The 54228-nt window shown below is 64.4% G+C and carries 58 protein-coding genes (2 of these 58 running past the window's edge); 22 read left to right on the top strand and 36 right to left on the bottom strand.

Annotated elements, in window-relative coordinates; translation table 11 throughout:
* Together AC1DPX_RS21520 and AC1DPX_RS21515 are read left to right on the top strand one after the other, a co-directional pair.
* A protein-coding gene (locus tag AC1DPX_RS21520) for an NAD(P)-dependent oxidoreductase (RefSeq protein ID WP_477239407.1) crosses the window boundary here: on the top strand, nucleotides 1–477 show its 3' portion. It extends 135 nt beyond the left edge of the window; only the last 477 of its 612 coding nucleotides appear in the window; its start codon lies beyond the left edge, outside the window; it ends in the stop codon at nucleotides 475–477.
* Nucleotides 478–656: 179 nt separating this feature from the next.
* Entirely contained in the window at nucleotides 657–1439 is a 783-nt protein-coding gene (locus tag AC1DPX_RS21515; RefSeq protein ID WP_202357773.1) for a DeoR/GlpR family DNA-binding transcription regulator, read from the top strand.
* 17 nt (nucleotides 1440–1456) lie between these two features.
* Here AC1DPX_RS21515 and AC1DPX_RS21510 read toward each other — a convergent pair whose 3' ends face one another.
* Both AC1DPX_RS21510 and AC1DPX_RS21505 read right to left on the bottom strand, forming a co-directional pair.
* A complete protein-coding gene (locus AC1DPX_RS21510; RefSeq protein WP_477239405.1) occupies nucleotides 1457–2902 on the bottom strand; it encodes an ROK family protein in 1446 nt (481 codons plus the stop codon).
* Nucleotides 2903–2987: 85 nt separating this feature from the next.
* Nucleotides 2988–3896: a tagatose-bisphosphate aldolase gene (locus AC1DPX_RS21505; protein WP_477239403.1), complete on the bottom strand. Its 909-nt coding sequence runs from the start codon at nucleotides 3894–3896 to the stop codon at nucleotides 2988–2990.
* Between the two features lie 272 nt (nucleotides 3897–4168).
* Here AC1DPX_RS21505 and AC1DPX_RS21500 point away from each other — a divergent pair, with 272 nt between their 5' ends.
* From AC1DPX_RS21500 to AC1DPX_RS21485, 4 genes are all read left to right on the top strand, one after another.
* Nucleotides 4169–5068, top strand: coding sequence for a sugar-binding transcriptional regulator (locus AC1DPX_RS21500; RefSeq protein ID WP_477239401.1), 900 nt, complete (start codon nucleotides 4169–4171; stop codon nucleotides 5066–5068).
* Nucleotides 5069–5477: 409 nt separating this feature from the next.
* Nucleotides 5478–6455, top strand: coding sequence for an ABC transporter substrate-binding protein (locus AC1DPX_RS21495; protein WP_202357777.1), 978 nt, complete (start codon nucleotides 5478–5480; stop codon nucleotides 6453–6455).
* 93 nt (nucleotides 6456–6548) lie between these two features.
* Nucleotides 6549–7610 carry an ABC transporter permease subunit gene (locus tag AC1DPX_RS21490; protein ID WP_202357778.1) on the top strand — a complete coding sequence of 354 codons (1062 nt, stop codon included), beginning with the start codon at nucleotides 6549–6551 and terminating at the stop codon, nucleotides 7608–7610.
* Entirely contained in the window at nucleotides 7603–8358 is a 756-nt protein-coding gene (locus tag AC1DPX_RS21485; RefSeq protein ID WP_095772389.1) for an ATP-binding cassette domain-containing protein, read from the top strand. The genes AC1DPX_RS21490 and AC1DPX_RS21485 overlap by 8 nt, the downstream gene beginning before the upstream one ends.
* 13 nt (nucleotides 8359–8371) lie before the next feature.
* Here the strand turns inward: AC1DPX_RS21485 and AC1DPX_RS21480 are convergent, their stop codons facing one another.
* From AC1DPX_RS21480 to AC1DPX_RS21455, 6 genes are all read right to left on the bottom strand, one after another.
* Nucleotides 8372–9022, bottom strand: a complete 651-nt coding sequence (locus tag AC1DPX_RS21480; protein WP_477239399.1) for an L-2-amino-thiazoline-4-carboxylic acid hydrolase — start codon at nucleotides 9020–9022, stop codon at nucleotides 8372–8374.
* Entirely contained in the window at nucleotides 9019–9804 is a 786-nt protein-coding gene (locus AC1DPX_RS21475) for an ATP-binding cassette domain-containing protein (protein ID WP_477239397.1), read from the bottom strand. Before AC1DPX_RS21475 ends, AC1DPX_RS21480 begins: the two co-directional genes overlap by 4 nt.
* On the bottom strand, nucleotides 9801–10598 hold the full coding sequence (locus AC1DPX_RS21470) for an ABC transporter ATP-binding protein (protein ID WP_477239395.1): 798 nt from the start codon (nucleotides 10596–10598) through the stop codon (nucleotides 9801–9803). Before AC1DPX_RS21470 ends, AC1DPX_RS21475 begins: the two co-directional genes overlap by 4 nt.
* Nucleotides 10595–11425, bottom strand: a complete 831-nt coding sequence (locus tag AC1DPX_RS21465) for an ABC transporter permease (RefSeq protein ID WP_477239393.1) — start codon at nucleotides 11423–11425, stop codon at nucleotides 10595–10597. Before AC1DPX_RS21465 ends, AC1DPX_RS21470 begins: the two co-directional genes overlap by 4 nt.
* Complete coding sequence (locus AC1DPX_RS21460) at nucleotides 11422–12408, bottom strand: ABC transporter permease (protein ID WP_477239391.1); 987 nt, start codon at nucleotides 12406–12408, stop codon at nucleotides 11422–11424. Before AC1DPX_RS21460 ends, AC1DPX_RS21465 begins: the two co-directional genes overlap by 4 nt.
* Nucleotides 12409–12650: 242 nt before the next feature.
* On the bottom strand, nucleotides 12651–14261 hold the full coding sequence (locus AC1DPX_RS21455; RefSeq protein ID WP_477239389.1) for an ABC transporter substrate-binding protein: 1611 nt from the start codon (nucleotides 14259–14261) through the stop codon (nucleotides 12651–12653).
* Nucleotides 14262–14629: 368 nt separating this feature from the next.
* Here AC1DPX_RS21455 and AC1DPX_RS21450 point away from each other — a divergent pair, with 368 nt between their 5' ends.
* Nucleotides 14630–15820, top strand: coding sequence for a M24 family metallopeptidase (locus AC1DPX_RS21450; RefSeq protein WP_477239387.1), 1191 nt, complete (start codon nucleotides 14630–14632; stop codon nucleotides 15818–15820).
* A 198-nt stretch (nucleotides 15821–16018) separates the two neighbouring features.
* Here AC1DPX_RS21450 and AC1DPX_RS21445 read toward each other — a convergent pair whose 3' ends face one another.
* Genes AC1DPX_RS21445 through AC1DPX_RS21435 form a run of 3 tightly spaced genes read right to left on the bottom strand, consistent with a single transcriptional unit; the run spans nucleotide 16019 to nucleotide 18514 of the window.
* The gene (locus AC1DPX_RS21445) at nucleotides 16019–16435 is read right to left on the bottom strand and encodes a cupin domain-containing protein (protein WP_202357785.1); all 417 of its coding nucleotides are present in this window, start codon (nucleotides 16433–16435) and stop codon (nucleotides 16019–16021) included.
* Nucleotides 16432–17307: a phosphoenolpyruvate hydrolase family protein gene (locus AC1DPX_RS21440; protein WP_477239385.1), complete on the bottom strand. Its 876-nt coding sequence runs from the start codon at nucleotides 17305–17307 to the stop codon at nucleotides 16432–16434. Before AC1DPX_RS21440 ends, AC1DPX_RS21445 begins: the two co-directional genes overlap by 4 nt.
* Before the next feature lie 10 nt (nucleotides 17308–17317).
* Nucleotides 17318–18514 (bottom strand): Tm-1-like ATP-binding domain-containing protein, encoded by a 1197-nt coding sequence (locus AC1DPX_RS21435; RefSeq protein ID WP_477239383.1) that lies wholly within the window; start codon nucleotides 18512–18514, stop codon nucleotides 17318–17320.
* A gap of 52 nt (nucleotides 18515–18566) precedes the next feature.
* On the opposite strand from AC1DPX_RS21435, the gene AC1DPX_RS21430 reads away from it, so the two are divergent.
* The 7 genes from AC1DPX_RS21430 (at nucleotide 18567) to AC1DPX_RS21400 (ending at nucleotide 25280) form a co-directional block, all read left to right on the top strand.
* A complete protein-coding gene (locus AC1DPX_RS21430; RefSeq protein WP_202357788.1) occupies nucleotides 18567–19262 on the top strand; it encodes a TetR/AcrR family transcriptional regulator in 696 nt (231 codons plus the stop codon).
* A 359-nt stretch (nucleotides 19263–19621) separates the two neighbouring features.
* Nucleotides 19622–20938, top strand: a complete 1317-nt coding sequence (locus tag AC1DPX_RS21425; protein WP_202357789.1) for an ABC transporter substrate-binding protein — start codon at nucleotides 19622–19624, stop codon at nucleotides 20936–20938.
* Between the two features lie 69 nt (nucleotides 20939–21007).
* Nucleotides 21008–21913: a carbohydrate ABC transporter permease gene (locus AC1DPX_RS21420; RefSeq protein ID WP_143975824.1), complete on the top strand. Its 906-nt coding sequence runs from the start codon at nucleotides 21008–21010 to the stop codon at nucleotides 21911–21913.
* 1 nt (nucleotide 21914) lies between these two features.
* On the top strand, nucleotides 21915–22874 hold the full coding sequence (locus tag AC1DPX_RS21415) for a carbohydrate ABC transporter permease (RefSeq protein ID WP_013892904.1): 960 nt from the start codon (nucleotides 21915–21917) through the stop codon (nucleotides 22872–22874).
* Entirely contained in the window at nucleotides 22871–23095 is a 225-nt protein-coding gene (locus tag AC1DPX_RS21410; RefSeq protein WP_140890314.1) for a hypothetical protein, read from the top strand. The genes AC1DPX_RS21415 and AC1DPX_RS21410 overlap by 4 nt, the downstream gene beginning before the upstream one ends.
* Entirely contained in the window at nucleotides 23092–24195 is a 1104-nt protein-coding gene (locus tag AC1DPX_RS21405) for an ABC transporter ATP-binding protein (protein ID WP_477239381.1), read from the top strand. Before AC1DPX_RS21410 ends, AC1DPX_RS21405 begins: the two co-directional genes overlap by 4 nt.
* A complete protein-coding gene (locus AC1DPX_RS21400) occupies nucleotides 24195–25280 on the top strand; it encodes an ABC transporter ATP-binding protein (RefSeq protein WP_477239379.1) in 1086 nt (361 codons plus the stop codon). The genes AC1DPX_RS21405 and AC1DPX_RS21400 overlap by 1 nt, the downstream gene beginning before the upstream one ends.
* A 149-nt stretch (nucleotides 25281–25429) precedes the next feature.
* Here the strand turns inward: AC1DPX_RS21400 and AC1DPX_RS21395 are convergent, their stop codons facing one another.
* From AC1DPX_RS21395 to AC1DPX_RS21385, 3 genes are all read right to left on the bottom strand, one after another.
* Nucleotides 25430–25861, bottom strand: coding sequence for a DUF4437 domain-containing protein (locus AC1DPX_RS21395; protein WP_477239377.1), 432 nt, complete (start codon nucleotides 25859–25861; stop codon nucleotides 25430–25432).
* A 135-nt stretch (nucleotides 25862–25996) separates the two neighbouring features.
* Entirely contained in the window at nucleotides 25997–26965 is a 969-nt protein-coding gene (locus AC1DPX_RS21390; RefSeq protein WP_477239375.1) for an AraC family transcriptional regulator, read from the bottom strand.
* A gap of 47 nt (nucleotides 26966–27012) precedes the next feature.
* Nucleotides 27013–27999, bottom strand: a complete 987-nt coding sequence (locus tag AC1DPX_RS21385) for an AraC family transcriptional regulator (RefSeq protein ID WP_477239373.1) — start codon at nucleotides 27997–27999, stop codon at nucleotides 27013–27015.
* A 182-nt stretch (nucleotides 28000–28181) separates the two neighbouring features.
* On the opposite strand from AC1DPX_RS21385, the gene AC1DPX_RS21380 reads away from it, so the two are divergent.
* Nucleotides 28182–29396 carry an MFS transporter gene (locus AC1DPX_RS21380; RefSeq protein ID WP_477239371.1) on the top strand — a complete coding sequence of 405 codons (1215 nt, stop codon included), beginning with the start codon at nucleotides 28182–28184 and terminating at the stop codon, nucleotides 29394–29396.
* A 15-nt stretch (nucleotides 29397–29411) separates the two neighbouring features.
* Here AC1DPX_RS21380 and AC1DPX_RS21375 read toward each other — a convergent pair whose 3' ends face one another.
* Nucleotides 29412–30008, bottom strand: a complete 597-nt coding sequence (locus tag AC1DPX_RS21375; RefSeq protein WP_477239369.1) for a TetR/AcrR family transcriptional regulator — start codon at nucleotides 30006–30008, stop codon at nucleotides 29412–29414.
* A 98-nt stretch (nucleotides 30009–30106) separates the two neighbouring features.
* Between AC1DPX_RS21375 and AC1DPX_RS21370 the strand changes: the two genes are divergently transcribed.
* Entirely contained in the window at nucleotides 30107–31015 is a 909-nt protein-coding gene (locus AC1DPX_RS21370) for an SDR family oxidoreductase (RefSeq protein WP_477239367.1), read from the top strand.
* A 9-nt stretch (nucleotides 31016–31024) separates the two neighbouring features.
* Here AC1DPX_RS21370 and AC1DPX_RS21365 read toward each other — a convergent pair whose 3' ends face one another.
* On the bottom strand, nucleotides 31025–31372 hold the full coding sequence (locus tag AC1DPX_RS21365; protein WP_477239366.1) for a GFA family protein: 348 nt from the start codon (nucleotides 31370–31372) through the stop codon (nucleotides 31025–31027).
* A 174-nt stretch (nucleotides 31373–31546) separates the two neighbouring features.
* Between AC1DPX_RS21365 and AC1DPX_RS21360 the strand changes: the two genes are divergently transcribed.
* Nucleotides 31547–32845, top strand: coding sequence for an amidase (locus AC1DPX_RS21360; RefSeq protein ID WP_477239364.1), 1299 nt, complete (start codon nucleotides 31547–31549; stop codon nucleotides 32843–32845).
* Between the two features lie 15 nt (nucleotides 32846–32860).
* Here AC1DPX_RS21360 and AC1DPX_RS21355 read toward each other — a convergent pair whose 3' ends face one another.
* From AC1DPX_RS21355 to AC1DPX_RS21335, 5 genes are read right to left on the bottom strand one after another with little or no spacing between them, the layout of a single operon-like run.
* Nucleotides 32861–33250, bottom strand: a complete 390-nt coding sequence (locus AC1DPX_RS21355) for a hypothetical protein (RefSeq protein WP_477239362.1) — start codon at nucleotides 33248–33250, stop codon at nucleotides 32861–32863.
* A 40-nt stretch (nucleotides 33251–33290) separates the two neighbouring features.
* Nucleotides 33291–34283, bottom strand: a complete 993-nt coding sequence (locus AC1DPX_RS21350; protein WP_477239360.1) for a hydroxyacid dehydrogenase — start codon at nucleotides 34281–34283, stop codon at nucleotides 33291–33293.
* Between the two features lie 2 nt (nucleotides 34284–34285).
* Complete coding sequence (locus AC1DPX_RS21345) at nucleotides 34286–35005, bottom strand: FadR/GntR family transcriptional regulator (RefSeq protein ID WP_202357802.1); 720 nt, start codon at nucleotides 35003–35005, stop codon at nucleotides 34286–34288.
* A 2-nt stretch (nucleotides 35006–35007) separates the two neighbouring features.
* Nucleotides 35008–36177 (bottom strand): mandelate racemase/muconate lactonizing enzyme family protein, encoded by a 1170-nt coding sequence (locus AC1DPX_RS21340; RefSeq protein WP_477239359.1) that lies wholly within the window; start codon nucleotides 36175–36177, stop codon nucleotides 35008–35010.
* A 60-nt stretch (nucleotides 36178–36237) separates the two neighbouring features.
* Nucleotides 36238–37125 carry a sugar phosphate isomerase/epimerase family protein gene (locus AC1DPX_RS21335; protein ID WP_150832139.1) on the bottom strand — a complete coding sequence of 296 codons (888 nt, stop codon included), beginning with the start codon at nucleotides 37123–37125 and terminating at the stop codon, nucleotides 36238–36240.
* A gap of 402 nt (nucleotides 37126–37527) precedes the next feature.
* On the opposite strand from AC1DPX_RS21335, the gene AC1DPX_RS21330 reads away from it, so the two are divergent.
* The 3 genes from AC1DPX_RS21330 (at nucleotide 37528) to AC1DPX_RS21320 (ending at nucleotide 40884) form a co-directional block, all read left to right on the top strand.
* Complete coding sequence (locus tag AC1DPX_RS21330) at nucleotides 37528–38583, top strand: sugar phosphate isomerase/epimerase family protein (protein ID WP_202357804.1); 1056 nt, start codon at nucleotides 37528–37530, stop codon at nucleotides 38581–38583.
* Between the two features lie 52 nt (nucleotides 38584–38635).
* Nucleotides 38636–39823: a Gfo/Idh/MocA family protein gene (locus tag AC1DPX_RS21325; RefSeq protein WP_477239358.1), complete on the top strand. Its 1188-nt coding sequence runs from the start codon at nucleotides 38636–38638 to the stop codon at nucleotides 39821–39823.
* 209 nt (nucleotides 39824–40032) lie between these two features.
* Complete coding sequence (locus AC1DPX_RS21320; protein ID WP_096450366.1) at nucleotides 40033–40884, top strand: sugar phosphate isomerase/epimerase family protein; 852 nt, start codon at nucleotides 40033–40035, stop codon at nucleotides 40882–40884.
* 158 nt (nucleotides 40885–41042) lie between these two features.
* Here the strand turns inward: AC1DPX_RS21320 and phnE (AC1DPX_RS21315) are convergent, their stop codons facing one another.
* The 9 genes from phnE (AC1DPX_RS21315) to AC1DPX_RS21275 form a co-directional block, all read right to left on the bottom strand.
* Nucleotides 41043–42410: a phosphonate ABC transporter, permease protein PhnE gene (gene phnE, locus AC1DPX_RS21315; protein ID WP_477239357.1), complete on the bottom strand. Its 1368-nt coding sequence runs from the start codon at nucleotides 42408–42410 to the stop codon at nucleotides 41043–41045.
* 3 nt (nucleotides 42411–42413) lie between these two features.
* The gene (gene phnE, locus AC1DPX_RS21310) at nucleotides 42414–43385 is read right to left on the bottom strand and encodes a phosphonate ABC transporter, permease protein PhnE (RefSeq protein ID WP_477239355.1); all 972 of its coding nucleotides are present in this window, start codon (nucleotides 43383–43385) and stop codon (nucleotides 42414–42416) included.
* 57 nt (nucleotides 43386–43442) lie between these two features.
* Entirely contained in the window at nucleotides 43443–44351 is a 909-nt protein-coding gene (gene phnD / locus AC1DPX_RS21305; protein WP_477239353.1) for a phosphonate ABC transporter substrate-binding protein, read from the bottom strand.
* 92 nt (nucleotides 44352–44443) lie between these two features.
* The gene (phnC, locus tag AC1DPX_RS21300) at nucleotides 44444–45301 is read right to left on the bottom strand and encodes a phosphonate ABC transporter ATP-binding protein (protein WP_202357809.1); all 858 of its coding nucleotides are present in this window, start codon (nucleotides 45299–45301) and stop codon (nucleotides 44444–44446) included.
* Nucleotides 45302–45534: 233 nt separating this feature from the next.
* Nucleotides 45535–46245, bottom strand: coding sequence for a DUF1868 domain-containing protein (locus tag AC1DPX_RS21295; RefSeq protein ID WP_477239351.1), 711 nt, complete (start codon nucleotides 46243–46245; stop codon nucleotides 45535–45537).
* Between the two features lie 86 nt (nucleotides 46246–46331).
* Complete coding sequence (locus AC1DPX_RS21290) at nucleotides 46332–46949, bottom strand: DapH/DapD/GlmU-related protein (protein ID WP_477239349.1); 618 nt, start codon at nucleotides 46947–46949, stop codon at nucleotides 46332–46334.
* On the bottom strand, nucleotides 46946–47653 hold the full coding sequence (gene phnL, locus AC1DPX_RS21285; protein ID WP_477239347.1) for a phosphonate C-P lyase system protein PhnL: 708 nt from the start codon (nucleotides 47651–47653) through the stop codon (nucleotides 46946–46948). Before phnL ends, AC1DPX_RS21290 begins: the two co-directional genes overlap by 4 nt.
* A gap of 2 nt (nucleotides 47654–47655) precedes the next feature.
* Nucleotides 47656–48432: a phosphonate C-P lyase system protein PhnK gene (phnK, locus tag AC1DPX_RS21280; protein ID WP_135898898.1), complete on the bottom strand. Its 777-nt coding sequence runs from the start codon at nucleotides 48430–48432 to the stop codon at nucleotides 47656–47658.
* Nucleotides 48429–49328, bottom strand: coding sequence for an alpha-D-ribose 1-methylphosphonate 5-phosphate C-P-lyase PhnJ (locus tag AC1DPX_RS21275; RefSeq protein ID WP_477239345.1), 900 nt, complete (start codon nucleotides 49326–49328; stop codon nucleotides 48429–48431). The genes phnK and AC1DPX_RS21275 overlap by 4 nt, the downstream gene beginning before the upstream one ends.
* A gap of 65 nt (nucleotides 49329–49393) precedes the next feature.
* Here AC1DPX_RS21275 and AC1DPX_RS21270 point away from each other — a divergent pair, with 65 nt between their 5' ends.
* A complete protein-coding gene (locus AC1DPX_RS21270) occupies nucleotides 49394–49594 on the top strand; it encodes a hypothetical protein (protein ID WP_477239343.1) in 201 nt (66 codons plus the stop codon).
* Nucleotides 49595–49596: 2 nt separating this feature from the next.
* Here AC1DPX_RS21270 and fosX read toward each other — a convergent pair whose 3' ends face one another.
* The 4 genes from fosX to phnG are packed head-to-tail and all read right to left on the bottom strand — an operon-like array spanning nucleotide 49597 to nucleotide 52199.
* Complete coding sequence (fosX, locus tag AC1DPX_RS21265; RefSeq protein ID WP_477239341.1) at nucleotides 49597–50016, bottom strand: FosX/FosE/FosI family fosfomycin resistance hydrolase; 420 nt, start codon at nucleotides 50014–50016, stop codon at nucleotides 49597–49599.
* On the bottom strand, nucleotides 50013–51125 hold the full coding sequence (locus AC1DPX_RS21260; RefSeq protein ID WP_477239339.1) for a carbon-phosphorus lyase complex subunit: 1113 nt from the start codon (nucleotides 51123–51125) through the stop codon (nucleotides 50013–50015). Before AC1DPX_RS21260 ends, fosX begins: the two co-directional genes overlap by 4 nt.
* Before the next feature lies 1 nt (nucleotide 51126).
* Nucleotides 51127–51738: a phosphonate C-P lyase system protein PhnH gene (phnH, locus tag AC1DPX_RS21255; RefSeq protein WP_477239337.1), complete on the bottom strand. Its 612-nt coding sequence runs from the start codon at nucleotides 51736–51738 to the stop codon at nucleotides 51127–51129.
* Nucleotides 51738–52199 (bottom strand): phosphonate C-P lyase system protein PhnG, encoded by a 462-nt coding sequence (gene phnG / locus AC1DPX_RS21250; RefSeq protein ID WP_202357817.1) that lies wholly within the window; start codon nucleotides 52197–52199, stop codon nucleotides 51738–51740. The genes phnH and phnG overlap by 1 nt, the downstream gene beginning before the upstream one ends.
* A gap of 121 nt (nucleotides 52200–52320) precedes the next feature.
* Between phnG and phnF the strand changes: the two genes are divergently transcribed.
* Nucleotides 52321–53070: a phosphonate metabolism transcriptional regulator PhnF gene (gene phnF, locus AC1DPX_RS21245; protein WP_477239335.1), complete on the top strand. Its 750-nt coding sequence runs from the start codon at nucleotides 52321–52323 to the stop codon at nucleotides 53068–53070.
* 15 nt (nucleotides 53071–53085) lie between these two features.
* Here the strand turns inward: phnF and AC1DPX_RS21240 are convergent, their stop codons facing one another.
* Both AC1DPX_RS21240 and AC1DPX_RS21235 read right to left on the bottom strand, forming a co-directional pair.
* Nucleotides 53086–54102, bottom strand: a complete 1017-nt coding sequence (locus AC1DPX_RS21240) for a zinc-binding alcohol dehydrogenase family protein (RefSeq protein ID WP_477239333.1) — start codon at nucleotides 54100–54102, stop codon at nucleotides 53086–53088.
* A gap of 64 nt (nucleotides 54103–54166) precedes the next feature.
* Nucleotides 54167–54228, bottom strand: the 3' end of a protein-coding gene (locus AC1DPX_RS21235; protein WP_019861267.1) for an ABC transporter permease. 907 nt of this gene lie beyond the right edge of the window; only the last 62 of its 969 coding nucleotides appear in the window; its start codon lies off the right edge, out of view; it ends in the stop codon at nucleotides 54167–54169.

The raw sequence follows: 54228 nt of genomic DNA, 5'->3' as shown, positions 1-54228 counted from the left end.
GCCAGGAAGGGCGATGTCTTCGACAGGCAAGGCCTCGCCGATCTGATCCGTGGCCATGATGTGGTGATCAGCGCCGTGCATTTCCTGGACAGCGATCCCGACACGTTGATCGACGCCGTGCGTGCTTCCGGCGTGAAGCGCTATCTCATTGTCGGCGGCGCGGGCAGCCTTGAGGTCGCGCCCGGCAAAAGACTGGTCGACACGCCCGAATTCCCGGCGATCTACAAGCCCGAGGCACAGAAGGGCGCCGACTTCCTCGACACGTTGAAGACGGTGGGCGATCTCGACTGGACGTTCCTGTCGCCCTCCGCCATGTTCGTCCCGGGCGAGCGCACCGGCAAATTCCGCCTCGGCAAGGATACGCTTCTCGCCTCGGACAAGGGCAGCAGCATCTCCTTCGAAGACTACGCCATCGTCATGGCCGACGAGATCGAGAAGCCGGCCCACATCAGGCAGCGTTTCACCGTCGGCTATTGATCAGACGGCGGCGGCCGTGCCTCGATCGAGGCCGGCCTACGCCAGCCGCATCAGGGCTTCGCGGACGCCGACGTGCCGATAGGTTTTGTGACCAGACCGTCCTGCCGAAGCGCCTTGCGAGACTCCTTCCCCATCAACGTCGGTATCGCTAATGTTCCAGGCTTCCTGGAGGACAGATCATGGAGCAGAGCCGGCTGTCGAAGAAGGAGCGGCATGAGCTCATCCTGTCGGAAGTGCGCCGCTCGGCCTCGATCCGTGTTTCCAGGCTCGCCCTGCGCCTTGGCGTCGCCGGCGAAACGATCCGGCGCGACCTTATCGAGCTCGGCGATGCGGGGTTGCTCAACCGAACCTATGGCGGCGCGACGATCTCGCTGATGACATCCGAGCCGGTGATTGCCGAGCGCAGCCAGACCATGATCGAGGAGCGGGCGCGGATCGGGCGTGGTGCGGCCGGACTGGTCGAGAAAGGCCAGATCGTGATGATCGATGGCGGCTCGACGACCTATGAGGTGGCGCGCAGCCTCTCGCAGATGAAGCGGGAGCTGACGATCATCACCAATTCCATCGGCGTCGCCTCGGTGGCCGGTGCCAGTCCGACCTTCCGGGTCATCCTGTGCCCCGGCACCTACGACAGCCGAGAAGCCAGCGTGGTCGGTGAGGATACGGTTGAATTCGTCAGGCGCTACAATGCCGACATTGCCATCATCGGCGCCTCGAGCCTCTCGGCGGACGGGCCGAGCGACATGATCTCGGGGGCGGCGGCGGTCAAGCGGGCGATGATTGCTCGCGCGCTGTCGACAGCGCTTGTGGTGACCAACGACAAGTTCGGCCGCAACAGCCTCGAACGCATCTGCGCTCTCAGCGCGCTTTCCGACATCGTCACGGATCGTGAACCGCTACCGGCGCTGCGCGCGGTCATCGCGGCGGCCGGAACGGAACTTCACGTCTGTAGTGGCGACTGACCGGGCCTTCCGGCCGTCTATGCGCCGCTGGCTATGGTCGCCCGCAGCCAGGCCGTGATGGCATCGAAGTCGATCGGCCTCGTCGTGTCGACGTCGAAGAGCGGTCCGCGCCGCAGCGGCTCGGCACACTTGGCGAGTTCGATCAGTTCGGGGATATAGGCCGCCCCGGGATGGCCGGCCGGGCGTTGGTCGAGCCGGGCGCCGTAACGCTCGGCAAGGACCTCGCCGGGCGCGTGGCACCAGATTTCAAAAGTCTGTTCGACGCCGGCCTTTCGCAGATGATCCTCGAGAACCTCGCGCGGCTGGAAGCCGAACCAGGCATCGACGATGAAAGTGGTGCCGGCAGGAGCTTCGCCGACCACCGACCAGATCGCCTGGTAGCTGGCGCGGCCGAGCGTGCGGTTGAACAGGCGGTCGCCGCCGCCGAGCACTTCGAGAAAGGGATTCTTGATCGTATCGAGCGCCAGCAGCGGCCAGCCCATGCGATCGGCGATGCCGCGCGAGACGGTGCTCTTGCCGCTGGCGGGGATGCCGTTGACCAGCACGGCGCGCCTAGCGTGACCTGATGGCGCCGAGGATGCAACCGGAACGGCGTGTGGTTCCGCCGCCAGGGCCTGCAGGCCGGCGCCGATCACCCCGGCGTCGTCGCCGAGCTGCGCTGCTTCGACCTGGCATTGGTACCAGGGCGCCAGAGCCGGGGCTCGGTCGAGTGCTGCATGTGCCGCGCGGCCAAGGCCGCCGCCAAGCAGCACGAGATCGGGAGCGAGCATGGCAACGGCGGTGTCGATGGCGGCCCGCAGCGGTTTCGCCCAGGCGTCCAGTATGCCGCGCGCCTGGATGTCGCCGGCGGCATCGCGGGCAAAGAGCTGGTCGACCGAAATGTCGGCGCCGAGCCCGGCGCGCGCAATGTGACGGCCGAGCGCCGTGCCCGAACTGGTGGTCTCCACGCAGCCGCGCCGGCCGCAGGCGCAGACCTCGCCATTGACGTCGACGGTGATGTGGCCGAGCTGGCCCGCCGTTGCCGAACCACGCGTGATCCGCCGATCCTGGGCGACGGCGCCGCCAATGCCGGTGCCGATGGTGAACATAACGATGTTGCCATGGCCGCGCCCCGCGCCGAGCGCCATCTCGGCGGCCAGCGCCATGTTGCAGTCATTGTCGATGACGACAGGCTTGCCTGTCATGTCTTCCAGGCGCTGCGCCAGCGCAACCGAGGCGAGGTTGACATAGCCGCCCGACAGGACAGCGCCGCGCCGCGCATCGACGCGGCCGGGTACGCCGACGCCGATGGCCTTCACGTCAGGGGTGTCGAGAAGGCGCACCATGTCGGCGATGCGGCCCAGCACCAACTCCGGGTCAGGCGCGCTTTTTTCGGAAACGCGCTTGAGGATTTCACCGGTGCCGGAAATGCGGGCGGCACGCAGATTGGTACCGCCAATGTCGATTCCTATGCTGAGAGGCATGGCATCCTGCATTCGTTTTCACGCAATTCCGGACGCAAAACCGCTTCACACTTTTGCTGGAATGGCTCTAGTCCAAATTCGACTATCAGGCAGCAGCTTTCTGCCGGTAGTGTCCGATCACGGCCTGGATCTCACGCAATCGCGGCACTGCGATGGTCTTAAGCCTTTCGCGCTGGATGTCACGATCGAGCGAGATGCAGTCCTTCCACAGCGAACGGCCGGCGATGACACCCGAGGCGCCGTTCTGCATGGCGATCTCGACCTGGCCAAGGAAGGTGGCGTGGTTGACACCGGCCGAAAGCACCGCCCACGGCACATCGCCGGCCATTGCGGTGATGTTGGCGCAGGCCTCCGGCGTTCCGGGGTAGGGAAGCTTCAGCACCTTGGCGCCGCACTCGAGCGAAATCCTGGTGCCTTCCTCAACCAGCCATGGAGTCTTGGCCGCATAGTCCTCGGGGCTTTCCCCGTCGAGCTGATAGGTCAGGAACTCGACGACCAGCAGCAGGTCTTCCTGGCCGAAATCGGCGATGCATTGGCGCAGGATGGCGATGTTGTGCTCGTTGGCCGCAGGCTTGTCGGCCCGGAGATACACCATGATCTTGCCGCCGGTGCCGCCCAGCGCGCGGACGCGGCGCGCGTCGATGCCGGGGACGAGGCGCGACAAGCGGTAGCCCTCGGGCGAGACGTCGAAGCCGGAAGCGTCGAGGCCGATGAGAAGTGCTGTATCGCGGTTCAAGACGCCCTCGTCGACAATGCGCGGCACCGCGCAGAGTGGGTCGAGCAACACGCAGGATGCCGCACTGGCCAGGTAACGGGTGATATCGGCCTTGGTGTCGCCGAGCATGTCGTTGGTGATCCTGGCCTGTTCCTCAGGGTCCGACGCCAGCAAGGTCCGCATGCCGCCGCGCTGGTCACAGGCGATGGCGACCATGGCCCCGTCCTTGCCGCATATCTGCTGGTAGCCGCGCAGTTCCGCGGTGGTCATCTTGGTCATGGTCTCAATCCAATGTTGGCGCTCTCCAGACGAAGGGCGCGGATCCCGTGGAAATAACGATGTTCAGTTCTGCCCGCCTGCCGGCAGGACGCCGCGACGCGCCATCGCCCTCGAAGAATGCTCCTCGCCGACCTCGCGGCCTGGAACCGCACGTTGCGGGTTGGCCGGATTTGCGCGATAACTCCCGTCGGCGTATACGTGTGTAACACGTTGCTGAAAGGAATTGCAAGCTGTCTGTTCCCCCCATCCAGGATGCGACCGCATCGCGGACGATGCTGCATACGGTGGCCAAGCTGCATTATGTGGAGGAGATGTCGCAGGTCGATATCGCCCGGCGGCTCGGAGTCTCCACCGCGACGATTTCGCGGCTGCTGCAGCGGGCGCGAACCGAGGGTATTGTCCGCATCGAGGTCCTCGACCTGGCAACGCCGGAGGACATCACCCGGCAGCTGATCGACGGCTTGAAATTGCGCGATGCCGCCGTGGTCGAGACGCCGGCGGCGGGCACGTTGGCAGCGCTCGCGGCACCGCTTGGCGGGCTGCTCAGGCAGGCGCAACTGGTGGCGGGCTCCGTCGTCGCCATCGGCTGGGGACGCGCCGTGCGCGAAGTCATCCGGGCCGGCCTGCCGCGCATGCCCGGCGTGCTGACCGTGGCCGCCACCGGCGGCATGCAACAGCAGGCGGCGCATTTTCAGGTCAACGAATTCGTGCGGCTTGCCGCCGAGGAGTTCGGCGGCACACCGCATTTCATCCATGCGCCCTATTTGCCGTCTACCGAGTTGCGCGAGGTCTTCCTGCGCGACGCCGCCATTCGCGATGCCGTCGCGCTGTGGGAGAGGACCGATGTCGCGATCGTCGGCATCGGCCTGCCGCATGCCATCAATGCTCCAGAGGCCAGTGCCGCCACGCCGAGCGAGCAGGCGCTGGTTCATGCCGCCGGCGACGTGCTTCGCCACTACTTCGATGCCGAGGGCACGCTGATCGCCTGGGAAGGCGAGAGCCGGATGATCGCCATGTCGCCGGCGCAGCTACGCGCCGTGCCGCTGGTCATCGGCCTTGCCGCGTCGCCGGAAAAAGCGACGGCGATCATTGCCGCCGTTCGCGCCGGACTCATCAACACGCTGGTGACGGACACCAAGACGGCGCAGGCCATCCTCGCGGCGCTCGCCTAGCCTTAGAACGGGCAGGACGCAGCAACGAAAACCAGTTGTGCCGCCGAAAGGCCCGGGTGATAGTTGACCGGGGCTCGGCGGAGCAATCGGATGTCGTACGGTGTGAAAAGCCCGGCGTTGCCGGCTCGGAAAAACCGAGTTGCAATTTATTTCTGCAAAGTGTTACAAGTTCGAACGCCCGTCGGCAAGGCGAGGCGGTTGGGCACAGTTTGCCGAACCTCGCGGAGGCCGAGGAACGGGGCTGTGGCCAGGTGCGCCGGCGACTGACCGGCCGACATATCGACTGGAGGGCGCTTGGGAGGAGCTGCCCGCGAGGCAAACAGGCGTTTCCGGCCGTCGCATCCGCAGGGATGACGGCCATTCCAATGTCACTTGCAACGGCAGATCTGCCAACAATGAGGAGGATGTCATGAAGAAGATTGTTGCCGCGCTCGCGGCGCTTGCCGTCAGTGCGACGGTGCTGATCGCGCCCGCGCAGGCGCAGGACAAGAAATACACCATTGCGCTCATTCCGGGCCTGACCACCGACGGCTTCTACATCACCATGCGCAAGGGCGCGCAGGCGGCAGCCGACGCGCTTGGCGTTAACCTGGTTTTCCAGGGTGCGCCGGACTTCAACCCGGTCACCCAGGTGCCGGTGCTCGACGCGGTCATTGCCAAGAAGCCGGACGCGATCCTGATCGCGCCGACCGACAAGGTCCAGCTGGTCGAGCCGCTGCGCAAGGCCAATGATGCCGGCATCCCGGTCATCACCGTCGACACCTTCATCGGCAGCGGCGTCTACCAGACCGGCGCCGGCGATGCCGACTTCCCACTGTCGTATATCGCGTCGGACAATGTGCTCGGCGGCGAAATTGCCGCGCGCGCGCTGGCCACCGCCATTGGCGACAAGGGCAAGGTCTACGTCTCGAACGTCAAGCCCGGCATCTCGACCACCGACCAGCGCGAGGAAGGCTTCAAGAAGGAGATGGCCAAGCATACGGGCATCACCGTGCTGGAAACCCAGTTCAATGACGACGACGCCAACAAGGCGGCTTCGCAGCTGCAGGCGGTGTTCGCCCGCAATCCCGACCTGGTCGGCGTGTTCGGCGCCAATCTGTTCTCCGCACTGGGTGCCGCCAATGGCGTCAAGCAGGCCGGACAGAGCGGCACCGTCAAGGTCGTTGCCTTCGATGCTCCGACCAGCATCGTCGACAACATCAACACCGGCCTGGTCGACGTGGCGATCGCCCAGCATCCGGCCGAAATCGGCTATTACGGCGTCGTTTCGGCCTATGCCCACCTGACCGGCCATTCGATCCCGGTCACCATCGGCACCGGCTTCACGATCATGGACAAGTCCAACATCGCGGACCCGAACATCTCGAAGTATCTCTACTCCGAGTAAGTCCAGACCAGCTTGGCTCCTCCCGGTCCGCCGGGAGGAGCCTGCATTGGGTCCTCGCCAATCGAGGCCTGTTGAAGGCGCCCCGGAGTATCCATGACCTCGACATCACCAGCCCAGCCTGCCGAGAAGCATGTCGCCCCTCAGGCCGATCACGGCGATCCGGCCAGGAGCCTGGTCGCACGCATCGCCGAAGGGCGCGCCTGGCTGTTCCTGGCCGGCCTGCTGATCTGTTTCGAAATCTGGTCGCGGCTCGCCTTCGGCGCGACCTTCGTGCTCAATCCGTTCAACCTGCAGTCCATCGCCATCTTCGCCGTGGCGCCGCTGCTGCTGGCGACCGGGCAGACCTTCGTCATCATTTCCGGCGGCATTGACCTGTCGCTCGGCTTCATCATGGGCCTGGCCGCCGTCATCGCCGCGCATGCCACCAACATGGCGGGTGCCGCCATTCCCCTGCCGCTGGCCATGCTGGCCGGCATCCTCGCCTCGGTGATCGTTGCCGGTGTGCCGGGCATCATCAACGGCCTGCTGATCTCGCGGCTCAAGGTGCCGCCCTTCATCGGCACGCTCGGCATGTTCGGCGTCGCGCGCGGCGCCGCCTTCCTGCTTGCCGGCGGCACCACCGTGCCGGTGCAGAATTCCTGGTTCGCGCTGCTCGGCAACGGCAAGTTCTACGGCGTGCCCTATCTGGTGCTGATCACCGCTGTCTTCGTCATCGTCATGCACTACCTGCTCAGCCAGACCCGGTTCGGCCAGCACAATTATGCCATCGGCGCCAATGTGCAGGCGGCGCGGCGCGCCGGCATCGACATCAGGGGCCACATATTGCGGCTCTACGTGCTGTCGGCGATGTGCGCCGGCCTCGGCGGCGCGCTCTATGCGGCGCGCTTCACCGCGGGCGCCGCGCAGGCCGGCGAGCCCTTGCTGCTCGACAGCGTCGCGGCGGTGGTCATTGGCGGGGCCAGCCTTTTCGGTGGCTCCGGAACCATCTTCGGCACGGTGGCTGGCGCGCTGGTGATCGCGGTCATCCAGTACGGGCTGGTCTTCGTCAATGTCGAACCGTTCTGGCAGTTCATCGCCGTCGGCGTCGTCATCATCATTTCCGTCCTTATCGACCAGGCGCAGCGCCGGTTCAGTGGAGCCCGTCAGGATGAATAGCACCAACCAGAACGCGCCCCTGCTGGAAGTCCGCAACCTGTCGAAGCACTTCGGTGCCGTGCGTGCGCTCAACGACTTTTCCATGGCCGTGCGGCCGGGCGAAGTCGTGGCGCTGGCGGGCGACAACGGCGCCGGCAAGACGACGCTGATCAAGGCGATATCGGGCGTGTTCCAGCCCACCGGCGGCGAAATCCTGCTCAGGGGTCAGCCGGTGACGTTCGCGACGCCGCAGGAGGCGCGCGAAAAGGGCATCGAGACGATCTACCAGGATCTGGCTTTAGCCGACAATCTGTCGATCGGCGCCAACATTTTCCTTGGCCGCGAACCGATGCGCAAGGCGTTCGGCTTCCTGCCGGTGCTGGACCGCAAGGCCATGGCCGAGGCGGCCAAGGCGACGATGGGGCGGCTCGACTTCCATGTCAGCCGGCTCGAGGCCCCGGTCAGCAATTTCTCCGGCGGCCAGCGCCAGGCGGTTGCCATCGGCCGCGCCGTCTATTGGGATGCGCAGATCCTGATCATGGACGAGCCGACCGCCGCCCTTGGCGTGCCGGAGCAGCGCAAGGTGATTTCGCTGATCCATCAGCTCAAGGCGCAAGGGCGCGGCGTGATCTTCATCTCGCACAATCTGCAGGACATCTTCGCCGTTTCGGACCGCATCGTCGTGCTGCGGCGTGGCGTCCAGGCCGGCGAGCGCAAGATCTCCGAGACCAACCATGATGAGGTCGTCAAGCTGATGGTCGGCGGCTAAGCTGTGCCGATATTCAGGTGATGCCGGCCTGCAAATGGCGGTCCCCTGCGCTTCCGGTGCTCACGTACCCAAAAGTACGCTCCGCTCCGGTTCTCGGGAACCACCATTTTCGACTCGGCCTGACCTGAATCTCGACACAGCTTAGATCGTCAATGCTTAGCTGGCATCGCGATTGGTCAGCGCGATGTGGCAGCAAGCCGGAACCGTGGCCGGGCGTCCAGGTGATGTTGTCGAAGCGCACGCCGGTCGCCTCGAACAGGCCGCGGTCGAAGACGCCGGCGATGCGGCAGAGTGTGGCGAGCTTTTCGTCGCCAACGCCCGCCTCGACCCAGGCGTCCTTCAGCGGGCAGCGCTTGACCTTGAAGGCGATACGGTCATCGCCGCGTTCGACATCGGTCGGATACATCTGGCCGCCATCCGGACTGATCGCCAGGAAGGCTTCGCCGATGGCGCTTGCATCGTTGGCGCCGAAGCTGGCGAAGGCGGCAGCCGCCACTTCCTTGCCGCGCTGCTCGATGGCGCGGATCATGATCGCCTCGGCCTTTTCGGCACCCAGCTCCCCGGTCAGTTCTTCGAGCAACAGCCGGTAGAGATCGGCACGGTTGCGGAAGGCGGAATCGAGTTCGCGCGACAGCTTCTCGGCTCTGGCTTCGGGGTCGGTCATGAGGCGTCCTGCGTGGTTCTTTTGAGCCTTGGTGCTGCCACCACCAACGCCTTGCCGATGGCTGACCGCGGGGCGTCGATAACGGCGCGGGCATCGCCGCTCTCGGCGACCCGTCCGGCATCGAGAAGGATGACGCGATGGGCGAGCGCGCGCACGACGCCGAGATCGTGGGAAATGAAGAGATAGGCGATCCGTTCCTGGCGCTGCAGGTCGAGCAGAAGCTCGAGGATCTGTCCGCGCACCGAGACGTCGAGCGCCGAGACCGCCTCATCGAGCACGATCAGCGATGGCTTTGTCGCGATGGCGCGGGCGATGGCGACGCGCTGCCGCTGGCCGCCGGAAATTTCGTGGATGGCGCGGGGCGCGAGATCGGCCGGCAGCCCGACGCGTTCGAGCAAGGCAGCGATGCGGCGCGGGCGCTCGGTACGCGAGGCTATGCCATGGATGCGCAAGGGATCGTCGAGGACACTTGCCACCGTGGCGCGCGGGTTGAAAGCGGCCAACGGATCCTGGAACACCATTTGCAGGCGCGCCCGGCGTGCGCGTAGCGTTGCACCACTCAAGACCAGGAAATCATCGCCTTCGAATTCAATGGCGCCAGCGTCCGGCTCGATCAGGCGCAGCACCAGCCGCGCGATCGTCGATTTGCCGCTGCCGGAAGGGCCGGCCAGCGCCAGTGTTTCGCCGGGCTCTATGTGAAAAGAGACATCGTCGACGGCGATGATGGTCTTGCCGCCGCGACGGTAGCGTTTGCTGAGGTTGGACACTGTGAGCAGGCTCATGCGGGGAGCCCGGCCCGGATCAGCAGTGGCACGGCGTCGAGGCCGATATGCGCGTCGAGCAGGGTGCGGGTGTAGGGCTGGGTCGGGGCGTCGACAATCCGCGCCGTCGGACCAAGCTCGATCATCTGGCCATAGCGGAACACGGCGATGCGCTCGGCGAGTTCGGCGGCGAGTGCGATGTCGTGGCTGATGAACAACAGCGTCATGCCGTCCTCGACCATCAGCCGCCGGATCAAGGCGACGATCTCAGCCTGCACGATGGTGTCGAGCGCGCTGGTTGCTTCGTCGGCGATCAACAGTTTCGGCCCGGCCGCGATGGCCGCGGCGATGGCCACGCGCTGCTTCTGGCCGCTGGAGAGCTGATGCGGGAAGGCATGCAGGGCAGAGTCCGGGTCGGGCAGGTGGACGCGTTCGAGCAGGGTCCTGGCCTTGGCGTAGGCCTGGGACCAGGTGAGGCCGAGATGGGTGCGCGCGACTTCGGCGATCTGTTTGCCGACGGTCATGACCGGATCGAGGCTGGCGGATGGGTCCTGGAAGACGAAGCCGATGTCGCGGCCGAGGAGGGGAGGTTGGCCAAGGCCGGGCCATTCAATTCTTCCGCCAACCGCTGAAGAAGCCGGCAGCAGCCCCGCAATCGCCAGCGCCAGTGTGCTCTTGCCGGAGCCGCTTTCGCCGATGATGGCCAGGCGCTCGCCAGCCACGATGTCGAGGCTGATGCTCCTCAGCGCCGCAACCTCACCGCCGTCGCGGCGGTACGTCACCATCAGGTCGCTGATCGAAGCCAGCACCGTCACGACAGGCCTCTCCGGACCGCCGTCGTCTCGACGATGCCTTCGCCGGCGAGATAGACGCCAAGCACGGTCAGCACCAGAGCGATGCCCGGTACGATCGACAGGAAGGGCGCGGTGCGCAGCACCGCGCGGCCTTCGGCAATCATTCCGCCCCAGGTGACGCGGTTGGGATCGCCGAGGCCAAGGAAGGATAGCGCGGCCTCTGTGAGGATCGCGGCGGCGACGATCACCGAGGACATCGCCAGCACCGGCGGCAAGGCGTTGGGCAGCACTTCGCGGAAGGCGATCTCGATCGGGTGCGTGCCGATGGCGCGCGCACTGGCGACGTAATCGCGCTCGCGGATGGAGAGGACTTCGGCGCGGGTAATACGGGCCGGTCCGGTCCAGGTGCCGAGCGCGATAGCGATCACGACGATGCCGAGCGATGGGCCGACGACGCTGACGAAGGCCAGCGCCAGCAGGAAGCTTGGCACGGTCTGGAAGGCGTCGGTGATGCGCATCAGCCCCTCGTCGACGAGGCCGCCGGCAAAGCCGGCCAGCGTGCCGACCACCGAGCCGATGGCGAGTGCCGCTGCGGCTGCGGCAAGGCCGACCGCGAGCGAGGTGCGGGCACCGTGGAACAGCTCGGCCAGCACGTCGCGGCCGAGCCGGTCGGTGCCGAGCGGCAGCGACCAGTCCTGGAAGGGCGGCAGCAGCGCCGGGCCGGCAATGGCTTGCGGGTCGCCTGGAAACAGCAGCGGCGCAATGAGCGCCATCGCAATCAGCGCGGCCAGCAGGATGGCGCCGGCGACCGCCTCGGGCGTGCGCAGAAAGCGGCGCAGCGGGCTCATGCGCCGGCCTCATTGGCGCCGACGCGCGGGTCGAGGAAGGCATAGGCGATATCGACGAGCAGGTTGATGACGACGACCAGGACGGCGCTGGTGAGGATGATGCCGAGCAGCAAAGGCGTGTCGCGCGAAGCCACCGCTTCCTGCGCCAGCCGGCCGAGGCCCGGCACGGAAAAGACGCTCTCGATGACGACGCTGCCGCCAAGCATCTGCGCCGATTGCAGGCCGAGCATGGTGACCAGCGGCAAGAGCGCGTTGCGAGCGACGTGCGCCAGCACGATGCGGCGGCGCGACAGCCCCCTGGCGCGGGCGGCGAGGACAAAATCCTGCCGCCAGGCCTCGGCCATGCCGGCGCGCATCATGCGCAGATAGAGCGCGAGGTAGATGAAGCCGAGGGCGGACGCCGGCAGTATGAGATGGACGGCGATGTCGGCGGCGCGGTCGAGGCCGGCCTTGTCCGAAGCCAGCGTCTCGATGCCGCCGATCGGCAGCCAGCGCAGGTCGACGGCGAAGACGACGATCAGCACCAGGCCGAGCCAGAAGCCCGGCACGGCATAGAGCGCCAGCGAGCCGATCGACAGGAAGCGGTCGCGGACGCTGCCGGGCTTGGCGCCGGCATAGATGCCGAGCGCGGAACCGAGCCCGAAGGACAGCGCGGTGGCGCTGACCATCAGGAGCAGCGTGTTGGGCAGGCGCTCGAGGATGACGTCGCGGATCGGCCTGGAGAAGGTCACGGACTGGCCAAGATCAAGATGCAGCAGCGCCCAGAGATAGTTGGCCAGCCGCGTCAGCTCCGACTGGTCGAGACCCCAGCGATGGCGCAGCAATTCGATCATGCCGGCGTCGCCTCCGGTCGAGACGATATAGGCATCGACGGCATCGCCGGGTGCGGCCTCGAGCAAAAGGAAAGTGCCGATGACGACGATCAGCAGCACGAAGACGCTGCCGACGAGGCGGCGGCGGAGGAGGGCGAGGGCGCGGGTCATGGCCACCTTACCCTCCCCCTCGTGGGGAGGGTCGATCCGCGAAGCGGAGCGGGGTGGGGGTCTTCAGGCTTGTGCCAATACCCCCACCCCGACGACTGGCTGCCGCTTCGCAGCATCCATTCGTCGACCCTCCCCACAAGGGGGAGGGTGAGGTCGGCGCGGTCCGGCGGAAGGGGCGCGAAGGAACTCTCATTCTCGAAGCTGAGCACCCGGATTTGCGATGCGCAAGCCTTCGAAGAACACTAACCCGCCAGATAGGTGTCCGCCCAGTTCGATACCGCCCAGCGCGGGTTGTTGGCGATATTGCCAACCGTGTCACGCGCGACGCTGATGAAACTCCATTCGGCGACGTTGATCAGCGGCAGGTCGGCGGCGACCTCTTTCTGGAACTCCTTGTAGAGGTCGGTGCGGGCCGATGTGTCGAGCGTTTCCGAGGCTTTGGCGATCAGCGCGTCGAGCGCGTCGTTCTTGTAGCCGCCCTGGTTGGAGAACGGCACGCCGTCGGGAATGCCGCTCTGAACCAGGATGGTGGTCGAGATCGCCGGGTCGCCACGGAACACCGGCGGGCCGACGGCGAGGTCGAAGGCGTGGTCCGTGTAGACGGCCTTGATGTGCGCGGCGGAGTCGTTGTTGACGAGCTGCGCGTCGATGCCGATGGCCGCGAGCGCCTGGCGCAGATAGTCGCCGAACTGCTTGGTCTCGTTGAAATAGGGCGCCGGCAGAAGTTTGAGCGAAAAGCGCTTGCCGTCTGCACCCTTCTTGTAACCGGCTTCGTCGAGCAGCGCGTTGGCCTTGCCGACGTCGAAGGCATAGGTCGGGACGTCGGCGGTGTAGAATTGCGGATCGTTCTTCGGCACCGGGCCGGTGGCGGTCGCGGCATAGCCGAGGAACACCGTCTTGACGACGAAGTCCTTGTCGATGGCGTGCGCGATCGCCTGGCGCACTTTCAGATCGGCCAGTTCCTCGCGGCGATGGTTGATCTCGACGACGAGCTGATAGGTCAGCCCCTCATAGCCCTTGGTGATCACCTTCAGGCCCGGCACCTTGGAGATACGGTCGAGGTCGGCCAGCGGCACGGCGGAGAAGGCGGCGAGCTGGATTTCCTCGGCTTCGAGCGCGCTGGCGGCCGAGGTGCGGTCGGGCAGCACCTGGTAGATGATCTCGTCGAGATAGGGCTCGTCCTTGCCCCAGTAGTCGGTGTTCTTCGTCAGTCGGTAATATTGGCCGGCCTTGTACTCGCCGAACTTGAACGGGCCGGTGCCGATGGGCGCGGTGTTGGCCGGGTTCTCCTCGATCTTGCCGACCTCGTAGATGTGCTTCGGCACGACGCTCGACAGCGCCGGCAGCGCGTTGCGGATGAGCTGGAACGGCGTCGGCTTGGCGAATTTGAACACGGCGGTGAGATCGTCCGGCGTTTCGACGCTAGCCAGATCCTTGAACACGGTGCGGCCGAGATTCTGCAGCGGCTTCCAGATCTGCAGCGCCGAGAAGGCGACGTCGGCCGAGGTGAACGGCTTGCCATCATGCCATTTGACGCCGTCGCGCAGCTTGAACGTCGCCGACAGCCCGTCGGCGGCACCTTCCCAGCTCAGCGCCAGGCGCGGCGCGAGCCCGTCCTTGCCGTCGAAGGAGGCTTCGGCCAGCGTCTCGACGATCTTGCTGGAGATGAAGAACACGCCGTTGGAGGCGACGATCGCCGGGTTGAGGTTGCGCGGTTCGGAATCGGCGGCGAGCACCAGCCGGCCGCCCTTCTTCGGCGTCTGCGCCCAGCCCAGTGTCGGCATGGCGGTGGAGGCCAGCAGCATCGCCGAGCCGGCAAGCATCTTGCGTCTGGAAATCGTGAAACCTGACATGATCGAACTCCGTCCTCTCCGCGACCCCGATCGGCGCGACAACACCCCTCGAATGCCGGCACCGGCATCCTTGCGGCGGCGATTATGAGCCTTGCCGAGGGTTTCACCAGAGACGGAATTGGCGCATCCTGGCTTGGCTTTGAAATTTTCGTCCGCTGGACCAGTTCAGGAGAGCGGGTTCAATTCGATCTATCTGGTAGGGCCAGATTTGATGAATACTCGGCGGGTGACGACTTGGCGACCACTCCGCCGTGCTGCCGGCGCGTTTCTGGCTAGACCAGAGCGGGCAAAATGGTGCAGATTTGATCCACAGCCAAGGGATTGAGAGCGGAACAGCGTCAATCCCAGGCAAATTCAGGGAGAGAGAGATGAACATTGCGCCGGGCAAGAATGCCGTCAGCAATATCCCGTTCGACGAGGCAAGGGTCGACCGGCTGATGGAGGAGGCCGGCATCGATGTGCTGCTCGCGACCTCCAAGCACAACACGCAATATCTGCTGGGCGGCTACAAATTCATCTTCTTTGCCGCCATGGATGCGATCGGCCACAGCCGTTACCTGCCGATCGTCGTCTACGAAAAGGGCGGGCCGGATCACGCGGCCTATATCGGCAACCGCATGGAGGGCGGCGAGCACCAGAACAACCCGTTCTGGACGCCGACGCTGCATGCCGCCTGCTGGGGCACTCTGGATGCCGCCAACCTTGCGGTCGAGCATCTGCAAAAGATCGGCAAGGCAGGGGCGCGCATCGGCATCGAGCCCGGATTCCTGCCGTCGGATGCCTACACGCTGATCCGCAAGGCGCTGCCGGACGCCAAGCTGTTAGACGCGACCGACATGCTGGAGCGCATGCGCGCCATCAAGACCGACGCGGAGCTGGAGAAGCTGCGCATCGCCTCCGAACTGATCACCGATTCCATGCTGGCAACCATCGCCTGGGCGCGCGAAGGAACGACCAAGGTCGAGATGATCGAGCAGTTGCGGCGCGAGGAGACCAATCGCGGCGCGCATTTCGAATATTGCCTGCTGACGCTGGGCTCGAGCCACAACCGCGCCGCCTCGCCGCAAGCGTGGAAGAAGGGCGAGGTGATGTCGATCGATTCCGGCGGCAATTATCACGGCTATATCGGCGATCTCTGCCGGATGGGCATTCTCGGTGAACCGGATGCCGAGCTGGATGATCTGCTCGCCGAGGTCGAGACGGTGCAGCAGGCGGCGTTCTCGAAGGTCAGAGCGGGCACGCTGGGCGGTGACATGATTTCGCACGCCGAAGGCGTCCTGAAGCAATCCAAGGTCGCGCCCTATACCGATTTCTTCGCCCACGGCATGGGGCTGATCACGCATGAGGCGCCGTTCCTGATGACCAACCACCCGGTGGCCTATGAAGGCACTTACGCCGCCAAGCCGCTGGAGAAGAACATGGTGCTGTCGGTCGAGACCACGATGCTCCACCCGACGCGCGGGTTCATCAAGCTTGAGGATACGCTGGCGGTGACGGAGAGTGGTTATGTGATGTTCGGGGATCGCGGGCGCGGGTGGAACAGGGGTGGGACCGCCTAGCTGGTGTCGAAGGGCGCTGCCCCCTCACCCGGATTGCCATCCGAATTGCGAAGAGCAATTCGGGGCAATCCGACCTCTCCCCCGAGGGGAGAGGAGGTACCAGCGCCGGCGCCAGTCTCTTCTCCCCCACGGGGAGAAGGTGGCCGCAAAGCGGCCGGATGAGGGGGCGTCGCCGCAAACGAGGGAGGCGACGGAGGATCACTTCCCCGCTGGAATCAGCCTGAAATCCGGCAGTTCCCGCAGCACCAGCTCCGGCCCGGCCGGCGAGTAGACAACGAACAGCTGCATCGGCGCATCCCCCGTATTCAGCGTCGAATGAAATCGGCTTTCCGGCACATAGATTGTGCAGCCGGGACCAACCTTGGCGACCACCGGATTGCCTTGCTCGTCCTCGACCATCTGCTCGCCATGGCCGGAGATGACGAAGATGATTTCCTCGGCGCCCGGGTGGTTGTGGCGGGTGTGGCCTTGGCCTGACGGCAGGTCGACGACGCCGCCGGAAAAGCGCTCGGCGCCATTCACTTCAGGCGCGACCGTCAGCGACAGTTTCCCCCAATCGAAGCCGAAGGCGCTGACGTCCTTTGGATAGACAAACACTTTGCCCTTGTCGGTCATGGTCTCATCCCTTCTTTATTCTTTGGCTTGGTCTTCTCACCGCCGAGCGTCACCGCCTTGAAATCGGCTGTCTGCCTGGCGATCGCGGCTTCCGCCGGCAGCCGTTCCATCGAGCTTGCACCATAGAAACCATGCAGGCCTTTGCAGCGGTCGAGGATGTAGCGGGCGTCGTCCGGCATGGAGATCGGGCCGCCATGGCAAAGCAGGATGACGTCCTTGCGCACCGAGCGGGCGGCATCGGCGATGGCGTCGATCGCGACCACGCAGTCGTCGAGCGACTTGGCCGAGGTGGCGCCGATCGAGCCGCCGGTCGTCACGCCCATATGGGCGACGACGATGTCGGCGCCGGCTTTTGTCATGGCGCGGGCCTCGTCGGGATTGAAGACATAGGGGGTGGTGAGCAGATCGAGCTTGTGCGCCTCGGCGATCATGTCGACCTCGAGCCCGAAGCCCATGCCGGTCTCTTCGAAACTCTGCCGCATGCTGCCGTGGAACAGGCCGATGGTCGGAAAATTCTGCACGCCGGAAAAGCCCATCGTCTTCAGCTCGGCCAGAAGCAGCGGCATGATGACGAAGGGGTCGGTGCCGTTGACGCCGGCCAGCACCGGCGTGTGCCTGACCACCGGCAGCACCTCATAGGCCATTTCCTTGACGATCTCGTTGGCATTGCCATAAGCGAGCAGGCCGGCGGCCGAGCCGCGCCCGGCCATGCGGTAGCGGCCGGAATTGTAGATGATGATCAGGTCGATGCCGCCGGCTTCCTCGGCTTTGGCCGACAGGCCGGTGCCGGCGCCACCGCCGACGATCGGCACGCCCTTGTCGATCATTCCCCGGAATTTCTTCAGTATGTCCTTGCGCGGTATTGCGGGCATGTCTGGGATCTCACTGTCTGGCGATGTCGAGGAAGGCGGCGGTTGCCGCTTTGGCGAATTCGGGGTCGTTGATGTGCAGCGGCAGGCGTGTGACTCGGCGCGTCGCATTCGGCTTGATGGTCTGCTCGATGGCTTCGAACAGGACGGCGTCGGCCTGCGGATCGAAGAAGGCGCCACCTTCGATGTCGAGCGCCGAGACGCCCTTTTCGGGAATGAGAAAATGCACCGGCCCCTCGCAGAGCGCGAGCCTGGCGCCGATCCATTCGCCGATCTGGCGGCATTCGTCGGCGGTGGTGCGCATCAGAGTGACGTTGGGATTGTGCTCGTAGAACAGTCTTTCTCGATATTGTTCCGGTATGGTCGAGGGCGCCCAGAAATTGACCATGTCGAGCGCGCCGACCGAGCCGACATAGGGCAGGCCGGTGCGGGCGATCGCGCCGAAGCGATCCTGCGTCGCCGGCAGCACGCCGCCGAACAGGAGGTCGCAGACCTCGGTCGTGGTGATGTCGATGACACCGGACAGCAGGCCGCTGTCGGCCAGCTTTTCCATGCTGCGCCCGCCAGTGCCGGTGGCGTGGAAGACCATGCAATCATATGCGGTGCGAAGCTGGTCGGCGATGGCAGTGACGCAAGGCGTGGTGACGCCGAACATGGTTAGCCCGATCGACGGCTTGCCGTCCGGCGGCGGCGCCGGCCTTGCCGCCATGCCCGATATCGCCTGGGCGGCGTTGTGCAGCACCACGCGGGAGAGCCGGTTCAGCCCGGCCATGTCGGTCACCGACGGCATCATGATGATGTCGGAAACATCGACATAAGGCGACGTGTCGCCCGAGGCGAGCGTCGAGACCATGATTTTCGGCAGGCCGAGCGGCAAGACGCGCATGCCCGATGTGATAATCGAGGTGCCGCCGCCGCCGCCAATGCCGATCATGGCGGCGATGTCTTTTCGCGACTGGACGAAGTGGCTGAAGGCGACGCCCATGGCGGCTACCGCGGCGCCACGATCATCGCCGCCGAGCACGGCCGCGTGGCCGCGAGGATGGTGGCCGGCAATTTCCCTCGCCGCAATGTCAACCGGCACCGTTGCGTCGCGCGTTCCGACATCGACGCGGCAAACGGCGGCGCCGTTGGCGGCAATGGCATCGGCCAGGAAGGCGAGCTCCTCGCCCTTGGTGTCAGCGGTGCCCACAACATAGATGCGCTTCATTGGCGCCTTCCAAGGTTATTGCAAATTTTTGAGACGCGCGTATCATATTGACATGGATGTCTCACGTCAACGATCCACTGCAAGCGGCGACGCCGAGCATGGAAGCGGCCAGGCCGCCGAGCGCGGGCCGCGGGCGCGCACGAAACGGCTGATGCTGGAGACGGCGACGCGGCTGATGCAGGCGGGGGGCACGCCGTCGGTCAGCGAGGTGGCGGAAGCCGCGGAGGTTTCGCGTGCCACCGCCTATCGCTATTTCCCCAGCCAGGCGGCATTGGTGCAGGCTGTCGTCGACGAAGGGCTCGGACCGATCCTGACCTGGCAATCGACCTCGGCGGATGCCGAGCGCCGGGTCGCGGAGCTGTTCGACACGGCCATGCCGCGCATCGAGGCGTTCGAGGCGACGTTCAAGGCGGCGCTGAAGCTGTCGCTCGATCAGTGGGCGCAACGCCAGGCCGGCACGCTGGGCGGCGAGCCTGCCTTCACGCGCGGTCATCGCATCGATCTGCTGCAGGAAGCGATCGCGCCGCTCAAGGGCCATTTGCCGCCGCGCGATTTCAAGCGCCTGGCGCAGGCGCTGTCGCTGATCTTCGGCGTCGAGGTGCTGATCGTGCTCAAGGATATATGGGGCCTGGACAGCCGCAGGACGCGGTCTGTGGCGCAATGGGCGGCGAGCGCCCTGGTGCGCGCGGCGGTGGCGGAATCGATCGATGAAGGAGGCGGCGACGGTTCAGGGCTGGTCGTGGAGTAGGACCTATCTGGTTCGACCAGATTTGCATGCCGACTACCAATAATATCTCTGACGCGGGGGAGAGTGCAACGCCTACGCGTATCATTGAGTAGGAAAAACATTGGAAAACAGGCAGATAAAGCTTGATTTCCGGCGGAATGGCCAGGCTCGCTTCCCAAGAAAGGGCTTGACGTCGGTGCAGAATTGGTAATACCAGATTAGAAAAGAAAAGTGGATCAAAAGTGAGGGCTGCGATCCATTTTCCGGCAGGGCGAGGAGGCCCGAAACCGGAAAGGTGCGATCACGGGAGGAACTACCGGAGCCGGCCCCTTTGCCGGCTCGTATGACAGGGTAGAATGCGCACAAGGGAGGAAATCATTATGCGCAAGTTAGTGACCAGCGTGCTTGCTGGTATCGGCTTAACGCTTGCCTGCGGAACGTCCGTTTACGCGCAGGAAAAGTCACTCACCATCTTCTGGGCGGAATGGGATCCGGCCAATTACCTTCAGGAACTCGGCAACGAGTACGAGAAGGAAACCGGCGTCAAGATCACGGTCGAGACCACGCCCTGGTCCGACTTCCAGACGAAGGCCTTCACCGAGTTCAACGCCCATGGCGACGCCTATGACCTGGTCGTTGGCGACTCGCAGTGGCTGGGTGCCGGCTCGACCGGTGGTCACTATGTCGACCTGACGGACTTCTTCAAGAAGCACGACCTCGGCAATGTCATGGCGCCGGCGACGGTGAAATACTACGCCGAGTATCCCGGCAACAGCGGCAAGTACTGGGCCATACCGCTCGAAGGCGACGCTGTCGGCTGGTCCTACCGCAAGGACTGGTTCGAGGATCCCAAGGAGAAGGAAGCGTTCAAGGCCAAGTATGGCTACGACCTCGACGTGCCGAAGGATTTCAAGGCGCTGCGCGACATCGCCGAGTTCTTCTATCGGCCGGACCAGAAGCGCTACGGCATCGCCATCTACACCGACAATTCCTATGACGCCATGGCGATGGGCTTCGAGAACGCGCTGTTCTCCTATGGCGGCGAACTGGGTGACTATTCGACCTACAAGGTCGATGGCCACATCAATTCCGACAAGGCTATCGCCGCGCTCGACGCCTACAAGGAACTTTACAAGTTCACGCCTCCGGGCTGGGCCAAATCGTTCTTCGTCGAGGACAACCAGGCGATCACCGAAAACCTGGCGGCGATGAGCATGAACTTCTTCGCGTTCTTCCCCTCGCTGATCAACGAGGCGTCGAACCCGAACGCCAAGAACACCGGCTTCTTTGCCAATCCTCCGGGCCCGAACGGCGACCAGTTCGCCGCTCTCGGCGGTCAGGGCATTTCCGTCATCTCTTACTCGAAGAAGCAGGAAGAGGCGATGAAGTTCCTTGAATGGTTCATCAAGGACGAGACCCAGAAGAAGTGGGCGGCGCTTGGTGGCTATACCTGCAGCGCGGCGGTGCTCAAATCGCCGGAATTCCAGAGCGCCACGCCTTACAACAAGGCCTTCTATGAGACCATGTTCAAGGTGAAGGATTTCTGGGCCGTGCCGGAATACGCCGAACTGCTGCAGCAGCTCAACCAGCGCGTCTATCCCTACATGATCGGCGGCGAAGGCACCGCCAAGCAGACGCTGGACGCTCTGGCCGCCGACTGGAACGCGACGTTCAAGAAGTACGGCCGCGTTCAGTAACAACCATGCATCACGGAGGGGGCGTTTGTGCCTCCTCCGTTTCTTTTTCTGCAAACGGGAGCAGGGGTCTTGGCGACCACGATGATCACAACACTGGAGAGGTCCTCGAGGGCGGCCGCGCGCGGCCTGAGCGACATTTCGATCCGCAACCTTTTCATTATTCCGACGGTCCTGTTCCTGATCGTCTTCAACATCTTTCCGCTGATCTATTCGCTTGGCTATTCCTTCACCGACTTCCGCGCCTCGACCAACGCGCCGGCGAATTTCGTCGGGCTGCAGAACTATCGCGACCTGCTCAACGATCCCTATGTCTGGTCCAATTTCGCCATCACCGCGAAATACGTCATCATCTCCGTCGCCGGCCAGCTGCTTGTCGGCTTCGGCGTGGCGATGCTGCTCAACCGGGACATTCCGCTCAAGGGCCTTATCACCACGCTGCTCTTGCTGCCGATGATGCTGTCGATGGCTGTCGTCGGCTTGTTCTGGAAGCTGCTCTACGACCCGTCCTGGGGCGTCATCAACTATGCGCTCGGGCTCGGCAATTTCGAGTGGCTGGCCGATCCCAAGATGGCGCTCTACGCCGTCGCGCTGACCGACATCTGGATGTGGTCGCCCTTCGTCATGCTGTTGTCGCTGGCCGGTCTCTCGGCGGTGCCGAAACATCTCTACGAGGCCGCCGCGATCGACCGCGCCGGACCGTTCTACACCTTCTTCCGCATCACGCTGCCGCTGGTGGCGCCGATCCTGATGATCGCGGTCATCTTCCGCACCATGGAAGCGTTCAAGACCTTCGACCTCGCCTACATCCTGACCAGCCAGCCGACGGCCGAGCTGATCTCGATCCGGCTCTACAAGATGGCGTTCCAGGAATGGCAGACCGGGCGGTCCTGCGCGATGGCCTATATCGTGCTGATCATGGTGCTGGCGATCACCAACATCTACGTCAAATATCTCAACAAGGTGAAGGAGCGCTGAGATGGCCGCCGTCCGCACTTCTTCCGAAATCGGCTTCAACCGCGTCGCCATCGTCGCCGTGCTGTTGGTGACCATCATCTTCCTCGCCCCGATCTACTGGATCGCCTCGACGGCGTTCAAGCCGCGCAATCTGGCCACCACCATCCCGCCGACGGTCGTCTTCCAGCCGGAAATTTCACCTTTCGTGAAGCTGTTCACCAAGCGCTCGCAATTGCGCAGCCCGCCGACGCCGGAAGAATACGCGGCGGCGCCGTGGTGGGAGCGCGTCGTTTTCGACGGCGGCGAGAAGATCGTGCGCGACGGCAAAGGCCAGGTGCAGTGGTCGGGCTATCCGAGCCGCTTCCTGAACTCGCTGATCATCGCCATCACCTCGACGGTCCTGGCGGTCGGCATGGGCACGTTCACCGCCTATGGCTTCTCGCGCTTCAAGGTAAAGGGGGAGGCGGATCTTCTCTTCTTCATCCTGTCGACACGCATGCTGCCGCCGGTGGTGGTGGCGATCCCGATGTTCCTGATGTACCGCGCGGTCGGCCTCAACGACACCCATGTCGGCCTGATCATCCTCTACACCGCCTTCAACCTGTCCTTCTCGGTGTGGCTGATGAAGGGTTTCATGGACGAAATCCCGAAGGAGTATGAGGAAGCGGCGCTCGTCGACGGCTATACGCGCATGGAAGCCTTCTTCAAGATCGTGCTGCCCGAGGCCGCCACCGGCATCGCCGCCACCGCCGTGTTCTGCTTCATCACCGCGTGGAACGAATATGCCTTCGCGCTGATCATGACCAATCGCCGCGCCCAGACCGCGCCGCCCTTCATCCCCAGCCAGGTCGGTTCCGGCCTGCCCGACTGGACGGTGATCGCCGCCGGAACCTTCCTGTTCCTGCTGCCGGTCGCGATCTTCACCTTCCTGCTCCGCAATCATCTGTTGCGCGGCATGTCCTTCGGAGCGATCCGCAAATGAGCTTTCGTGCCATCAATCAGAAATATCTGGAGCCCGGTTCGCAAGTGCTCATGGTGCTCGGCATCGTGGCGCTCTGCCAGCCCTGGAACATGGTGCTGCACACATATGGCCTGACCATCATCCTGATCGGGCTGATCGGCTTCAACATCACTTCGAAGATCGCGCCTGAGGAGGAGGCCGGCACCGGCCATGCCGCGCGGAATCCGGGAGCACAGCATTGACCCAGATCGAGCTTCGCGGCGTCCAGAAATTCTTCGGCGCCGTCCAGGTCATCAAGGACCTCAACCTCAAAATATCGGACAATGAGTTCATCGTGCTGCTCGGCCAGTCAGGCTGCGGCAAGACGACGACGTTGCGCGCGATCGCCGGGCTGGAAACGATCGACGAGGGCGACATCCTCATCGACGGCAAACCGGTCCAGCATCTGAAGGCGGCCGACCGCGACATTGCCATGGTGTTCCAGTCGTTCTCGCTCTACCCGCATATGAGCGTCTACGAGAACATCGCCTTCCCCTTGCGCGCCACGCGCAAGAGCAAGGCGGAGATCGACTCGGAAGTGCGCTCGGTCGCCAAGACGCTGCAGATAACCGATCTGCTCGGCAAGAAGCCGTCGGCGCTGTCGGGCGGCGACATGCAGCGCGTCGCTATCGGCCGGGCGCTGGTGCGGCGGCCGAAAGCCATGCTGATGGACGAGCCGATCGGCGCGCTCGATGCCAAGCTGCGGGAGGAAATGCGGGCCGAGATCAAGCGGCTGCACATCAAGCAGGGTTCGACCACCATCTATGTCACGCACGACCAGATCGAGGCGATGAGCCTCGCGGACCGCATCGTCATAATGCATGAGGGCGTGCTGCAGCAGGTCGGTTCACCGGACGAGGTCTATTCGCGCCCGGCCAACCTGTTCGTGGCGCAATTCGTCGGCAGCCCGGTGATGAATGTCGCCGACGCGGCGGTGGCCGAGAAAGCTTCGTCCGCATCGGTGACGGTCGGCGACGCAGCCACCGGCTTCGAATTTCCGCAGTCGCTTTTGTCGAAGCTCAATGGCCATGCCGGCGGCCAGCTGGCGCTCGGCATCCGTCCGGAAGGCGTGCTCATTCGCCGTGAGGCGGCGGAGGGTTTCATGGCTGTCGAGACGCAGATCGTCGAACCGCTGGGCTCCTTCGACATCGTCGACCTGAAGGTCGGCTCCAACATGCTGCGGGCGCGCACCAAGAGCGGCTTCATCTCGGGGCCGGGCGAGAAGGTCTTTGCCCGGATCGATCCCACCCAGGCGCATTTCTTCGACAAGGCAAGCGGCAAGTCGCTTGAGGTGAGGCTCTGATGGCCCATATCCAGCTCAAGAACATCTCCAAGAGTTTCGGCAACCATACCGCGTTGACCGGACTCGATCTCGACATCGCCGATGGCGAGTTCTTCGTGCTGCTGGGCGAGACGGGTGCCGGCAAGACGACGACGCTGCGGCTGATCGCCGGTCTCGAGAAACCCAGCGAAGGCCAGGTCCTCATCGACGGCGTCGATGTCGCCGACTGGGGCGCGGCCGAGCGCGACGTGGCGCTGGTGCTGCAGCAGTACTCGCTCTATCCGCGCTACACGGTGCGCGAAAATCTCGAATTTCCGCTGAAGCCGAAGATCCGCAGGCTGCCCGATGCCGAGATCAAGGATCGCGTTGACCGCGCCGCCCGTACGCTGCGCATCGAGCATCTGCTAGACCGCAAGACCGACCGCCTCTCAGGCGGTGAGATGCAGCGCGTCTCGATCGGCCGCGCCATCGTGCGCAAGCCGCGCGTGTTCCTGATGGATGAGCCGCTGTCGGCGCTCGACGCCAAGCTGCGCGAGGCGCTGCGCACGGAACTGAAGAACCTGCAGATACAGCTCGGCGCCACTTTCCTGTTCGTTACCCACGACCAGATCGAGGCGATGTCGATGGGCGACAAGGTCGGCGTCTTGAACCACGGCCGCATCGTGCAGACGGGCACGCCGCACGAGATCTACAACAATCCGCGCGACACCTATGTGGCGAGCTTCGTCGGCTCGCCGCCGATGAACCTCATCGACGGCAGACTGGTGAACGGCCGCGCGGTGATGGCGCCGCTGAATTTCGAACTGCCGTTTTCTGGGGGAGCCAAGGCGAGTGGAGCGACCGACGGTCGCCCGCTCGTCTTCGGCATCCGCCCCGAAGACGTCTATCTCGAGAGCGGCGCGCCGGTCGAAGCGCGCGTCCATGATGTCGAGAACCATGGCGTCGAAAAGATCCTGACGCTGCGGGTCGGCGACACGACGCTGCGCGCCACGGTGCCGGCAAGGACCGATGTCGCCATCGAACAGCCGGTGCGCTTTGCCTGGAACCCGGACAAGGTGGTGCTGTTCGACAAGGGCAGCGGCGTCAGCTTGCGTCACGCCAGCTAGAGCAATTCCAGGAAAAGTGTGAGCGGTTTTCCGTCTGGAATTGCGGCAAAAACAAAGAGTTAGAGCCGTTCGCCGTTTCCGTGAAACGGTGAACGGCTCTAGAACCCCATCCCGATCCAATCGGGATGGAGCAGGTCCAGAGCGCTCGATCACTTCGCCAAGTAGGTCTCGTAGGGCGTGTCGTTGATCAGCAAGATCACGCACTCCGTTTCGGACAGGCAAGCGTCGTCATGCATCTCATTGGCCTTCTGGGTCCAGTAGGATCCCGGAGGCAATTCGACCTTGGTCGCCTCGCCGCCTTGCATCTGCCAATGCGCCCACAGCCCCTTTATGACCACCGCGCGATAGTCGGCGGTGTGCGCGTGAACAGGAGCGCGCCAGTTGCCTGGGACTTTCAGCAGCGTTCCTGCAGGGCCCTTGGCCCTTTCGCCCCACAAAGGTCCAAGACGGTGCGGCTGATCGGGCACTTCGGCGACGTAGGGGATCTTGTCGGCCGGCAGATAGCTGTCTTCGAGAGCGAAGGCCTGGCCGGAGACAACGAGCATGACGGCGAACGTCAGCATCTTCAGACGATTTGGCATGGCTTTTCTCCCTTGAATCGGCCCGCTCATTGCCGGCAACGGCAAGCTATTGCATGCAGCCGGCCCGGCAATGACACAGCGTCCGGAAGACTTGGCAATTCATCCAGAATCCAGCACGGCAAGCTCCGTGCGGCCTCAGCGTTCCTCTGAGATGCCGTCGACGGTGCGCAAATGGCTGGGAGCCATGCCGACGATCCGCTTGAATGCCCGGCTGAACGAAGCCTCGGATTCGTAGCCCAGCCGGGCTGCCACCACGGACACCCGCATCCGGTCTTCGATCAGCCACTGTCGCGCCTGGTGCATGCGCAGCCGGGCGACATATCTCGCCGGTGTGTCGCCGACGATCGCCGTGAACCGTTCGGCGAAGGCCGAGCGTGAGGCACCCATTTCGCGGGCGAGGGCGTCGACGGTCCAGTTCCGCTCGGGCTGGCGATGAATGGCCGCCAGCACACGGCCGATGTCGCGATCCCTGATCGCCGCGGTCCAGCCGGTGGCGCCGCCGCCGTTCTCCACCCATGAACGGATAATGCTTGCGGCCAGGACATCGGCCAGCCGCGCCAGCATGCCGCCCGAGCCGGCGCGATTGCCAGTCACTTCGCTGGCCATGGCTTGGAGAAGGTGCGGAATGCCCGGCTCGTCAGCCATCAAGTCCCGGGCGCGCATCAGGTCCGGCATCATGGCAAGCACAGGATGCGATCCACCCAGATTGAAGCGCATGCTGCCGCAAAACAGCAGGGTTTTCGCACCCTGGCCGCCGTTCGAGACGGTGTAGACATTGTCCTGCAGAGGCTCGACGCTGTAGCTTTCGATCGGCACGGCAGGAACGCCTGGCGCGCTGGCAAGGATGTGCTCGGCGCCGCGCGGCAACAGCAGCGCGTCGCCGGCTTTCAGCTCCAGCCATTGCCGGGATGGCGAAAACAGCCAGCAACCGAGCTGGCCGATGAAGTGGAAACGCGCCGCCTCCTGGGCCGGAAAGAACACCGCCCATGGCTCGCCAAGTTCGCAGCGGCCATAGTCGACGCCATCAAGCCGCAATCCTCGCAGCATGTCGGTCAGCGGGCCGCCGGAAGCCGGCGAGACACCCTCGGATGATGTGAGATCCATGCCCGGGTTCTAGCCTGGAATCGTCAGTCCGTCACGGCCAAGCCGCGTTAGCCGGCCCGGCGGATGTCGGCCTGTTCCTCGGCGCGCAGATGGCTGGGCGCCGAGCCGATGACGCGCTTGAAGGCACGGCTGAAGGCGGCGTCCGATTCATAACCGAGGCGGGCGGCAACGACCGAGATCTTCATCCGGTCGCGGACCAGCCATTGCCGCGCCTGATGCATCCTGACCTGCGTGACATATCTTGCCGGCGTTTCGCCGACGATGGTGGCGAAGCGCTCGGCAAAGCCCGAGCGCGAGGCACCCATCATCCGGGCGAGCGTTTCCACCGTCCAGTCATGGTCGGGTTCGAGATGGATTGCGGCCAGCACGCGGCCGATGTCGCGGTCCCGGACGGCGGCGATCCAGCCGGAGGAATCGCCGCAGCCACGCTCGACCCATGAGCGGATGACGGTGGCGGCAAGCACGTCAGCCAGCCGCGCCAGGATGCCGCCGGAGCCGACGCGCTCCATCGTCACTTCGCGCGCCATGGCCTCTAGGAGATGCGGAATGCCCGGCTCGTAGGCTTCCAGCTCATGCGAGCGCATCACGTCCGGCATCATGCCGAGCAGCGGATGCAGGCCATCGAGGTTGAAGTACATCGCGGCGCAGAACAGCAGCGTTCCCGGCTGGCAATTCTTGTCGCACATCTCGGCGTTCGACGTGCAATAGACGTCCTTGCAGACTTCCTCGAGCTCATAGCCATGGATCGGCCAGGCCTTCGCACCGGGTTCGCTGGCCAGCACATGGGCCTCGCCGCGCGGCAGGAGCACCGCGTCGCCGGCATTGAGCTCAACCCATTCGCCGGAGGGCTGCTTCAGCCAGCAGCCCCTGCGGCCGATGAAGTGAAACCGCGCCCCTGGCTGAGCCGGAAACTGGATGCCCCAAGGCTCTTTCATCTCGCAGCGGCCATACTCGACGCCATCGAGACGCAGACCGCGCAATATGTCCGTCAGCGGGTCACCCGTGATCGGAATTTTGGACGAATAGTTAGGCATAATGGATTTTCTAGCATGGAAACTCCAAGCGGTCACTCCCTATGTTGCACTGCAGCCAAATGTTGCGCCGCAAACAAATCGCAGACCGGCCCATAGCCAAGCCCTGACGGCAAGGCATGGAACGGGTGGAGCCTCGGGCGGTCATTCCCTATGTGGCGCTGCAAATAGATCGGAGACTGACAATGGCCGAACCCGTAACTGATGTCATCGACGCCGCACTTCTGAACCCCGCAGACAACGATGAACGAACAGAACCGGCGTGGGGGGCGGTGGTTTCACTGGCGCTTGGCGTTTTCGGTCTTGTCACCGCCGAATTCCTGCCCGCCAGCCTGCTGACGCCGATGGCGCGCGATCTCGGCGTCACCGAAGGTGTCGCGGGGCAGGCGGTGACCGCAACCGCCATCGTCGGTGCCATTGCCGCACCCACCATGGCCATCATCACGCGGCGCGTGGACCGCAGGCTGGTGATGTGGATGCTGACCTCGTTCCTCATCCTGTCCAACCTTCTCGCCACCTTTGCCGCGTCGCTGCCCATGCTTCTTTTGGCCCGCGTCGTGCTCGGCGTGGCGCTGGGCGGCTTCTGGGCGATGTCGGCGGCAATGGCGCTGCGGCTGGTGCCGATGCGGCTGATGCCGCGCGCCATGTCGATCATCCTGACCGGCGTTTCGCTGGCCACGGTCACCGCCGCCCCGGTCGGCGCCTATGTCGGCGACATCTGGGGGTGGCGCACCGCGTTCATGATCGCGACCATCGTCGGCGCCCTGGCGCTGCTGGTGCAATTGGCCACCATTCCGAAGCTGCCGCCAATGGGTGTCGCGAGCTTCCGCACCTTGCTCGAGGTGCTGGAGCGGCCGTCGATCCGTGTGGCCCTGCTGGTCGTGCTGCTGGTCGCGTCGGGGCATTTTGCCGGCTTCACCTATGTGCGCCCCTTCCTCGAAAAAGTGCCGGTGCTCGATATCGAGACGATCTCGCTGGTGCTGCTGGCCTATGGCATAGGCGGCTTCTTCGGCAACATTGCCGGCGGCTTCCTGGCAGAGCGCAACCTCAAGATAGCCGTGGCGCTGGCGCCCCTGCTGATCGCGCTGGCGGCCGCCTCGATGCTGATCCTTGGCGCTTCGCCGACGATCGCCGCGGCCGCCGTCGCCGCCTGGGGCTTTGCCTTCGGCGCAGTGCCGGTCGGGTTGCAGAGCTGGCTGGTGCGGGCAGCGCCCGACCAGGCCGAAAGCGCCGGCGGTTTGATGGTGGCGACCTTCCAGGTGGCGATTGCGCTGGGCGCCGTCTTCGGCGGCCTGCTGGTCGACCATGCCGGCGTGGCCAGCGCCTTCGCCTATTGCGGCATCGCAACGCTGCTGGCGGCCATCGTGGTGTTCCTGCGCGGCCCGAAGCAGGCCGAATAGTGGTTCATCACCGACCTATCCAGCGGCCCGGGAACCGTCATGGTTTTCGGGCCGCTGTCTTGTGATGGCGGCAACGAAGCGGTTGAGACTGTCCTCGACATAGGCAGCCACTTCGATCGTCGGATCGAAACTCCACCACAGCAACGATCCCTGCCAATGCGACGCCATCAGCGGGCCGATATCCGGCGGGCCGGGCGTTGCCGCAAAGCAAGCCCCGAGTGCATTGCACAGCGCTGTCTTCCAGGCCGCACCGCGGGCCCTGAGCAAGGGGTCGCGCAGGTCCTCGCGCAGGACGAGCAGGCCCTCGGCGTAGGATTCGATGCCGCCATAGCCTTGCGACAGCGCCACCAGCAATTCGATCGCGCCGGCTGGCGTTTTGGGAACTGCGGCCGCCAACGTGCTGGTCTTGTCGTCGAGACCGTCCCAGGCATGCAACAAGGTGCGCTGCTTCAACCGCGCCTTGTTCCCAAAGCGCTGCACCAGGGTCGCACCGGCGAGGCCGCAAGCTTTGGCCAGGCGCTCGAAGGTGAGCGCTTCCGGGCCGTGCTCGTGGATCAATCGCAATGCGGCTTCCAGCACCTGCTCGTCGGGCTGGGTTTTGGGCCGGGTCATCTTGACATCCTGACATAACCGAATGATCATTTATATATGATGCGAGAGGCACGGGCCAGCTCGGATTTCATCGATGGTGCCGTTCTTGGGAGAGTTCAATGATTTTGCAAGGAAAAGTTGCCCTGGTCGCCGGCGGCACACGCGGTGCCGGACGCGGCATAGCGGTCGAACTCGGTGCCGCCGGCGCGACGGTCTATGTCTCCGGGCGGAGCACGTGTGCCCAGCAATCCGAATATGCGCGGCCCGAAACAATCGAGGAGACGGCGGAACTGGTCACGGCGAACGGCGGCAAGGGCATCGCCGTACAGGTCGATCACCTCGTGGCCGGCGATGTACGCGGGTTGGTCGAGCGCATCCGCACTGAGCAGGGCCGCCTCGACATACTGGTCAACGACATCTGGGGCGGTGAAAAGCTGTTCGAATGGGACAAGCCGGTCTGGGACCACAATCTRGACAATGGCTTGCGCATGCTGCGTCTGGCCATCGACACCCATCTGATCACCGCCCACCATGCACTGCCCCTCATGATCGAGCGGCCCGGCGGGCTGCTGGTGGAAGTCACCGACGGCACGGCCGAATACAATGCCGAGCACTACCGGCTGTCGCCCTTCTACGACCTTGCCAAGGTCGCGGTTAACCGCATGGCCTGGGCCCACGCCAAGGACCTTGCGAAACACGGGGCCACGTCGGTCTCCTTGACGCCCGGCTGGCTGCGGTCGGAGATGATGCTGGAGGCCTTCGGGGTGCGCGAGGAGAATTGGCGCGATGCAACGGCCACGGTGCCGCATTTCATCATTTCGGAGACGCCGCGCTTTGTCGGCCGTGCCGTTGCCGCTTTGGCCGCGGATCCGGATCGTTCGCGCTGGAACGGGCAGTCGCTATCCAGCGGCGGGCTGGCGCAGGTCTATGGCTTTACCGATCTCGACGGCTCGCGGCCCGATGCCTGGCGCTATGTGCCGGAGGTCCAGGACGCCGGCAAACCCGCCGATGCAACGGGTTACCGGTAGACAATCGCTTCAGGCTGAACGCCCGTCGAAATCGAAGATCGACAGAGTGGACGGGTCGATATCGGCGACGCAATTGAGGTTGATGTAGGCGCTGCGTTCACCGCTTTCGCGGATGTCCTCGGCGAAAGGGTGGATGCCGCAGGTGCGGCAGAAACGGTGCGCCATGGCGTGATTGCCGAACGTATAGGTTCCCAGATCATCGCCCCAGGCCAGGACCGTCAGGTCTTTATGCGGGATGGCACACAAGAGCGCGCCCTTGCGCGAACAGATCGAACAATTGCACCGCACGGCGCCCGTCAGTTCCGCCTTGAACTGGAAGGCGACCTTGCCGCAGTGGCAGCTGCCTTTGTACAGCATCAGTATCTTCCTATCGCTGGCAGGTGCAAAGGCACGCTGCCCGGGTTATCCCTCCGCAAGCCCAAGCGGCCGCGTTAAGTCATTGTTTTTTCGCAATTCCGAATGGAAAACCGCTACACACTTTTCCTGGAATTGCTTTAAAGACGTTGCATCCTGGCGGAGTCCGACATCGACATGCAATCCATCCGCGACCATCTCGAAATCATCCTGTCACGTCTTGCCAATCGTGCGGCCGACGAGAAGGTCTTCACCAAGCTCTATGCCGAGGCTGCGCGGGCCGCGGCTGACGCCAGCGACGCCCGCGCCCGAGCCAGCGTCACGCTGGGACCACTCGACGGCACAATCGTTTCGATCAAGGATCTGTTCGATGTCGCCGGCGAGGCGACCACGGCCGGCTCGCTGATGCGCAGGACCGCAGCACCCGCGCTGCGCGACGCCGCCATCGTCAGCCGGCTTCGGCAAGCCGGCGCGGTCATCATCGGCAAGACCAATATGACCGAGTTCGCCTTCACCGCGATCGGCGACAATATGCATTACGGCACGCCGGGCAATGCGGTCGACGCCAGCCGTATCCCCGGCGGTTCGTCCTCGGGCGCCGGCGTTTCCGTCGGCGAGGGGACGAGCGACATCTCGATCGGGTCCGACACTGGCGGGTCGATCCGCATTCCGGCGGCGCTCAATGGTGTCGTCGGCTTCAAGCCCACGGCGCGGCGCGTGCCGCTGACCGGCGCCTACCCATTGTCCGCGACGCTGGATTCGATCGGGCCGCTGGGTCTGAGCGTTGCGGCGTGTGCGGTTGCCGATGCCGTCATGGCCGGCGAAGAACCGCCGCCGCTGCATCTGCCGCTCCCGCTTGACGGGCTTCGTGTCGGTGTCCCGCGCGGCCTTCTTTTCGAAGACACCGAAAGTGACGTCGGCGTGGCCTTCGATCGCAGCCTTGCCGGGATCGAGCGGAAAGGGGCGCGGTTGGTGGACATATCGATCGACGACTTCATTGCCGACATGCGCGCGGCCACCAAGCGTGGCTCGATCGCTGCCATGGAAGGCGCCGAGATCCATGCCGACTGGCTGGCGACCGGGGCATCTGTGCCGGTCGACCCGCATGTCAGCGGGCCTTTGTCGCGGGCGGCGATGCTGCCGGCGCCGGTCTATATCAGGGCCTTGCGCCGCCGCGGGGCGCTCGTCGCCGCCATGGACGAACGGCTGACAGCGGTTGATGTGCTGGCGCTGCCGACCACGCCGGTGACGGCGCCGACCATTGGTTCGATGGCCGAGGATGCCGAACTGCGCGACCGCGTGGAAGGCCTGCTGCTGCGCAACACGCAGGTCGCCAACCAGTTCGATCTCTGCGCGATCTCGCTGCCGATGCCTGATATGGCGCTGCCGGCCGGACTGATGCTGGTGGCGCGCAATGGCCGTGACCGGAATCTGCTGCGGATTGCCGCCGAGGTGGAGAGGCTGCTGGCCGGCTGATTGGCGATTGGCGGATCAGGGCGATGAACAGTGCTTGCGTTCGCTGTCCCTGGCAGTGCGCACGATCCGGGTCGCGACCAGCCAGGGCAGGCTGTAATCCTTGCCGGTGATGGTCTCGGTGCGCTGCTCGATCGAACCCCTGACGACAATTTTCCCGCTGTACAGCACGTCGGACTGATCCGTTATCGCCTTGTCGGCCTGCGGCAGCCCGCTGGCGTCGATCGACACACCCTTGATGATCTTGCCGGTGGCAAGATCGAGCGCGCTGTTTGACGGGCAGGGCGCCTTGAAGCAGCGCAGCCCATTGTCGCAATAGACATAGCTGCTTTCGGCCGCGGCGAATGCCGRCAATGTGCAGATGGACGAGGCTGCCGCAATCAAAAATGCGAGGCGAAGACCGGACATGTCCGCACCGTCGCGGAGAATTGGGGCGAAACCGCGATTGCTATAGGTCGAGCGGAAACCGCCGCCGATAGTGATCGACCACTTCTAGATTGCGCAGATTGACCGGCAGCTTGCCGGCCAGCACCAGCAGGGCCTCGCCGGCCGCGCCGACGCCCATGCGCATCATCGATTCCTCGGTAATCCCCGCCATATGCGGGGTGATGATGACATTGTCGAAGCCGAAATAGGGATGATTGGACGGCAGCGGCTGCGTCGAGAACACGTCGAGTGCGGCGCCGCCGATGCGGCCTTCTCGCAAGGCCGCGATCAGGGCGTCGTCGTCAACGACTGGTCCGCGCGAAACGTTGATCAAGAGCGCATTGGGCTTCATGCGGCCGATACGCTCACGGCTGATCAGGCCGCGCGTCTCCGGCGTCAGCGGACAGCACAGCACGATGATGTCACTCTGCTCGACCAGCGCATCGATCGAAAGGAAGCCGACCTTTTCGGGCGCCGGCTGCATGCTGCGCGTCGTTGCCACCACCTTCAGGTCGAAACCGTGCGCGGCGATATGGCCGACGGCCTGGCCGACCGCGCCGAGGCCGACAATGCCGATGGTCTTGCCGGCAAGCTCGATGTTGGCGTTGGCATGCTCGCGTCCGGCGAGCCAGCCTTTGGCGCGCAGGTCGCGGTCGACCCTGCGGAATTGCCGCAGCAGCGCAAGTGCGGTGAACATCACATGTTCCGCCACCGAACGGGCATTGACCGCCGGCACGTTGGCCACCAGCACGCCGGCGCCGGTCGCCGCCTCCATCGGGATCATGTCGAGCCCGGCGCCGTGACGGATTGCCGCCCTCAGCTTCCAGGCGCCCTCGAACAGCGCCGGCGGCAGGGGCGCGCGCACGATGACGATATCGGCGTCCTTGGCCTCCGCGGTCAAGGTGGCGGAGTCGAGCGCCGATGCGATGACAAGCTGGCCGGCGCCGGCGAGCTTGTCCGAGGCGCGCGGGTGCAGCGGATGGGTCGACAGAATCTTGGGCACGGTCTGGGCCACGGTCAGGCCTTTTCGAGCGCCGGGCTTGGCGGCGCAGCCGCATTGCCGCCCTCGATCAGGCCCTTCCAGTAGCTCTCCGCCCCTTGCAGATGGGCGCTCATCAGCGCCTGGGCGAGATTGCCGTCACGGCGCAGCAGCGCCTCGTAGATCTGCACGTGCTCGGCATGCGAACGCACGCTGCGTTCGGGGTCGTTGAAGTAGATTGGCAGGCGCTGTTCGCCCATCAGATAGTAGACGCTGCAGATGTTGTGGAAGACGCTGTTCTTGGTGGCGCGCACGATCTCCAGGTGGAATTCGCGGTCCTCCTTGGCCAGACCTTCGCCCGCGGCGATGCGATCCTCGGAAGCCTTGAGGATCTCGCGCAGCCGCTCGAAATTCTCCTCGGTCGCACGCGAGCAGGCAAGCTCGGCGGCCTTGATCTCGTGGATCTTACGCAGCTCGACCGTCTCGTAGATCTGCAAGGGATCGAGCGGCAAGCCGGCGCGCGCGAACAGCGCCAGCGCCTCGACGCTCGCCTGCTTGGTGTCGATGTAGATGCCGGACTTGGCGCGCCGTTCGACGATGCGCATGGCTTCGAGAATGGCCAGCGCCTCGCGGATCTGGCCGCGGCTGACGGCGAAATGCTCCGCCAGCTCACGTTCGGACGGGGTGCGGCCGCTCTCCTTGTCCGAGTGGGAGAACAGATAGGCTGCGAGTTCCGCGAGAAGGTTCTTTTCTTTCATCGTCAATTGCGTTGCGCGTGCGCCTCCAGGAATCGCTCAGAAACCGTGAAACCCAACCCCGGCTTTTCCGGGATCGCTATCATACCGTCCTGTGCTTCGACAGTCTCTTCGATCAAATCGTGGATCATCGGGTTGGCGCCGAGCGAATATTCGACGGTGAAACTCGATGGCGAGGCGGCGCATACATGCAAGCCAGCGAAGAAGCAGGGCGCGCCGGCCCACAGATGCGGCGCAAAGCGTAGATTGAAGGCGCTGGCGATGGTGCCGATCTTCATCGCCTCGCTGATGCCGCCGCAAAAGGCGGGATCGGGCTGGAAGATGTCGGCGGCCTTGAGCACGGCGAGGTCGCGGAAGGCATAGCGCGTCGCCTCGCTTTCGCCGGTGGCGATAGGCACGGCGCCGGAGGCGCGCACTTCCGCCATGCCCGGCTTGTCGTCGGCGATCACCGGTTCCTCGAACCAGGCGAGGTCGAGGTCGTTGACGAGGTGGATGAAGCGCTTGGCCTCCGCCACCGTATAGGTGCCGTGCGCGTCGACCATCAGCTCGACATCGGGGCCGAGCGCCTGGCGCGCGGCGCGCACACGGGCCGCCGAGATGTGCGCGGCGCCATCCATGGCGCCGACCCGCATTTTCAGCGCCTTGAAGCCCCCCCGGGCGATGTAGGATTTCAATTGCTCGCCGATCGCATCGGCGGCGGCCCAGCCGCCCGAGGCATAGGCCTGCATGCGGTCGATCTTGCGGCCGCCGAGCAGCCGCCAGACCGGCTGGCCGAGCGATTTGCCGAGGATATCCCAAAGCGCGATGTCGACGGCGCTGATGGCGGCGATGCTCATGCCGCGGCGCGCCAGTTGCGGCATGGCGTGGCCGGCGCGCGCTGCGCTGTCATGGCGCACGCCATTGTAGAGCATCTCCCAAATGATGCCGATGTCGGCCGGATCACGGCCGATCAACTGCGGCCCGACCTCATGGTTCAGCATGTGGACGAGGGCGCCGTAGCTGCCGGCGCTGCCGGCTGCGTTCTTGCCTTCGCCCCAGCCGACCAGCCCGTCATCGGTTTCGATGCGCAGGATGGCGGCGTCGAAGGTCGTCACCTGGCCGAAGTCGCTGCGGTGCTGCCGAGCGGCTTCGATCGGGATGCGGACCCACCAGGCTTGGACGGTCTTGATGCGCATGTCTTTCCCCAGCCCTGCCGCCGGTCAGGGCGAAAGGGCAAATTTCCCAACGGTCGTCGACTACTTGATCAGCGGCAGCAGCGTTTCGGCGGTGATGCGCATCTGGTCGGTGTAGAATTTCTCGGTCAGCACGCTGGAGCCGTGGTCCTGGATGAACTTCAGCTGCTCAGGCGAGATGTCGACCGGATGGCGCTCGACCATGTCGGGATAGGGCGCCGCCGGGGTGCGGTCGACCGGGGCGACGAACTCGTTGGTCAGCGCGCCGTCGTAGCCCACCTCCTTCAAGGTGGCGACGATCCTCGGCCAGTCGATCTGGCCAAGGCCGGCGGCGAAGCGGTTGTTGTCGGCGACATGGAAGTCGAACAGGCGCTTTCCGACCTGACGGATGGCGTCATGGACGTTAAATTCCTCCATATGGATGTGATAGGCGTCAAGGCAGACGCCGCATTCGGGGCTGACCGCATCGGCCAGCGCCAGCGCCTGGGCGCCGCGGTTGAACAGATAGGTCTCGAAGCGGTTGAGCGGCTCGACGGCGATCTTGACGCCGACCTTCTTGGCATGGGTGAAGCATTCGCGGGTCGCGTCGACCACCCACTTCCACTCCTCTTCCTCGGTGCCGTCAGGCACCACCTTGCCGACGGTGGCGGGCACCAGCGTGATGATCTCGCCATCCAACTCGCTGACCATGGTCAGCACGTCCTTGACGTACTGAACGGAGCGCTCGCGCTGGCCCTGGTTCTTGGCGGCCAGGTTGCGTTCGCCCAGCATCAAGGTCACCGCGCCCCAGCAACGAATGCCATGCTCCTTCAACAGCGCCCGCGTCTCCTTGGTCTTGTACTGCTCGGGTTCGCCAGAAATCTCGATCGACTCATAGCCAAACTTCTTGATGCGCTTGAGCGTCGTCTCCAGCGGTTCCGCCCGCATCCAGTTGTGCGTCGAAAGATGCATGGTCTGTCCTTCCCAAATTCGTCCGTATCGTTTGCCTTCGACATGCGTCGCCGAAAGACGGCGCAAGGGTTCCTCCCCAAGGCATCCCCAGCCTTTTTCCTGCAAACTGGTTCGACCAATTGGGCCTGAAGTGAGGGATACAGCAAATTGCCTGGAACGGCAAGAAGTGCGGAAGCGCTACTTTCCGTGCGAATTATTCCGTTGATTATATTGTGATATATGCCGAGGCTTCGGGCCTTCGGAGGGCTTGGCCGACGCATTGTCAGGCTTGACCAAATTCCCCTATTTGGTAATACCAGAATGGCAGTGCCTGCAAAGCGCCCGATGCGAAAAGACCAAAATGGCTGGCCCTGCTTCCAATCGGCGCTATGCTTGGTCGCGACACAATGAGGGAGGATGCCGATGCCGACGACAATGAAGGGCCCTGGACTGTTTTTGGCGCAGTTCGCGGGTGACGCAGCGCCGTTCAATTCGCTGGCCGCGATCACCAAATGGGCCGCCGGTCTCGGCTATAAGGGCGTGCAGATCCCGACTTGGGACGCGCGCCTGTTCGACCTCGAGAAGGCAGCCTCTTCCAAGGCCTATTGCGACGAGGTGAAGGGCATCTGTGCCGATGCCGGCGTCGAGATCACCGAATTGTCGACGCATCTGCAGGGGCAGTTGGTGGCGGTGCACCCTGCCTATGACGCCCAGATGGATGGCTTCGCGCCGGCCTCGGTCCACAACAATCCGAAAGCGCGGCAGAAATGGGCGGTCGAGCAGATGAAGTTCGGCGCCAAGGCATCGCGCAATCTCGGGCTGAATGCTTCGGTGTCGTTCACGGGCTCGCTGGCTTTCCCTTACCTCTATCCCTTCCCGCAGCGGCCGGCCGGACTGATCGAGGAGGCCTTTGGCGAACTCGGCAAACGCTGGAAGCCGATCCTCGATGTCTATGAGGACAATGGCGTCGATGTCGGCTACGAAATTCACCCCTCTGAAGACGTTTTCGACGGCGCCACCTTCGAGATGTTCCTCGACGCGGTCGGCGGCCACAAGCGCTGCAACATCAACTACGACCCGTCGCACTTCCTGCTGCAGCAGCTCGACTATCTCGAATTCATCGACATCTATCACGAGCGCATCAAGGCCTTCCACGTCAAGGACGCCGAGTTCAACCCGACCGGCCGGCAAGGCGTCTATTCCGGCTATCAGAGCTGGACCAACCGCGCCGGCCGCTTCCGCTCGCTCGGCGACGGGCAGGTGGATTTCGGCGGCATCTTCTCCAAGCTGACGCAGTACAATTACGATTCCTGGGCGGTGCTGGAATGGGAGTGTTGCCTGAAGCACCCCGAGGACGGCGCGGCCGAAGGGGCGCCTTTCATCCAGCACCACATTATCCGCGTGACGGAAAGGGCATTCGACGATTTTGCCAGCGGCACCACGGACAAGAAACTGCTGCGCGCGATGATGGGAATTTGACACGACTTTCCTCCTGCGCGGGGAGGAGCATCCAAGACACGAGGGAGAAAACATGGTCGGCGCATCGAAGTCGGAAACGGGAGGCGGCCCGATCCGCTATGGCATGGTCGGCGGTGGGCAAGGCGCCTTCATCGGTGCGGTGCACCGCATCGCGGCGCGCCTGGACAATGATTTCGTGCTGGTGGCCGGCGCGCTGTCGGCGAACCCGGAGCGCGCCAAGGCTTCGGCCGCCGAACTCGGGCTCGATCCGGACCGCAGCTACGCCTCCTATGCCGAGATGGCCAAGGCCGAGGCCAAGCGCCCCGACGGCATCGAGGCGGTGGCCATCGTCACGCCCAACAATGTCCACGTGCCGGCTGCCAAGGCCTTCCTCGAGGCCGGCATCCATGTGATCTGCGACAAACCGCTGGCAACGACACTGGCCGAGGCGAAAAAGCTCGCCGCGGTCGTCGAGAAAACCGGCAAGGTGTTCGTGCTGACCCACAATTACACCGCCTATCCGATGGTGCGGCAGGCACGCGAAATGGTGGCCAAGGGCGTGCTCGGCGACATCCGCATCGTGCAGTCGGAATATCCGCAGGACTGGCTGACCGAGGATCTCGCCGCCACCGGCCAGAAGCAGGCCTCATGGCGCGGCGATCCCAAGCAGGCGGGCGCCGGCGGTGCGCTGGGCGACATCGGTACCCATGCCTACAATCTCGCCCGCTTCGTCTCCGGGCTGGAACTGGATTCCCTGTCGGCCGATCTCGATGCCTTCGTGCCGGGGCGGCTGCTCGACGACAATGTCAACGTCATGCTGCGCTTCAAGCCCACCGGCAAGACGCATCCAGCCAAGGGCATGATCTGGGCCAGCCAGGTGGCGCCGGGCCATGAGAACGGGCTGAAGCTGCGCATCTATGGCTCGAAGGGTGGGCTGGAATGGGTGCAGGCTGATCCGAACTATCTCTGGTACACGCCGTTCGGCCAACCCAAGCAGCTGATCACCCGCAACGGCGCCGGGGCGCTGCCTGTGGCGGGCCGTGTCAGCCGCGTGCCGTCAGGCCACCCCGAGGGCTATCTCGAAGGCTTCGCCAACATCTACCAGGAGGCGGCGCGCGCCATCCGCGCGGCGCGCAGGAAGGGTGGCAAGCCGGCAAAGGACGTCGTCTTCCCGACCATCCAGGATGGCGTCGAAGGCATGGCCTTCATCGAAGCCTGCGTGAAATCGTCGAAGAAGAATGGGGCGTGGACGAAGCTTTAGTCGCCCCCTCAACCGAATTGCCAGTCGAATTGCGAAGGGCAATTCGGGGCAATCCGACCTCTCCCCGAGGGGAGAGGAGGTGCCGGCGCCAACGCTAAATCTCTTCTCCCCTTGGGGAGAAGGTGGCCGCGGAGCGGCCGGATGAGGGGGAGTTTGCGCGAAGCTGGTGGGACAGCCAACACGCGCCATCAAATGGGGGAGGGGCGTCGATGAAAATCGGCATGTGCATGTTCTTGTGGACGACCAGCGTCTCGAAAAAACACGAGCCGCTGCTTCGCGACATCAAGGCGACGGGTTTCGACGGTGTCGAGATACCGATTTTCGCCGGGACGCCGGACGATTACAAAAAGCTTGGCGACCTGCTCGATCGCATCGGGCTGGAGCGCACCGCGGTTTCGGCGATGGGCGATCCCTCGATGAACCTGATCTCGCCGGATGCCGCGACCCGCAAGGCCGGTATCGCCTACATGAAATGGGCTGTCGATTGCGCCGATGCGCTCGGCGCCAGGACGCTCAGCGGGCCGCTGCATTCGACGCTCGGCGCCTTTTCCGGCAGCGGGCCGACGCCCGCCGAGAAGAACCGTTCCGTCGCTTCGCAGCGCGCCATCGGCGACCATGCCGGCAAGCGGAACGTGACCATCGGGCTGGAGGCTCTGAACCGCTTCGAATGTTATCTTTTCAACACGATGGCGGACCTGTCGGAGCACATCGATGCCGTCGGCCGACCACACATCAAGGCGATGTACGACACCTTTCACGCCAACATCGAGGAGGCCGATCCGATCGGTGCCTATACGAAGCACCGCAGGAATGTCGTGCACATCCACATATCGGAGAACGATCGCGGCGTGCCGGGGCGCGGCAACATCCCGTGGAAAGAGACGTTCGCGGCGATCCGCAAGAGCGGCTATGATGATTGGCTGACCATTGAGTCCTTCGGACGTTCGCTTAAGGACCTGGCGGCGGCGACAAAGGTGTGGCGCGATTTCGCGGAGACGCCGGAGGCGGTTTATCGCGAGGGGTACAAACATATCAGGAACGGCTGGAAGAAGGCCGCTTAGGGCATGTCGATATTCGGGTGAGGCCGGCCTGCAAATGCAGGGTTCCTGCGCTTCCGGTGCTCACGTACCCAAAAGTACGCTCCGCTCCGGTTCTCGCAACCCCGCATTTTCGACTCGGCCTGACCCGAATCTCAACATGCCCTGAGACGCTGAAATCGCTAACCCTGCTCGGCCTGGATCCTGTTGTAGTCGTGGATCGTCCGGCTCAGCCGGCGGCGCAGGAAGTTCGAGATGTTGTCGAAGATGAAGACGACCAGCAGGATCAACAGCACCATGTAGAAGACGTTGGCCCAGTTGGAATTGGTGCGCATCGCTTCCCACAGTTTCAGGCCGATGCCGCCGGCGCCGACGGCGCCGATGATGGTGGCGCCGCGTGTGTTGGATTCCCACTGGTAGAGCGTCTGGCTGATGAAGACCGGAATGACTTCCGGCATCACGCCGTAGCGCTGCACCAGAAGGCCGTTGGCGCCGGTCGACAGCACACCTTCGCGCGGCTTGTCGTCGATGTTCTCCAGCGCCTCGGAGTACGTCTTGCCGAGTGTGCCGATCTCGGTGAAGAAGATCGCGGCACTGCCCGCCAGCGGACCGGGGCCGAAGGCACGGGTGAAGAACAGCGCCCAGATCAGCATGTCGACCGAGCGCATGAAATCGAAGAAGCGTTTCAGGACCTGGCTGAGCACGCCGCTCGGCGTGATGTTGCGGGCGGCGAAGAAGGCAAGCGGGAAGGCGACGATGCCGCCGAGCAGCGTGCCCAGGAACGCCATGACGATGGTCTGCAGCAGCTTTGTCCAGACATCACCGTGCTGCCACTGGGCGTTGTTCCAGATGTTGTCGCCGGCCAGCGCCAGGTTCGACGTGCCCGGCTTCAACTCGGGCCCGGACACGATCAGCGAGATCACCTCTCCGGCCGGTTTGCCGAAGAAGGGCGAACGTGTGTCGAAGACGAAATTCGCCCAGCCGAGGAAGCGCTTGCGCACCTTGACGCGGTCGACGGTGACGCGCACCTCGCCGACGAAGCCCATCTTGGCGACCACTTCGTCGTCATGCGCGGTGATCCAGTCCGGCACCGGACCCGTGATCACAGGCTTGCCGCTGGTCAGCGCGACAGGCACGGTCTCACCGTTGGCCGTAAGCGTTGCCTGCGCCTTGTCGAAGGTAACGGATTTCGCCGGGCCATCGATCAGCACGGTGAAGGTACCGCCCGGCTTCTTGATCACCCAGTCGGGGTTGGGGTTCTCGCCGAGCGAGGAAAAGCGCGGGTATTTTGGCGTGATCTCAGGCTGGTCGAGGCGGAATTCCGGTTGCAGGTCGTAGCTGATCCATTGTGTCAGGAACAGCGGCAGACGCTCCCAGTGCGATTCCCGCAGCACCTGCGGCAGGCTGAAGAACCACAGCACATAGATGAGGTAGGTCAGGATGCCGAGGAACAGGAAGAGCGGGGCGAAGCGCTTGTACGGAGGCCGCCGGAACACCTGCGGATAGCGCTCCTCGATCGACAGTATCTCCTCGGCGGTCATGGTCGCCATGGTTCACGCTCCCATCATAAAGGCCTGTTCGCCGACCAGCTTGCGGCGCAGCCAGGCGGAGAACTGGTCGATGATGAAGATGGTCGTGAACAAGAGCAGCACCAGCGCCAGCGTCTTGGCGCCGAAGCCGCGCGAGATGGAGAGCTTCAACTCCTCGCCGATGCCACCGCCGCCAACGGCGCCGATGATGGTCGAGGCGCGGACATTGATCTCGACGCGCAGCAGCGTGTAGGACATGAAATTGGGCAGCACCTGCGGCAGGTCCGCGAAGCGCACGCGCTCGAACCAGTTGGCTCCGACCGCCCGCAGGCCTTCCTCTGCGCGCATGTCGATGTTCTCGTTGATCTCGTAGAACAGCTTGCCGAACGCGCCGATCGAATGCAGGCCGATGGCGATGATGGCGGCGATCGGGCCGATGGAGACGATGGCCGCGAACAAGCCGGCAATGACGATCTCGGGGAAGGCCCGCAGGAGTTCCATGAGGCGCTTGACGATGAGCCTGAGCGCCGGGTGGGGCGTCAGGTTCCGCGCGGCGATGAAAGAAAAGGGCACCGCGAAGACGAAGCCGATGAAGGTCGAGACCAGCGCAACGTTCACCGTGGTCAGCATCAGCTCGAAATATTCGGGGATGTAAAAACCACCCCAGACATAAACGCGCCCGAGCGGGAAGTTGTATTCCTGGGTGCCGGTGTCATGCGGCGAGGCAATGTCGAACAGCGCCCGCCAGACGTCGTTCCAGTCCTTGGGGACCAGCCAGCTCAGGAAATCCAGAATATGCGGCAGCCGGTCGAAGAAGTGCCCGGCATTGGCTTCGTCGGCGAACCACATGCTGGCGAACATCGCGGCCAGCAGCAGGCCGGCGCCGAGCACGGTATAGAACCGGCGCAGCGACGTCTGGCGTCGCCAGGCATCGGCCATCGGGTGGGTGGCGCCGGAGGCGGCTGTCAATGAGGGGGCTGTCACGGAAAGGGTCATGATCGGAGATGCAAAAAGGGCGATGTTTTTTGAACACCGCCCTTTCCGATTTCGCCGTTAGCCGCCGATAGCTGCCTTACGGGCTTCGACGATGACGTTGTAGAAGTCCGGCTTCACCGGAACGTAGCCGGTGAAATCGCCACCTTCGACGCCCTCGAAGCAAGCCTTGTCCTTCTTCGGCAGATCGGTGAAGAAGGCGGCGAGTTTGGCGGTCATCTCGTCGCCCAGCGCGGTGCGCACGACCAGCGGGCCGTTCGGGATCAGGCCCGAACGCCAGACTTCGACGAAGTCGTTCGGGTCGACGGCGCCCTTGGCGACGACCTTGTGGAAGGAGCCGGAGGTGAAGCCGTTCTTGAAGTCGCCGATGCCGGAGGAATCGTCGACTGCGACATCGACCTTGCCGTCGCGCACGGCCAGGATGTTGTTCTCATGGCCGCCATTGAACTGGGTCGAGGCGAAGAAGGTTTCGTTCGAGGCGCCGGTTTCCTTCGGAATCTGGGTCAGCGGGATCAGGTAGCCCGAGGTCGAATCCGGATCGGCATAGCCGAGCTTCTTGCCCTTGGCCGACTTGATGTCGGTGATGCCCGAGGTCTTCAGTGCCAGGCCGATCGAATAGTAACCGGTGGAACCGTCGGTCTGCTTGGTGGTGAGGATCGGGGTCACCGCCTTGGGATCCTTGAGATAGACGCTGGCATAGCCGGAGGCGCCGAGTTCGGCGAAGTCGAGCGTGCCGCCGAGCAGGCCCTGGATAACGCCGTCATAGTCGGCCGCGGGGAACAGCGAGACCTTCTCGAAGCCGAATTCGGTCTTCAGATGGTCGGCAAGGCACTGGTAGTTGCGCAGCCGGTCGGTCTCGTTTTCACCGCCCAGAATGCCGACGCGGAATTCCTTCAGATCGGCGGCGTGGGCCATGCTGGTCGCCATGGCGAGCACCGAAACGGCGCTGAAAACCATCTTCCTGAACATTTGATGTCTCTCCTGTAAGTTCCGGCCCCGCGCCGGCAGCGTTCTTGATTTTGACAGGTGCCCTTGACGCGGGCTGGCGATCCCAACTGCTCTCAGTAACCCGGGAATGCGGGTTCGAGCGGTCCGGCGGATGCTGCGATCTTCTGCTTGAAGGCAACGCTGGTGGAGGTAATGGCCTCCGATATCTCCGCGCCATTGCTGTCGGCGCCGTAGACGAGGCGCACCGCCTCACGGTTGAGCTCTTCGGGCGGGCCGTCGAAGACGACCTTGCCGGCGGCCATGCCGATGATGCGGCTGCAATAGGCGCGCGCGGTGTCGAGCGTATGCAGATTGGTGACGACGGTGATGCCCTCGCGCAGATTGATGTCCTGCAGCGAATCCATCACCACCTTGGCGTTGAGCGGGTCGAGCGAGGCGATCGGCTCGTCGGCGAGGATCACCTTGGGCTGCTGCATCAAAGCGCGGGCGATGGCGACGCGCTGCTGCTGTCCGCCGGAAAGGGTGCCGGCGGGCTGAAGTGCCGTGCGGGCTATGTCGAGCCGCTCGAGCGCTGCGACCGCCTCGGCGCATTCGGCGCGCGAGAACATGCCGAGAAGGTTGGACAGTGTCGAACGGTGGTTCAATTTGCCGAGCAGCACGTTGGTCAGCACGTCGAGGCGCGGCACCAGGTTGAACTGCTGGAAGATCATGGCGCAGTCGCGCTGCCATCGCCGCAGCGGCGAGCCGCGCAGCTGGGAGACCTCGGCGCCGTCAAAAAAAATCGACCCTTGGCTGGGGTCGACAAGACGGTTGATCATGCGAAGAAGGGTCGATTTGCCAGCGCCCGAACGGCCGATGACGCCAACCATCTGACCCTGCGGGATCGAGATGTTGACGTCGCTGACGGCGGTGTTCTTGCCAAATCGTCGGCTGACGCCGCGGATTTCGAGTGTGGCAGAGCTTGCTGACATGAGCAGGTTCCAGTCCCGACCTTGTTGATCGTCAGGCACTCGCCTAGCGCAGCCACATGAACCTGCCGTGTCGCCAGCATGTCAGTTTTGTTACGCTCCACAGGCGCGGTGACTGAGGCGCGTCGCGCTGAAACGAATTCATGCGACGCGCTTCAGGTCTTTGTTCTTGTGCACGTCGTTCTCCCAAAACCGAGGTCACTTTCGGGCGACATGCACCGGCGCTTGGCCAGCGATCAGCCGAGCACGAGCAATTCCTCGAAATGCTTCATGTCGCGAAAGGCGCAGAAGGCGGGCGCCTTGATCTCGATTATCGGAGCCTGTCTTGCGAAAAGCGCCAGGCAGTCGCCGAACAGCGCCTGCCACGCTGCGGCACGGTCGTCGGCAAGACGCTGGATCTGGTAGGCGAAGGTGATGTGGAAGACGTAGGTGTCGTGGTCGGGGTGCCGGTAGCCGAACGGCACCTCCAGCGCATCGCGCCATTGACGCATGATGCGCACGTCCTCGTCCGTTGCACCGGCAACGGTAAGACCGGTCGGCACGATTTCGACCACCTTGATGTTGAACGGGCCGAAGCCTTTGAACCCCTTCAAGCGTTCCAGATAGAGGCGGGTCATGGCGTCGATGCTGGTGTCGAGCGGCACGTCCTGCGGCCAGAAGGGCAAGCGGCGGCGATATTCTATGATGCCCTGGAACAGCGTCATGTGCAGGCTGGAGGCGGGCGTGAAGGCGAGCCGGTCGGCGTCGGGCATGGCGAGCATGCGCTCGCGGACCTCCAGAACCACCGCTTCGGAAGGCGATCCGCTGACGAGATGGCTGACGACGGTGTTACCCGGTTCGGTCAGGAAATTGCCCGCCGTGTCGTAGCGCGTGCCGAGATGCAACGGGGGCATCGGATTGGAGCCGGCAAAGAATCCGGCGAGCGAGGGTCTGATGGTGTCGAGCATGGCGATCTCCTTGGGGGAGATGGCGTCCTGTCCGAGTCCTGTGTCAGGGATATGAACAGGCTCTCTTATAACGATGATGTGAAGACCTATCCCTCGTATTTCTCCAGGAAGGCTTCGGCTGACAGCTCGCGAAAATCATCGAGCGAGGCGCGCAGTCTGGCGTGGTCCCAGTCCCACCAGGCAAGCGCCTGGTAGCGTTCGGCGGTGCGGCGGTCGAAGCGTTCGCGGATCGGTTTGGCCGGCACGCCGGCAACGATAGTGTAGGGCGCGACATCCTTCGAGACGACGGCGCCGGCGCCGACCGCCGCGCCATCGCCGACGGTGACGCCGGGCAGGACGGTCGAGCCGTGGCCGAGCCAGGTGTCGTGGCCGATGGTGACCCGCTTGGCGCGGCGCTGGGCGAAGAATTCGCTCTCGTGCTCGGCGTCGTCCCAATAGTCCGAGGCGCGGTAGGTGAAGTGGTGCAGCGTCGGCCGCCAGGTCGGGTGGTTGGTGGCGTTGAGGCGCACGCTTGCCGCGATGTTGGCAAACTTGCCAATCGTCGCGCACCAGACCGAGCAATCCTGCATCATGTAGGAATAGTCGCCGAGTTCAGATTCCGAAACCCGGCTGCGGTCGGCGATCTCGGTCCAGCGGCCGAGCGTCGAATTGTGCACCTCCGCCGTCGGGTGGATCAGCGGCGTCTCCGACAATTTCCTGGTCATGCAGCGAGCTTTCCCGGAGCAAAAGCGGTGACGTCGATGATGCGGTCGGCCACCGCCTCGCGCACGTCGTGGTCGTGGAAGATGCCGAGCAGGGCAACGCCTGCCGCCTTCTTGGCGGCGATGAGTGCGATCACCACGTCGCGGTTGGTGGCGTCGAGCGAGGCGGTCGGTTCGTCGAGCAGCAGGATGGGGTGCTCGGTGATGAAGCCGCGCGCGATGTTGACGCGCTGCTGTTCGCCGCCGGAGAAAGTCGCCGGCGGCAGCGCCCAGAGTTTCTCCGGCAGGTTCAACTGTGCCAGCAGGGCGCGTGCCTTGCCGCGTGCAACCTCGCGCTCCTCGCCGCGTTCGACTAGCGGTTCGGCGACGACGTCGAGCGCCGAAACGCGCGGCACGGTGCGCAGGAACTGGCTGACATAGCCGATCGTTTGCCGGCGAACGGCGAGCACGGTGCGCGGGCTGGCGTGGGCGAGGTCGATCAGCCCCTCCTCGTGCCTGACGATGATCTGGCCTTCGTCGACGGCATAGTTGCCGTAGAGCATTTTCAGGATCGAGCTCTTGCCGGCCCCTGACGGGCCGCCGAGCACGGTGCATTCGCCCGCCTTGATCGAGAAGGAGACACCGGCGACGACCGGCAGCTTGATGCCGTCGCGCAGATGCATGGTGAAGCTTTTTGCGACGTCGGAAACAACGAGTGGCGTCGGCATGGTTACACCTGAAGAATCGAGGAAACGAGAAGCTGCGTATAGGGCGCGCGCGGATCGTCGAGCACGCGGTCGGTGAGGCCGCTTTCGACGACGCGGCCGTCCTTCATCACCATCATGCGCTGCGACAAAAGCCGTGCCACGGCGAGATCGTGCGTGACGACGATCGCCGCCAGACCAAGATCGGTGACCAGTCCACGCAAGAGATCGAGCAGGCGCGCCTGCACCGAGACGTCGAGGCCGCCGGTCGGCTCATCCATGAACACCAGCCGTGGACCGGTGACGAGGTTGCGGGCGATCTGCAGGCGCTGGCGCATGCCACCGGAGAAGGCGCGCGGCTCGTCGTCGATGCGGTCCTGCTCGATCTCGACGCGCGACAGCCAGTCGACGGCCGTGGCGCGGATCTTGCCATAGTTGCGGTCGCCGACCGCCATCAGCCGCTCGCCGACATTGGCCCCGGCCGACACCGTCATGCGCAGGCCGTCGGCCGGGTTCTGGTGGACAAAGCCCCAGTCGGTGCGCATCAGGAAGCGGCGCTCGGCCTCGCTCATGCGGTAGAGCTCGCGGAACTGGCCGTCGCGCATGCGGTAGCTGGCGGTGCCGGAAGACGGCAGGAGCCGCGTCGACAGGCAGTTGAGCAGCGTCGTCTTGCCGGAACCGGATTCGCCAACCACTGCCAGGACTTCGCCCGGCCACAGGTCGAAGGAAACGTTGTCGCAGCCGACGCGCGAGCCGTAGAATTTGGAGAGCGCCGAGACGCGCAGCAACGGTTCGTCGGTCATTGTGCCGGCTCCATGTTTTCTGGGGCAGGATGATTTTCGGGGGCAAGGTGGCCGCGATGGCCATCTGCCCGCCGCTTCTCGCAATGGTCGGTGTCGGAGCAGACGAACATGTGGCCGCCATGATCGTCGAGGATGACCTCGTCGAGATAGACATTCTCGGCCGCGCACAGCGCGCAGGGCTGGTCGAAGGTCTGGACCTCGAACGGATGGTCTTCGAAGTCGAGGCTGACGACATCGGTGAAGGGCGGCACCGCGTAGATGCGCTTTTCGCGACCGGCGCCGAACAGCTGCAGCGCGGGCGAGCGGTGCATCTTGGGATTGTCGAATTTCGGCGTCGGCGAGGGGTCCATCACATAGCGGCCCTCGACCTTGACCGGATAGGCATAGGTGGTGGCGATGCGGCCGTGCTTGGCGATGTCCTCGTAGAGCTTGACATGCATGAGACCGTACTCTTCCAGCGCATGCATCTTGCGCGTCTCGGTCTCGCGCGGTTCGAGGAAGCGCAGCGGCTCGGGGATCGGCACCTGGTAGACCAGCACCTGGCCCGCGGTCAGCGGATGTTCGGGGATGCGGTGGCGGGTTTGGATGATGGTGGCGCTGGCGGTGTCGGTGGTGACAGCGACGTTGGCGACCTTCTTGAAGAAGGCGCGGATGGAGACCGCGTTGGTGGTGTCGTCGGCGCCCTGGTCGATGACCTTCAGCACATCGTCGGGGCCGATGATCGAGGCGGTGACCTGGACGCCGCCAGTGCCCCAGCCATAAGGCATCGGCATTTCGCGCGAGGCGAACGGCACCTGATAGCCGGGGATGGCGATGCCCTTGAGGATCGCCCGGCGGATCATCCGCTTGGTCTGTTCGTCGAGATAAGCAAAGTTGTAGGTGGCGATGTCGGTCATGGCGATCACATCCACATTGTGCTATTGAATTGACGTCCAGGACGCGGAACTAGGGGCGAATTCCGATGACCCAAGACGGTTGGATACATCTCGGAATTCTGCTGGTGGTGTTCGCTGGCGCGGTGCTGTTTTTCCTTCGACGGATGGTTCTGCCAGCACCGAAGGAAGGCGCTACAGGCGAGACCGTTTCCGGCAGCCGTGGCTACAATGGAGGGTATGGCGGCGGCCATTTCCCCGACGGTGGGCATGGCGGCGTAGGCAACTAGGGTCATTCCGCGGCCTCCAATCCCCTGGCGTAGCGCGCCAGCCGCTCATTGAGCGTGCCGGTGTGCAGTTCGAACATGTGGTTGTCGTCATCGTAGAAATAGATCGAGCGACCTTCACCCTCGACACGTGGGCGTGGCGGGCGCATGTCGAGGCCTAGCCTGCAGACGCGTTCGGCGTAGTGGTCGAAATCGGCGTCGTCGATCTTGAAGGCAATGTGGTTGTAGCTGCGCTCCGGCAGCGCCTCGCCTTGCATGATGGCGATCCATATGTCGCCGATCAGGAAGAATTTTTCGCGTGACAGCGAGAATTGCTCGGCGTCGCTGGCATAGACTTCGCGCGCGTCGAAAACGCCCTCGAGGATTTCTCTCATCCGCTCGAGATCCCTGACGATGAAGGTCATATGGGACAGGCCTTCGATCATTCCGCTGCCTCCCGCTTCTCGTCGATCTTGGCGGGGTTTTCGCGTGCCTCGTATTCGGCGCGCATGCGGCGCACGAGGTCGAGCTCGGCCTGGAAGTCGACATAGTGCGGCAGTTTCAGATGCTCGACGAAGCCGGTCGCCTGGACGTTGTCGGAATGCGAGATGACGAATTCCTCGTCCTGGGCGGCGGCGACAATGTCCTCGCCGAGCTCGGAGGCGCGCAGGGCGCGGTCGCAAAGCGCCATGGCCATCGCCTTGCGCTCGCTCTGGCCGAAGACGAGGCCGTAGCCGCGGGTGAATTGCGGCGGCGCCTTGGCCGAGCCCTTGAACTGGTTGACCATCTGGCATTCGGTGACCCGCACCGTGCCGAGGGGGGCTGCAAAGGGCAGTTCGGGGACGTCGAGTTCCAGCTCGACCTCGCCGATGCGGATCTCGCCGACAAAGGGATGGTTGCGGGCATAGCCGCGCTGGGTGGAATAGCCGAGCGCCAGCAGGAAACCCTCATCGCCGCGCGATAGCGCCTGCAGGCGGATGTCGCGCGCCATCGGGAACTCCAGCGGCTCGCGGGTGATGTCGCCGGGAACATGATCCCCCGGCATCTCGCCGTCCGGTTCGATCAGCCCTTCGCGAGCGAGGATCGCCGAAACGCGTGGCATGGCCTGCGCTTCCGTCTCGCGCCGCAAGGGCTCGGCGACATCGGCGCCGGCGGCAAGCTCGGGGTCGAGAAGCCGGTGCGTGTAGTCGAAGGTCGGCCCAAGCAACTGGCCGCCGGGCAGATCCTTGTAGGTTGCCGAGACACGCCGCTCGACCAGCATGGCGCCGGTGTCGGTCGGCCTGGTGTAGCCGAAGCGCGGCAGCGTGGTGCGATAGGCGCGCACCAGGAAGATCGCCTCGATCATGTCGCCGCGCGCCTGGACGATGGCGAGTGCCGCGAGTTCACGGTCGTAGAGCGAGCCTTCGCTCATCACCCGGTCGACGCCGAGCGCCAACTGCTCGACGATCTGGTCGAGGCGCAGTGCCGGCACCGAACGGTCGCCGCGCCGGCGGTCGGCAAGCAGGCTGTGGGCGTTGGCGATTGCGGCTTCGCCGCCTTTTACCGCGACATACATCTTACGCCCCCATCGTCTTGATGCGCGTGGTGCGCGGCAGGCAGGCTATGCCTTCCGGCGTAGCGAGGATGATGTCGACGCCGCGTGGAAAGCGCTGGATGTTCTGCTTCCACTGCTCGATGAAGTGACGCGGCATCTGCGCCGGCGCGACGGTGGCGCTGGTTTCGATGCCGGGGCCTTCGAGCAGCAGGGGAACGCCCGAGGTGAAATCGCTGACCTGCAGGATCAGGGTGGTCGAGCGGTCGGGATAATCCTGCGTCCCTTGAGAAAAGCCGTCGAGCGCCATCATCTCGGCAGGCGTGGCGACAAAGGCGAAATGTGCGTCGGCCGGCGTGTTGGCGAGCGGCGCGCCGGTGTGGAAGCCAAGCCAGGAGCCGATCGCGGCGGAGGTGTGCAAGGCGGGGTCGAGCCAGAGCGGCGTGTCGTTGTCGCACAGCGCCAATGCCACGGCGCCAGCAGTTCCCGAGAGCGGCGCGGGTGGGCGGGCCAAGGCCGGCAAAGGCTGCACGCTGCCCGGCCTTGCCATCGCATCCATGACCGCGCGGAAGACTGTCTGGGCGTTGAACATCGGGTCGGCGAAGCCGCCCTCGATCGATTGCGCTGCGATATCCATCAGTCTTCTCCGCGAACCATGGTGAAGAAATCCACCTTCGTTGCCGCCGTCTCGGCGCGACGTTTTTCCTGGGCAGTGGCGAGCGCCGACCTCAAAGGCGCGATCAGCCTGGTCTCGACCTCGGCGCGTCGGGCAGGGTCCTGCCACAGCGCGTCGGCTATCGCCGCCAGCTTCGCCTTCTGCTTGTCGCGGCCAAGCGCGTAGCAATGGCCGACCTGGCCCGACGGCAGCCGGACGGTGGCGCGGGTGACGGTCGCCTCGCCGACATTGAACGGCGCGCCGCCGCCGCCGATGCGGCCACGCAGCGTCACCAGCCCGGTCTCGGGACCGCGCAGCAGCTCGGCCTGCGAGGGCAGGCCGGCCTCGTTCCAGAGCCGGACGATGTCGTCGCCGCTCGCTTGCGCCAGCGTCGCCATGGCGGCCTTGCGTTCGGCCTGGTCGCGGGCTTCCTGTCCTCGCATCGGCAGCATTCCTCTTTGCTAAATTTGTCTATTGATATAGACAACTATACAAATTATACATACTACGTAGCGCGAGTCCATGACGGGTGGATGACAGGGGCCAGATGGACGGGGGCAATTCATGATCGGGCGACAGGAAGCCGACAGCATCGAGCGGCGCAGCGGCGTTTCGCTGTGGCGGCAGATTGCCGACAGGATCCTGCAGGCAATCGCCATCGGGGATTTCGCCGAGAATGCCGCGCTGCCGCCGGAGGTGGCACTCGCCGAACGCTATGGCGTCAACCGTCACACGGTCCGCAGCGCCATATCGGCGCTTGTGCAGGAAGGGGTGCTGCGGGCCGAGCAGGGACGCGGCACCTTCGTCCTGTCGCGCAAGCGGCTGTCCTATCCGATCGGCGCGCGCACGCGCTTTTCAACGGGCCTACAGGGACAGACCTCGGAACGCCACATCGTGCTGCTCGCCTCATCGGTCGAGCCGGCCAGCCAGCGCGTCGCCGAGGGACTTGGGCTGGCCAGGGGCGCCGAGGTGATCCGGCTGGAGACACGCGGTGAGGCCGATGGACGGCCTGTGTCACGCGCTGCCGGCTGGTTCGATGCCAGGCGCTTTTCCGGCATCGACAAGGCGATGGCGGAGACCGGCTCGATCACTGCGTCGCTGGCCCGCTTCGGCATAGACGACTATCTCAGGCAATCGACCGTGCTGTCGGCGCGCCATGCCGATGCGGCCGATCTCGTCGACCTCGACCTGCAGCCGGGCGCCATTGTGCTGGTCACGGTGGCCGTCAACATCACGCCGGACGGCCAACCGATCCAGTTTTCGGAGTCGCGCTTTCCGGCGGAACGAGTGGAGTTGAGACTGTCGGCGCTGTGAGCCTGCTTCTGCCGACTATCCGATCTCGATCACGGCCTTGATCAGGCCGGACTTTTCGTGCGCCCAGCGGGCGAGATCGCTGGGCGTATCGGCCAGCGTCGTGCGGTGGGTGACGAGCTTGGCCAAGGGCACGGCGCCGTTGCGGATCGAGGTTGCGACATGGTCGAAATCGGCACGCAGTGCATTGCGGCTGCCGACCAGCGTCATTTCGCGCTTGTGGAATTCAGGGTCGGAGAAGACGATGTCGTCCTTGACGACGCTGACCAGCACCAGTGTGCCGCCATGCGCGACATGGGCGAAGGCCGACTGCACCGACCGGGTGTTGCCGGTGGCATCGAAGACCACGTCGAAGCCTTCGCCTGATGTCGCTTCCCTGACCAGGTCGGGCACCGCGCCACGTGACCCGTCGAGTGTCTGGAAGCCGAGTTCGGTTTCGGCGAAGGCGAGCCTTTCACTGCTCATGTCGAGCAGCGTTACGTCGAGCCCGGCGATGCGGGCGAAGATGGCGGTGCCGAGACCGATCGGGCCGGCGCCGATGACCAGCGCGCGGGCGCCGGGATCGGCGCGAGCGCGACGCACAGCGTGCGCGCCGATGGCCAGGAATTCGACGGCGGCGGCGTCGGCCAGCGACAGGCCATTGGCCGGATAGAGATTCTGCGCCGGGACAAGAATGCGTTCGCACATGGCGCCGTCGCGATGGACGCCCAGCACCTCGATCCTGACGCAGCAATTCGGTTTGCCGTGCCGGCAGGCGATGCACTTGCCGCAGGAGAGATAGGGGTTGATGACGACCGGTTCGCCAATGGCAAGGTCGACGCCCTCGCCCGTCTCGACGACGGTGCCGGAGACTTCATGGCCCATGATGCGGGGGTAGGCGAGGAACGGGTGCTTGCCTTCGAAAATGTGGTAGTCGGTGCCGCAGATGCCGACATGGCTGACCGCGACCAGCGCCCAGCCGGCAGCGGGTGCGCCGGGCGCGGGGCGGTCTTCCAGGACGAGTTCCCCGGGCGAGCGGCAGACAACGGCTTTCATGTTTCAGTCCAGTTGGGTTTCCGACCCGTCTTCACGCCGGGCCGGAGATCGATTTCAGCAGTGGTCACTTGCCGCCGCGGCGGCGCAGACCGTCGAAATAGACGATGACGATGATCAACACGCCGG

The sequence above is a fragment of the Mesorhizobium sp. 01N446 genome, from assembly GCF_056399285.1.
This window is presented reverse-complemented; position numbering and strand designations above follow the sequence as displayed.

Bases quoted from the DNA above. Each gene is read 5' to 3' on its own strand.
- AC1DPX_RS21330 (WP_202357804.1), top strand. From the start codon at position 37,528: ATGCCGACGACAATGAAGGGCCCTGGACTGTTTTTGGCGCAGTTCGCG.
- AC1DPX_RS21495 (WP_202357777.1), top strand. From the start codon at position 5,478: ATGAAGAAGATTGTTGCCGCGCTCGCGGCGCTTGCCGTCAGTGCGACG.
- AC1DPX_RS21290 (WP_477239349.1), bottom strand. From the start codon at position 46,949: ATGACCAGGAAATTGTCGGAGACGCCGCTGATCCACCCGACGGCGGAG.
- AC1DPX_RS21270 (WP_477239343.1), top strand. From the start codon at position 49,394: ATGACCCAAGACGGTTGGATACATCTCGGAATTCTGCTGGTGGTGTTC.
- AC1DPX_RS21380 (WP_477239371.1), top strand. From the start codon at position 28,182: ATGGCCGAACCCGTAACTGATGTCATCGACGCCGCACTTCTGAACCCC.
- AC1DPX_RS21460 (WP_477239391.1), bottom strand. From the start codon at position 12,408: ATGACCCGCGCCCTCGCCCTCCTCCGCCGCCGCCTCGTCGGCAGCGTC.
- AC1DPX_RS21375 (WP_477239369.1), bottom strand. From the start codon at position 30,008: ATGACCCGGCCCAAAACCCAGCCCGACGAGCAGGTGCTGGAAGCCGCA.
- AC1DPX_RS21490 (WP_202357778.1), top strand. From the start codon at position 6,549: ATGACCTCGACATCACCAGCCCAGCCTGCCGAGAAGCATGTCGCCCCT.
- AC1DPX_RS21320 (WP_096450366.1), top strand. From the start codon at position 40,033: ATGAAAATCGGCATGTGCATGTTCTTGTGGACGACCAGCGTCTCGAAA.
- AC1DPX_RS21410 (WP_140890314.1), top strand. From the start codon at position 22,871: ATGAGCTTTCGTGCCATCAATCAGAAATATCTGGAGCCCGGTTCGCAA.
- AC1DPX_RS21345 (WP_202357802.1), bottom strand. From the start codon at position 35,005: ATGAAAGAAAAGAACCTTCTCGCGGAACTCGCAGCCTATCTGTTCTCC.
- AC1DPX_RS21425 (WP_202357789.1), top strand. From the start codon at position 19,622: ATGCGCAAGTTAGTGACCAGCGTGCTTGCTGGTATCGGCTTAACGCTT.
- AC1DPX_RS21510 (WP_477239405.1), bottom strand. From the start codon at position 2,902: ATGCCTCTCAGCATAGGAATCGACATTGGCGGTACCAATCTGCGTGCC.
- AC1DPX_RS21475 (WP_477239397.1), bottom strand. From the start codon at position 9,804: ATGAGCCTGCTCACAGTGTCCAACCTCAGCAAACGCTACCGTCGCGGC.
- AC1DPX_RS21500 (WP_477239401.1), top strand. From the start codon at position 4,169: ATGCTGCATACGGTGGCCAAGCTGCATTATGTGGAGGAGATGTCGCAG.
- fosX (WP_477239341.1), bottom strand. From the start codon at position 50,016: ATGATCGAAGGCCTGTCCCATATGACCTTCATCGTCAGGGATCTCGAG.
- AC1DPX_RS21505 (WP_477239403.1), bottom strand. From the start codon at position 3,896: ATGACCAAGATGACCACCGCGGAACTGCGCGGCTACCAGCAGATATGC.
- AC1DPX_RS21485 (WP_095772389.1), top strand. From the start codon at position 7,603: ATGAATAGCACCAACCAGAACGCGCCCCTGCTGGAAGTCCGCAACCTG.
- phnG (WP_202357817.1), bottom strand. From the start codon at position 52,199: ATGCGAGGACAGGAAGCCCGCGACCAGGCCGAACGCAAGGCCGCCATG.
- AC1DPX_RS21385 (WP_477239373.1), bottom strand. From the start codon at position 27,999: ATGCCTAACTATTCGTCCAAAATTCCGATCACGGGTGACCCGCTGACG.
- phnK (WP_135898898.1), bottom strand. From the start codon at position 48,432: ATGACCGACGAACCGTTGCTGCGCGTCTCGGCGCTCTCCAAATTCTAC.
- AC1DPX_RS21455 (WP_477239389.1), bottom strand. From the start codon at position 14,261: ATGTCAGGTTTCACGATTTCCAGACGCAAGATGCTTGCCGGCTCGGCG.
- AC1DPX_RS21340 (WP_477239359.1), bottom strand. From the start codon at position 36,177: ATGCGCATCAAGACCGTCCAAGCCTGGTGGGTCCGCATCCCGATCGAA.
- phnE (WP_477239355.1), bottom strand. From the start codon at position 43,385: ATGACCCTTTCCGTGACAGCCCCCTCATTGACAGCCGCCTCCGGCGCC.
- phnC (WP_202357809.1), bottom strand. From the start codon at position 45,301: ATGTCAGCAAGCTCTGCCACACTCGAAATCCGCGGCGTCAGCCGACGA.
- AC1DPX_RS21480 (WP_477239399.1), bottom strand. From the start codon at position 9,022: ATGACCGACCCCGAAGCCAGAGCCGAGAAGCTGTCGCGCGAACTCGAT.
- AC1DPX_RS21440 (WP_477239385.1), bottom strand. From the start codon at position 17,307: ATGCCCGCAATACCGCGCAAGGACATACTGAAGAAATTCCGGGGAATG.
- phnF (WP_477239335.1), top strand. From the start codon at position 52,321: ATGATCGGGCGACAGGAAGCCGACAGCATCGAGCGGCGCAGCGGCGTT.
- phnD (WP_477239353.1), bottom strand. From the start codon at position 44,351: ATGTTCAGGAAGATGGTTTTCAGCGCCGTTTCGGTGCTCGCCATGGCG.
- AC1DPX_RS21450 (WP_477239387.1), top strand. From the start codon at position 14,630: ATGAACATTGCGCCGGGCAAGAATGCCGTCAGCAATATCCCGTTCGAC.
- AC1DPX_RS21335 (WP_150832139.1), bottom strand. From the start codon at position 37,125: ATGCATCTTTCGACGCACAACTGGATGCGGGCGGAACCGCTGGAGACG.
- AC1DPX_RS21240 (WP_477239333.1), bottom strand. From the start codon at position 54,102: ATGAAAGCCGTTGTCTGCCGCTCGCCCGGGGAACTCGTCCTGGAAGAC.
- AC1DPX_RS21415 (WP_013892904.1), top strand. From the start codon at position 21,915: ATGGCCGCCGTCCGCACTTCTTCCGAAATCGGCTTCAACCGCGTCGCC.
- AC1DPX_RS21390 (WP_477239375.1), bottom strand. From the start codon at position 26,965: ATGGATCTCACATCATCCGAGGGTGTCTCGCCGGCTTCCGGCGGCCCG.
- AC1DPX_RS21430 (WP_202357788.1), top strand. From the start codon at position 18,567: ATGGATGTCTCACGTCAACGATCCACTGCAAGCGGCGACGCCGAGCAT.
- AC1DPX_RS21435 (WP_477239383.1), bottom strand. From the start codon at position 18,514: ATGAAGCGCATCTATGTTGTGGGCACCGCTGACACCAAGGGCGAGGAG.
- phnE (WP_477239357.1), bottom strand. From the start codon at position 42,410: ATGGCGACCATGACCGCCGAGGAGATACTGTCGATCGAGGAGCGCTAT.
- AC1DPX_RS21365 (WP_477239366.1), bottom strand. From the start codon at position 31,372: ATGCTGTACAAAGGCAGCTGCCACTGCGGCAAGGTCGCCTTCCAGTTC.
- phnH (WP_477239337.1), bottom strand. From the start codon at position 51,738: ATGGATATCGCAGCGCAATCGATCGAGGGCGGCTTCGCCGACCCGATG.
- AC1DPX_RS21360 (WP_477239364.1), top strand. From the start codon at position 31,547: ATGCAATCCATCCGCGACCATCTCGAAATCATCCTGTCACGTCTTGCC.
- phnL (WP_477239347.1), bottom strand. From the start codon at position 47,653: ATGCCGACGCCACTCGTTGTTTCCGACGTCGCAAAAAGCTTCACCATG.
- AC1DPX_RS21400 (WP_477239379.1), top strand. From the start codon at position 24,195: ATGGCCCATATCCAGCTCAAGAACATCTCCAAGAGTTTCGGCAACCAT.
- AC1DPX_RS21275 (WP_477239345.1), bottom strand. From the start codon at position 49,328: ATGACCGACATCGCCACCTACAACTTTGCTTATCTCGACGAACAGACC.
- AC1DPX_RS21465 (WP_477239393.1), bottom strand. From the start codon at position 11,425: ATGAGCCCGCTGCGCCGCTTTCTGCGCACGCCCGAGGCGGTCGCCGGC.
- AC1DPX_RS21295 (WP_477239351.1), bottom strand. From the start codon at position 46,245: ATGCTCGACACCATCAGACCCTCGCTCGCCGGATTCTTTGCCGGCTCC.
- AC1DPX_RS21395 (WP_477239377.1), bottom strand. From the start codon at position 25,861: ATGCCAAATCGTCTGAAGATGCTGACGTTCGCCGTCATGCTCGTTGTC.
- AC1DPX_RS21445 (WP_202357785.1), bottom strand. From the start codon at position 16,435: ATGACCGACAAGGGCAAAGTGTTTGTCTATCCAAAGGACGTCAGCGCC.
- AC1DPX_RS21515 (WP_202357773.1), top strand. From the start codon at position 657: ATGGAGCAGAGCCGGCTGTCGAAGAAGGAGCGGCATGAGCTCATCCTG.
- AC1DPX_RS21325 (WP_477239358.1), top strand. From the start codon at position 38,636: ATGGTCGGCGCATCGAAGTCGGAAACGGGAGGCGGCCCGATCCGCTAT.
- AC1DPX_RS21260 (WP_477239339.1), bottom strand. From the start codon at position 51,125: ATGTATGTCGCGGTAAAAGGCGGCGAAGCCGCAATCGCCAACGCCCAC.